50 protein-coding genes and 2 riboswitches (1 of these 52 only partly in view) are annotated in these 57051 nt (G+C 64.3%); of the genes, 27 read left to right on the plus strand and 23 right to left on the minus strand.

Annotated elements, in window-relative coordinates; genetic code table 11:
- A partial coding sequence (locus ACT3TS_RS07380) for a helix-turn-helix domain-containing protein (protein ID WP_444530858.1) occupies positions 1 to 1122 on the minus strand: 1122 nt, incomplete at its 3' end.
- A 667-nt stretch (positions 1123 to 1789) separates the two neighbouring features.
- On the opposite strand from ACT3TS_RS07380, the gene ACT3TS_RS07385 reads away from it, so the two are divergent.
- Together ACT3TS_RS07385 and ACT3TS_RS07390 are read left to right on the plus strand one after the other, a co-directional pair.
- Positions 1790 to 3181: an MFS transporter gene (locus ACT3TS_RS07385; RefSeq protein WP_444530859.1), complete on the plus strand. Its 1392-nt coding sequence runs from the start codon at positions 1790 to 1792 to the stop codon at positions 3179 to 3181.
- 2 nt (positions 3182 to 3183) lie between these two features.
- On the plus strand, positions 3184 to 4026 hold the full coding sequence (locus ACT3TS_RS07390) for a 3-hydroxybutyrate dehydrogenase (protein ID WP_444530860.1): 843 nt from the start codon (positions 3184 to 3186) through the stop codon (positions 4024 to 4026).
- Between the two features lie 73 nt (positions 4027 to 4099).
- On the opposite strand, the gene ACT3TS_RS07395 is transcribed toward ACT3TS_RS07390, so the two are convergent.
- Positions 4100 to 5011 carry a LysR family transcriptional regulator gene (locus tag ACT3TS_RS07395; RefSeq protein ID WP_444530861.1) on the minus strand — a complete coding sequence of 304 codons (912 nt, stop codon included), beginning with the start codon at positions 5009 to 5011 and terminating at the stop codon, positions 4100 to 4102.
- A gap of 177 nt (positions 5012 to 5188) precedes the next feature.
- Between ACT3TS_RS07395 and mmsB the strand changes: the two genes are divergently transcribed.
- The 8 genes from mmsB (at position 5189) to ACT3TS_RS07435 (ending at position 15390) form a co-directional block, all read left to right on the plus strand.
- A complete protein-coding gene (gene mmsB / locus ACT3TS_RS07400; protein WP_444530862.1) occupies positions 5189 to 6109 on the plus strand; it encodes a 3-hydroxyisobutyrate dehydrogenase in 921 nt (306 codons plus the stop codon).
- A gap of 14 nt (positions 6110 to 6123) precedes the next feature.
- The gene (locus ACT3TS_RS07405; protein ID WP_444530863.1) at positions 6124 to 7617 is read left to right on the plus strand and encodes an aldehyde dehydrogenase family protein; all 1494 of its coding nucleotides are present in this window, start codon (positions 6124 to 6126) and stop codon (positions 7615 to 7617) included.
- A complete protein-coding gene (locus tag ACT3TS_RS07410) occupies positions 7610 to 8869 on the plus strand; it encodes a CaiB/BaiF CoA transferase family protein (protein WP_444530864.1) in 1260 nt (419 codons plus the stop codon). The genes ACT3TS_RS07405 and ACT3TS_RS07410 overlap by 8 nt, the downstream gene beginning before the upstream one ends.
- Positions 8866 to 9711, plus strand: coding sequence for an enoyl-CoA hydratase/isomerase family protein (locus ACT3TS_RS07415; protein ID WP_444530865.1), 846 nt, complete (start codon positions 8866 to 8868; stop codon positions 9709 to 9711). Before ACT3TS_RS07410 ends, ACT3TS_RS07415 begins: the two co-directional genes overlap by 4 nt.
- A 393-nt stretch (positions 9712 to 10104) precedes the next feature.
- Positions 10105 to 10734 carry a TetR/AcrR family transcriptional regulator gene (locus ACT3TS_RS07420; protein WP_444530866.1) on the plus strand — a complete coding sequence of 210 codons (630 nt, stop codon included), beginning with the start codon at positions 10105 to 10107 and terminating at the stop codon, positions 10732 to 10734.
- The gene (locus ACT3TS_RS07425) at positions 10731 to 12422 is read left to right on the plus strand and encodes an MDR family MFS transporter (protein WP_444530867.1); all 1692 of its coding nucleotides are present in this window, start codon (positions 10731 to 10733) and stop codon (positions 12420 to 12422) included. Before ACT3TS_RS07420 ends, ACT3TS_RS07425 begins: the two co-directional genes overlap by 4 nt.
- Positions 12423 to 12615: 193 nt before the next feature.
- A complete protein-coding gene (locus ACT3TS_RS07430; protein ID WP_444530868.1) occupies positions 12616 to 13689 on the plus strand; it encodes a lipid II:glycine glycyltransferase FemX in 1074 nt (357 codons plus the stop codon).
- A gap of 273 nt (positions 13690 to 13962) precedes the next feature.
- The gene (locus ACT3TS_RS07435) at positions 13963 to 15390 is read left to right on the plus strand and encodes a threonine/serine ThrE exporter family protein (RefSeq protein ID WP_444530966.1); all 1428 of its coding nucleotides are present in this window, start codon (positions 13963 to 13965) and stop codon (positions 15388 to 15390) included.
- Between the two features lie 5 nt (positions 15391 to 15395).
- Here the strand turns inward: ACT3TS_RS07435 and ACT3TS_RS07440 are convergent, their stop codons facing one another.
- Together ACT3TS_RS07440 and ACT3TS_RS07445 are read right to left on the minus strand one after the other, a co-directional pair.
- On the minus strand, positions 15396 to 16250 hold the full coding sequence (locus ACT3TS_RS07440; RefSeq protein WP_444530869.1) for a siderophore-interacting protein: 855 nt from the start codon (positions 16248 to 16250) through the stop codon (positions 15396 to 15398).
- Between the two features lie 77 nt (positions 16251 to 16327).
- Positions 16328 to 17092, minus strand: a complete 765-nt coding sequence (locus tag ACT3TS_RS07445; RefSeq protein WP_444530870.1) for a uracil-DNA glycosylase — start codon at positions 17090 to 17092, stop codon at positions 16328 to 16330.
- A gap of 270 nt (positions 17093 to 17362) precedes the next feature.
- Between ACT3TS_RS07445 and ACT3TS_RS07450 the strand changes: the two genes are divergently transcribed.
- Complete coding sequence (locus ACT3TS_RS07450; protein ID WP_444530967.1) at positions 17363 to 17641, plus strand: DUF3263 domain-containing protein; 279 nt, start codon at positions 17363 to 17365, stop codon at positions 17639 to 17641.
- 42 nt (positions 17642 to 17683) lie between these two features.
- On the plus strand, positions 17684 to 18274 hold the full coding sequence (locus ACT3TS_RS07455) for a LytR C-terminal domain-containing protein (protein ID WP_444530871.1): 591 nt from the start codon (positions 17684 to 17686) through the stop codon (positions 18272 to 18274).
- 157 nt (positions 18275 to 18431) lie between these two features.
- Here ACT3TS_RS07455 and ACT3TS_RS07460 read toward each other — a convergent pair whose 3' ends face one another.
- Entirely contained in the window at positions 18432 to 18968 is a 537-nt protein-coding gene (locus ACT3TS_RS07460) for an NINE protein (protein ID WP_444530872.1), read from the minus strand.
- Between the two features lie 477 nt (positions 18969 to 19445).
- Here ACT3TS_RS07460 and groL point away from each other — a divergent pair, with 477 nt between their 5' ends.
- Both groL and ACT3TS_RS07470 read left to right on the plus strand, forming a co-directional pair.
- Positions 19446 to 21083 carry a chaperonin GroEL gene (groL, locus tag ACT3TS_RS07465; protein ID WP_444530873.1) on the plus strand — a complete coding sequence of 546 codons (1638 nt, stop codon included), beginning with the start codon at positions 19446 to 19448 and terminating at the stop codon, positions 21081 to 21083.
- 178 nt (positions 21084 to 21261) lie between these two features.
- Positions 21262 to 22314: an RNase H family protein gene (locus tag ACT3TS_RS07470; protein ID WP_444530874.1), complete on the plus strand. Its 1053-nt coding sequence runs from the start codon at positions 21262 to 21264 to the stop codon at positions 22312 to 22314.
- 118 nt (positions 22315 to 22432) lie between these two features.
- Here ACT3TS_RS07470 and ACT3TS_RS07475 read toward each other — a convergent pair whose 3' ends face one another.
- The 8 genes from ACT3TS_RS07475 to ACT3TS_RS07510 form a co-directional block, all read right to left on the minus strand.
- A complete protein-coding gene (locus ACT3TS_RS07475; RefSeq protein ID WP_444530875.1) occupies positions 22433 to 22726 on the minus strand; it encodes a WXG100 family type VII secretion target in 294 nt (97 codons plus the stop codon).
- Between the two features lie 155 nt (positions 22727 to 22881).
- Positions 22882 to 24414, minus strand: a complete 1533-nt coding sequence (locus ACT3TS_RS07480) for a sensor histidine kinase (RefSeq protein ID WP_444530876.1) — start codon at positions 24412 to 24414, stop codon at positions 22882 to 22884.
- 15 nt (positions 24415 to 24429) lie between these two features.
- On the minus strand, positions 24430 to 25140 hold the full coding sequence (locus ACT3TS_RS07485) for a response regulator transcription factor (RefSeq protein WP_110484446.1): 711 nt from the start codon (positions 25138 to 25140) through the stop codon (positions 24430 to 24432).
- 87 nt (positions 25141 to 25227) lie between these two features.
- Positions 25228 to 26556, minus strand: a complete 1329-nt coding sequence (locus ACT3TS_RS07490; protein WP_444530877.1) for a sulfatase family protein — start codon at positions 26554 to 26556, stop codon at positions 25228 to 25230.
- Complete coding sequence (locus ACT3TS_RS07495) at positions 26553 to 28076, minus strand: sulfatase family protein (protein WP_444530878.1); 1524 nt, start codon at positions 28074 to 28076, stop codon at positions 26553 to 26555. Before ACT3TS_RS07495 ends, ACT3TS_RS07490 begins: the two co-directional genes overlap by 4 nt.
- Positions 28076 to 29017: a carbohydrate ABC transporter permease gene (locus ACT3TS_RS07500; RefSeq protein ID WP_444530879.1), complete on the minus strand. Its 942-nt coding sequence runs from the start codon at positions 29015 to 29017 to the stop codon at positions 28076 to 28078. Before ACT3TS_RS07500 ends, ACT3TS_RS07495 begins: the two co-directional genes overlap by 1 nt.
- A 10-nt stretch (positions 29018 to 29027) precedes the next feature.
- Positions 29028 to 29984: a carbohydrate ABC transporter permease gene (locus tag ACT3TS_RS07505; RefSeq protein WP_444530880.1), complete on the minus strand. Its 957-nt coding sequence runs from the start codon at positions 29982 to 29984 to the stop codon at positions 29028 to 29030.
- The gene (locus ACT3TS_RS07510; protein ID WP_444530881.1) at positions 29984 to 31285 is read right to left on the minus strand and encodes an ABC transporter substrate-binding protein; all 1302 of its coding nucleotides are present in this window, start codon (positions 31283 to 31285) and stop codon (positions 29984 to 29986) included. Before ACT3TS_RS07510 ends, ACT3TS_RS07505 begins: the two co-directional genes overlap by 1 nt.
- Before the next feature lie 272 nt (positions 31286 to 31557).
- Between ACT3TS_RS07510 and ACT3TS_RS07515 the strand changes: the two genes are divergently transcribed.
- Together ACT3TS_RS07515 and ACT3TS_RS07520 are read left to right on the plus strand one after the other, a co-directional pair.
- Positions 31558 to 32718, plus strand: coding sequence for a GntR family transcriptional regulator (locus tag ACT3TS_RS07515; protein ID WP_444530882.1), 1161 nt, complete (start codon positions 31558 to 31560; stop codon positions 32716 to 32718).
- A 7-nt stretch (positions 32719 to 32725) separates the two neighbouring features.
- Positions 32726 to 33718, plus strand: coding sequence for a Gfo/Idh/MocA family protein (locus ACT3TS_RS07520; protein WP_444530883.1), 993 nt, complete (start codon positions 32726 to 32728; stop codon positions 33716 to 33718).
- A 96-nt stretch (positions 33719 to 33814) separates the two neighbouring features.
- Here the strand turns inward: ACT3TS_RS07520 and ACT3TS_RS07525 are convergent, their stop codons facing one another.
- Positions 33815 to 36187, minus strand: a complete 2373-nt coding sequence (locus ACT3TS_RS07525) for a polysaccharide lyase 8 family protein (RefSeq protein ID WP_444530884.1) — start codon at positions 36185 to 36187, stop codon at positions 33815 to 33817.
- Between the two features lie 94 nt (positions 36188 to 36281).
- The gene (locus ACT3TS_RS07530; protein WP_444530885.1) at positions 36282 to 37826 is read right to left on the minus strand and encodes a sulfatase-like hydrolase/transferase; all 1545 of its coding nucleotides are present in this window, start codon (positions 37824 to 37826) and stop codon (positions 36282 to 36284) included.
- A 168-nt stretch (positions 37827 to 37994) separates the two neighbouring features.
- On the opposite strand from ACT3TS_RS07530, the gene ACT3TS_RS07535 reads away from it, so the two are divergent.
- The 3 genes from ACT3TS_RS07535 to ACT3TS_RS07545 all read left to right on the plus strand — a co-directional run bounded on the left by ACT3TS_RS07535 (position 37995) and on the right by ACT3TS_RS07545 (position 40381).
- On the plus strand, positions 37995 to 38867 hold the full coding sequence (locus tag ACT3TS_RS07535; protein WP_444530886.1) for a sugar phosphate isomerase/epimerase family protein: 873 nt from the start codon (positions 37995 to 37997) through the stop codon (positions 38865 to 38867).
- 81 nt (positions 38868 to 38948) lie between these two features.
- Positions 38949 to 39569, plus strand: coding sequence for a TetR/AcrR family transcriptional regulator (locus ACT3TS_RS07540; RefSeq protein ID WP_444530887.1), 621 nt, complete (start codon positions 38949 to 38951; stop codon positions 39567 to 39569).
- Between the two features lie 11 nt (positions 39570 to 39580).
- On the plus strand, positions 39581 to 40381 hold the full coding sequence (locus tag ACT3TS_RS07545; RefSeq protein WP_444530888.1) for a maleylpyruvate isomerase family mycothiol-dependent enzyme: 801 nt from the start codon (positions 39581 to 39583) through the stop codon (positions 40379 to 40381).
- 115 nt (positions 40382 to 40496) lie between these two features.
- On the opposite strand, the gene ACT3TS_RS07550 is transcribed toward ACT3TS_RS07545, so the two are convergent.
- From ACT3TS_RS07550 to ACT3TS_RS07570, 5 genes are all read right to left on the minus strand, one after another.
- Positions 40497 to 40661: a hypothetical protein gene (locus ACT3TS_RS07550; RefSeq protein WP_444530889.1), complete on the minus strand. Its 165-nt coding sequence runs from the start codon at positions 40659 to 40661 to the stop codon at positions 40497 to 40499.
- A gap of 45 nt (positions 40662 to 40706) precedes the next feature.
- The gene (locus tag ACT3TS_RS07555) at positions 40707 to 41288 is read right to left on the minus strand and encodes a class I SAM-dependent methyltransferase (protein ID WP_444530890.1); all 582 of its coding nucleotides are present in this window, start codon (positions 41286 to 41288) and stop codon (positions 40707 to 40709) included.
- Between the two features lie 204 nt (positions 41289 to 41492).
- Positions 41493 to 43244: a DNA repair helicase XPB gene (locus ACT3TS_RS07560; RefSeq protein ID WP_444530891.1), complete on the minus strand. Its 1752-nt coding sequence runs from the start codon at positions 43242 to 43244 to the stop codon at positions 41493 to 41495.
- Between the two features lie 94 nt (positions 43245 to 43338).
- Entirely contained in the window at positions 43339 to 45255 is a 1917-nt protein-coding gene (locus ACT3TS_RS07565) for a helicase-associated domain-containing protein (RefSeq protein ID WP_444530892.1), read from the minus strand.
- A 17-nt stretch (positions 45256 to 45272) separates the two neighbouring features.
- Positions 45273 to 45512 (minus strand): hypothetical protein, encoded by a 240-nt coding sequence (locus tag ACT3TS_RS07570; protein ID WP_444530893.1) that lies wholly within the window; start codon positions 45510 to 45512, stop codon positions 45273 to 45275.
- Positions 45513 to 45711: 199 nt separating this feature from the next.
- Between ACT3TS_RS07570 and ACT3TS_RS07575 the strand changes: the two genes are divergently transcribed.
- Together ACT3TS_RS07575 and ACT3TS_RS07580 are read left to right on the plus strand one after the other, a co-directional pair.
- Positions 45712 to 46092, plus strand: a complete 381-nt coding sequence (locus tag ACT3TS_RS07575; RefSeq protein WP_444530894.1) for a cold-shock protein — start codon at positions 45712 to 45714, stop codon at positions 46090 to 46092.
- 11 nt (positions 46093 to 46103) lie between these two features.
- Complete coding sequence (locus ACT3TS_RS07580; protein ID WP_444530895.1) at positions 46104 to 46655, plus strand: DUF3027 domain-containing protein; 552 nt, start codon at positions 46104 to 46106, stop codon at positions 46653 to 46655.
- A 303-nt stretch (positions 46656 to 46958) separates the two neighbouring features.
- On the opposite strand, the gene serC is transcribed toward ACT3TS_RS07580, so the two are convergent.
- Positions 46959 to 48086 carry a phosphoserine transaminase gene (serC, locus tag ACT3TS_RS07585; RefSeq protein WP_444530896.1) on the minus strand — a complete coding sequence of 376 codons (1128 nt, stop codon included), beginning with the start codon at positions 48084 to 48086 and terminating at the stop codon, positions 46959 to 46961.
- Between the two features lie 228 nt (positions 48087 to 48314).
- On the opposite strand from serC, the gene ACT3TS_RS07590 reads away from it, so the two are divergent.
- The 3 genes from ACT3TS_RS07590 (at position 48315) to ACT3TS_RS07600 (ending at position 51387) form a co-directional block, all read left to right on the plus strand.
- Positions 48315 to 49010, plus strand: a complete 696-nt coding sequence (locus ACT3TS_RS07590) for a metal-dependent transcriptional regulator (protein ID WP_444530897.1) — start codon at positions 48315 to 48317, stop codon at positions 49008 to 49010.
- Between the two features lie 140 nt (positions 49011 to 49150).
- Positions 49151 to 49369, plus strand: a riboswitch (cyclic di-AMP (ydaO/yuaA leader).
- A gap of 4 nt (positions 49370 to 49373) precedes the next feature.
- Entirely contained in the window at positions 49374 to 50189 is an 816-nt protein-coding gene (locus ACT3TS_RS07595; RefSeq protein ID WP_444530898.1) for a M23 family metallopeptidase, read from the plus strand.
- Between the two features lie 142 nt (positions 50190 to 50331).
- Positions 50332 to 50537: riboswitch (cyclic di-AMP (ydaO/yuaA leader) on the plus strand.
- A gap of 4 nt (positions 50538 to 50541) precedes the next feature.
- On the plus strand, positions 50542 to 51387 hold the full coding sequence (locus ACT3TS_RS07600) for an NlpC/P60 family protein (protein ID WP_444530899.1): 846 nt from the start codon (positions 50542 to 50544) through the stop codon (positions 51385 to 51387).
- Positions 51388 to 51579: 192 nt separating this feature from the next.
- Here the strand turns inward: ACT3TS_RS07600 and ACT3TS_RS07605 are convergent, their stop codons facing one another.
- Positions 51580 to 53181, minus strand: a complete 1602-nt coding sequence (locus tag ACT3TS_RS07605; RefSeq protein WP_444530900.1) for an MDR family MFS transporter — start codon at positions 53179 to 53181, stop codon at positions 51580 to 51582.
- Between the two features lie 181 nt (positions 53182 to 53362).
- A complete protein-coding gene (locus ACT3TS_RS07610) occupies positions 53363 to 54061 on the minus strand; it encodes a TetR/AcrR family transcriptional regulator (protein ID WP_444530901.1) in 699 nt (232 codons plus the stop codon).
- Positions 54062 to 54150: 89 nt separating this feature from the next.
- Between ACT3TS_RS07610 and ACT3TS_RS07615 the strand changes: the two genes are divergently transcribed.
- The 3 genes in view from ACT3TS_RS07615 to ACT3TS_RS07625 are tightly spaced (at most 7 nt apart) and all read left to right on the plus strand, a layout consistent with a single transcriptional unit that may run on beyond the window.
- The gene (locus ACT3TS_RS07615; protein WP_444530902.1) at positions 54151 to 55293 is read left to right on the plus strand and encodes an NTP transferase domain-containing protein; all 1143 of its coding nucleotides are present in this window, start codon (positions 54151 to 54153) and stop codon (positions 55291 to 55293) included.
- 7 nt (positions 55294 to 55300) lie between these two features.
- On the plus strand, positions 55301 to 56587 hold the full coding sequence (locus ACT3TS_RS07620; RefSeq protein WP_444530903.1) for a molybdopterin molybdotransferase MoeA: 1287 nt from the start codon (positions 55301 to 55303) through the stop codon (positions 56585 to 56587).
- On the plus strand, positions 56578 to 57051 hold the 5' portion of the coding sequence (locus ACT3TS_RS07625) for an alpha/beta hydrolase family protein (protein ID WP_444530904.1). 423 nt of this gene lie beyond the right edge of the window; only the first 474 of its 897 coding nucleotides appear in the window; it begins with the start codon at positions 56578 to 56580; its stop codon lies beyond the right edge, outside the window. Before ACT3TS_RS07620 ends, ACT3TS_RS07625 begins: the two co-directional genes overlap by 10 nt.

Here is a 57051-nt window from a genome sequence, read left to right on the forward strand (position 1 = left end):
TTTAGCCATGACGACAAAGACCGGGGCGCCGTGCGCGTCGGTGACCCAGGTTTCCTCGGTCGCCGGGACCGGGAACTTCAATCTGGTGGAGTAGAGTTTCCCGATCTTTTTCGTGCCCTGATAGGCACGCACATGCCCGTCAACATAGAGAATCGCCGCCAGATCCTCCCCACCAGGCCCGGTGCCGGTTAGGCGGTGTTTGGCCAGGGCAGCAATCAGTTCCTGGGCCTTGCCACGCTCGGCGAGTTGGCTAATCCGGCGGCGGATGGTTTTTACTTCCGGGGCCCGATCCAAACCCAACACCCGACCAAGCTCTTCGGGGTCGAAGCGTGTGGCTCCCTCGGCGCGGGCTTCCCCGGCCAGTGCGCGCAGCACACTATCGATCAGGATCGTTTCGAGCCCGTAGAAACCATTCGGCAACGCCCCGTACACTTCTTTCGCGCAGGCCAGCAGGCCGGTGGTTTCCAACGCGGGGAAGGCCAGAAACAGCCCGGCGTGGCGAACATGGGAGGCCGGGGCAAAAACTGAGGATGCGCCTTCAAGCAGGCCGGCAGCAGCACGCTCGGCAGTGCGGGGCGCCGGGGCTGGAGAGAGCGGCAGTTCAGGCTGCGGTGCTGGTATTGGTGTTGATTCCAGGGTTTCACGCTCGGGGACTGCTGTTTCTGTGGCAGCTTGTTCGGCAGCGATTTTCAGGGCGCGACGGACACTGAACTCCGAGACGCCAACCATGTTGCCGACGGCCTGCTGGGACAGACCGGTGCTGCGCAGTTCCACGATCCGGCTGATGACAGTGTCGCTGAGTCGGGAGGCCTTCTTCGGCCCCTTCTTTTCCGGCACCAACGCAGCAATGCCACCGACGGCCGCCCGCTGGACCCATTTCCACACCGCCACCGAGGAAACTCCGAAAGCTGCCGCGATCTGCTCCTGGGAGGCCGCGCCCAGACGCACCAATTTCACTGCCGCCCACCGACGTGCAGCAGCGTCTTCGGCATCCCACACGTCACACAGTTGCCCGCGAATATAGACTTCCCCGCCACGGTCGTTCTCCACCAAAGAGACCGCCAAGCCCACCGGCTTGGCAACAGGATCCATCGTCACAGGCAGGGGAAGTTGAGCAGTCATGAAAACCATCATTTCACCCCTCGGTAGACGACAAAACACTAACTCTATTTTATCGTATTGCGGGCAAAATTAACAGTCTTTCAGCCACTCAAAACCCCCGAAAATCAACGAACTTCAAATGCCAGTCCCCGACCATGACCGGAGCCCTGATCGCAGCGATCGGTGTGTTGTCTTCTGTCCTTGCTCTTGCAAGTCGTTCCCGCCCAGCTAGCATTCGGCAATTGCGGCGATCTGGCCTGCGGGTTGCTAAGCGCCGCCATTGCGGGGGTCCTCAAACTGGAGTAAAAACCCTCCCCAGGCCGGCTTCGGCTGCCCCTGACAGGCCTCGCCTGCCGGGCCTCGGGCAGGAGGCAGGAGGCCGCAGCCAGTCCACTATGCAAGCAGTGGTCTGTGGCGAGGGTCGGGATAGTGCCTTCGGAAGGCAACGGCTTCGGTGGGAAGAGGCAGGCTGGTTCGGTTCCGTCGTCGTGCCTTGTCAGCATGGCACCCTGCCCGCACCACCATCGATGTGCATTAACGCGCACAGGCTCTGCGCTATTGGTCATTGATGTTCCGCCCCTGCACTGGGAGACTCGGGAAACCGGGAATGTGCCGCAGCTCACAAGCTGCCGGCGGCCGGCCCCAGATGTCAACGTCGACAGGCGCGCTGCGGCGCGGAGGAGCAAAAATGAGTGCAAGTGCGGGGCCGACACCATCGGCGAAGGAGTCGGGGTTGCGGAAGGTCGTTGCCGCGTCCATGGCGGGCACGGTCGTGGAATGGTACGAGTTTTTCCTGTACGCCACGGCCGTCACCTTGGTGTTTGGCAAGATGTTCTTCCCGAACTCCGGCTCCGAGCTCGACGCGATCATGGCAGGGTTCCTGACCTACGCCGTCGGCTTCGTTGCCCGGCCCATCGGCGGCATCGTCTTTGGCCACTTTGGCGACAAGTTCGGCCGCAAGAAGCTCCTGCAGCTGAGCATCATCCTCGTAGGAGTGTCCACGTTCCTGATGGGCTGCCTGCCCAGCTTTGGCCAGGTTGGCTACTGGGCGCCGGCGCTCCTGGTGATCCTGCGCTTCGTGCAGGGCTTCGCGGTGGGCGGGGAGTGGGGCGGCGCCGTGCTGCTCGTGGCAGAACACAGTCCCAACAAGTCACGCGGATTCTGGGCATCGTGGCCGCAGTCGGCCGTGCCGTTGGGCAACCTGCTCGCCACGGGGGTCCTGCTCACCTTGGCTTCCGTGCTCAGCGATGCCGCGTTCCTGGGCTGGGGCTGGCGCGTTGCGTTCTGGCTTTCCGCCGTGATCGTGCTGATCGGCTACTACATCCGCACCAAGGTCAGTGACGCTCCCATCTTCCTGGAGGCGCACGCCGAAATGGCGGAGAACCCCCAGGCCGGCTACGGCGTGTTCGAGGTCCTGCGCCGCTACCCGCGCGGCGTGTTCACGGCCATGGGCCTGCGCTTCGCCGAAAACATTCTCTATTACCTGGTGGTCACGTTCTCCATCACCTACCTGAAGATCATCGTCGACATCGACACGTCCCGCATCCTCATGCTTTTGCTGGTGGCGCACGGCATCCACTTCATCGTGGTGCCGCTGGTCGGCAAGCTCTCGGACCGGATCGGCCGCAAGCCCACCTACATGCTCGGCGCGCTGACGGGCGCCACCTGGGGATTCTTCGCCTTCCCCATGATGGACACCAAGGACGACCTCATGATCCTGGCCTCGGTCACGATCGGACTGATATTCCACGCACTCATGTACGCCGGCCAGCCCGCCATCATGGCCGAAATGTTCCCCACCCGCATGCGCTACTCCGGCGTCTCACTGGGGTACCAGGTGACCTCCATCGTGGCCGGCTCCATGGCACCCTTCATCGCCACCGGCCTCGTGGAACACTACAAATCCTCCGTCCCTGTGGCCCTGTACCTGCTCGGCGCCTGCATGGTGACAGCCGTCGCCGTGTACTTCCTGAAGGAAACCAAGGGCGTCTCGCTGCAGGACATTGACGACGCCGATGCCGCCGGAACGCTGGCCCTGGGCCGTGCCGCTGCGGCCAAGACTGCAACAAAGGTGGGTTAGGAATGGTTGCCGGTTCAGTTGGGAACGGGGCTGGGAAGGGGCCTCCCGACGGGGGAGCAGACGCGGCTGGTTCCCCGGTTCGTTCATCGGCTGGCTCCCCAGCCGGGCCGCTGGCCGGGCGACGGGCCCTGGTCACCGGGGGCGCGGGCGGGCTGGGCGCTGCCTGCGCCAGGGCACTGGCCGCCCAGGGCGCCCATGTCATCGTGGCCGACCGTGACGGAGCCGGGGCTGCGGCGGTCGCTGCCGAAGTGGGTGGTGAAGTCTGGGAAGTGGACCTGCTGGACACCTCAGCGCTGGAGTCACTGACCCTGGACGTTGACATCCTCGTCAACAATGCCGGCATCCAGTCCATCAGCCCCATCGAGGACTTTGACCCGGCCGCGTTCCGGCGCATCATGACGATCATGCTGGAGGCGCCGTTCCTGCTGATCCGTGCCGCACTGCCGCACATGTATGCGCAGGGACACGGCCGGATCATCAACATGTCTTCCATCCACGGACTGCGTGCCTCGGCGTTCAAGTCGGCGTATGTGGCGGCCAAGCACGGCCTGGAGGGCCTTTCAAAAGTGACAGCCCGCGAGGGTGGCGCGCACGGGGTGACCAGCAACTGCGTCAACCCCGGATACGTCCGCACACCGCTCGTTGAAGGCCAGCTCGCCGACCAGGCGGCCACCCACGGCATCCCCGAAGAGCAGGTGCTGGCCGACATCATGTTGGCAAAGAATGCCATCAAGCGGCTCATCGAACCCGACGAGATTGCCGGGCTGGCGGCGTGGCTGGCTTCCGACCAGGCGGCCATGGCCACCGGCGCCTCCTATCTCATGGACGGCGGCTGGACGGCCTGACCTTCGCCCGCAGCGCAGTATGACCATTGGTTCATCCTTGGGGACCGGACCAAGGGTGATGCCGCGTTTTTGTTCAGGCGGGCAGGAGCCGGCCCTTCATCCGGGACGTCTCCTGCAGGAACGCGGCCATCACGGCCTGCACCGCGGGCGACCGCAGCGACTCCGGCCTCGCGGCAGCCCAAAACTGCACCTTCTGCTCCACCTCCCGGGGCAGGACCCGGACAAATCCCTCCCGCCCCTCCACCATGAACGCGGGCAGCATGCCAATACCGGCGTTGGATCTGACGGCCTCGATTTGGGCGAACACGCTGGTTGACTGGAACTGTGCCGGCTCGCTGGTCAACGACCGGCGCTGCTGTGCCAGCTCCGCCACCTGCAGGGTGGACTCCACGTAGGAGATGAACCGGTGGCTGGCCAATTCGGCTGCCGTCTCCGGCATTCCGTGCGCGGCGGCATAGCCGGAGCCGGCATACAGCCGCAGCGCGTAGTCGGCGAGCAGCATGGTTTCGGCCCGGCCCGCCTCGACGCTGCCGGCCACCACCTCAATGTCCACCCCCGAGCGGTTCTGGCTCAGCCGCCGCGTGGCACTGAGCAGTTCCACGCGCAGCAGGGGCTGCTTCTTTTGCAGCCGGACCAGGGCCGGGGTTGCGATGAGGGCGCCGAAACCGTCCGACGTGCTCACCCGCACCACCCCCGAGATGGTTTCCGCCCCGTCCCGGACCCCGGTGCTCAGGGCGCTGAGGCTTTTTTCGATGCCCTCGGCGGCCGACACCGCGGCCCGGCCAAGCTCCGTCAGTTCCCAGCCCTGCGGGGTCCGTTCCAAGGTGCGCCCGCCCAGCTGCTTGTCCAGGGCCAGGATTCGCCGCGACACTGTGGTGTGCGTGGTGTCCAAGGCGTCCGCGACAGCGGTGAAGCGTCCCAGCCTGGCCACGGTAAGCAGCACCAGCAAATCGTCAGGGCTGGGAAACCTCTTGAAATCCAGCATGAATCAACTCCTTATATAGGCAGGTGCGGCCACGACGGCCGGCGATGTGCATGGATGCACATGCACTCTGCCAATTTCGGTCTTGTTTGCACTCTAGCAGGATGTGATGCTGGTCATAACGGGCCAATGTCAGGGCCCTGGGACATAATGGACAACGTAAGCAAGGGAGCTTTCATCATGGCAGTTGTGGCATGGATTGGTTTGGGCAACATGGGCGGACCCATGACGGCCAACATGGTCAAGGCAGGGCACACGGTCCGCGGCTTTGACCTGAGCGCGGAAGCCCTCGCCGCCGCCGTCGGCCAGGGTGCCGCCCCCGCCGACTCGATCGCTGGCGCCGTCACCGGTGCCGACGTCGTCTTCACCATGCTCCCCAAGGGCGACCACGTCCGCAGCGTGTATTTCGGGGACGGCGGCATCCTCGCCAACGCGGCCAGGGAAACCCTCCTCATCGATTCCTCCACGATAGACATCGAGTCCGCACAGGCCGTGCACGACGCCGCTGCTGCCGCCGGCTTCCGCTTTGTTGACGCCCCGGTCTCGGGCGGCATGAGCGGCGCGGCTGCCGGGACCCTCACCTTCATGATTGGCGGCGAAAGCGGCGCCGTGGCCGACGCTTCCGCCTACATCGAGCCCATGGCCGGAAACGTCATCCCCACCGGCGGAGCCACCACCGGCCAGGCCGCCAAGATCTGCAACAACCTGATGCTGTTCATCAACCTGGCCTCCACCGCCGAGGGCGCCGTGCTGGCGGAGCGACTTGGCCTGGACAAGCAGGTCTTCTGGGACATCGCCTCCGTCTCTTCCGGGGACAGCTGGGCGCTGCGCACCTGGTATCCGGTTGCCGGCGTCGTGCCGACCGCGGCCGCCAACAACGACTTCGCACCCTCCTTCACCGCGGAGCTGGCCAACAAGGACATTGGCCTGGCCATTGCCGCGGCCCGCAGCACCGACACCCCGCTCGAGATCGGCGAGCACGTCCAGCAGCTGTTCCAGCGCCTCATCGACGAAGGCGAGGGCGGCAAGGACTGCAGCCGGATCGTTTCACTGGTGGACGGGTCCCTCAAGACCTCCGCCACTGCCACCGCCCTTGGATAAGAAAGGCACTTGCCATGACTGATGCACAAGCAACCGAAACTGTCCGCGACTGGCCCATGTGGATCGGCGGCGAGGAAGTTGCCTCGGCCGGCGGGGAGTGGCGCAACGTCGACAACCCCGCCCGCCGCGAAACCGTCATCGCCCGCGTCCCGGCCGGCAACGAGGCCGACGTCGACCGTGCCGTGGCAGCAGCCCGCGCCGCGTTCCCGGCATGGCGTGCCCAGCATTTCAGCGGCCGCTCCAAGGCCTTGCTGGCGATTGCGGACGAGCTCGAGGCCCGCACCGAGGAATTCGCGAGGCTGACGGCCCTGGACACCGGCAACGCGCTGCGCACCCAGGCCCGCCCCGAGGCCACCACCATGGTCTCGATGTTCCGGTACTTTGCCGGCGTGGCCGGTGAGGTCAAGGGCACCACCCTCCCCGCTGGTGAGAACCAGCTGCAGTACACGCGCATCGAGCCGCTCGGCGTGGTTGCGGCGATCCTGCCATGGAATTCGCCGCTGATGATTGCCGCGTTCAAGATCCCGGCCGCCCTGGCCGCCGGCAACACCGTCATCATGAAGGCCGCCGACGACGCCCCGCTCACCATTTTGCTGCTTGCGGAAGTGTGCAACCGGCACCTGCCGCCCGGCGTCGTCAATGCCATGACCGGGCGCGGTGCCATCATTGGTGAGGCACTGGCCAAGCACCCCGGCGTTGACAAGGTCTCCTTCACCGGCTCCACCGAGGTGGGACGCGGCGTGGCTGCCACGGCCGCGGCACGACTGGCCCACATGTCCCTGGAGCTGGGCGGGAAGAACCCCTCCATCGTGTTCCCCGACGGGGTCGACGACGAACTCATCGACGGCCTGCTGCTCGCCTCCCGCTTCACCCGGCAGGGCCAAAGCTGCACCGCCGGGTCACGCCTGTTCCTGCACGAAGACATTTACGACGACGTGCTGGGCCGGCTCACGGCCAAGCTGGGAGCCTTGAAGGTCGGGGACCCGATGGATGAGGCAACCGACATGGGCGCCATCATCAATGCCAAGCAGCACTCAGCCATCACCGGCTACCTGGCTGAGGGCCGGGCCACCCCGGGGATGAAGGCGGTCCTTGGCGGCACAGCCCCCACGGAGGGTGCACTGACGGAGGGTTTCTACCACCTGCCCACAGTGTTCAGCGGGGGCCAAAACGAATTCCGGCTGGCTCAGGAAGAGATCTTCGGTCCGGTGCTGGTGGCGATTCCGTGGAAGGACACCGCCGACGTGATCCGCATGGCCAACGACACCAACTATGGGCTGGCCGCCTACGTGTGGAGCCACAACCTGGACAATGCGTTGAACACCGCCCACCAGATTGAAGCCGGCTGGGTGCAGGTCAACCAGGGTGGCGGCCAGGTGGCGGGGCAGTCGTACGGCGGCTACAAGCAAAGCGGCATGGGGCGCGAGGTGTCCCTGGAAGGCATGCTGGCCGGATTCACCCAGACCAAGCAGATTAACGTGAAGCTGCGCGGGATGCCCCATGGATAGGCAGCAGGGGCTTCCGCTGGAGGGCATTCGCATCCTGGATCTCAGCCGTGCCCTGGCCGGCCCGTATGCGACCGCGCTGCTGGGGGACTTGGGGGCCACGATCATCAAGACCGAAAGCATCAAGGGCGGCGATTCCAGCCGGTCCTGGCCGCCGTTTGAAAATGACCACAGCCTCTACTTTGACTCGGCCAACCGGGGCAAGGAGTCTATTGCCATCGACTTCTACACCCAGGCGGGGCGCGACTTGCTGTGGCAGCTGGCCATGAGCGCCGACGTCGTGGTGGAAAACTTCCGCCCGGGAGTGCTGGCAACCATGGGACTTGACCCGGAACAGCTGCGCGCGGCCAAGCCGGCACTGGTCATTGCCTCGGTGAGCGGATTTGGTGCCTCCGGACCGCTCGCACAGGCGCCGGGACTGGACCAGGTGGCGCAGGGCATGAGCGGGCTGATGTCGGTGACGGGCCCGGACAAAGAGAACATGTTCAGGGTGGGCGTGCCCATCGTGGACCTGGTCTCCGGCATCAACACCGCCCTCGCAATCGCGGCGGCGCTGGTGGGCAGGGACCGCACCGGCGCAGGGATGGAGGTCTCGACGTCGCTCCTTGAAACGGGGCTCGCGCTGAGCGCCTTCCAGGGGCAAAAGTATCTGAGCACGGGGGAAGTGCCGGTGCCGCTGGGCAACACCCACCCGGCGCTGACCCCGTACGGGGTGTTTGCGACTGCCGACATTCCCGTCATCATCGCCGTGGGCAATGAAAAGCAGTGGCAGCAACTGTGCGCACTGCTGGGAGCCCCGCAGCTGGCGGACCGTCCGGAGTACGCCTCTGGCAAGCTGCGGCACGCGAACGAATCCGCGCTCAAGGCTGAACTGGAAGAGCTGCTGGCGGCCCGCACCGCCGGCGACTGGCTGCCGGTGCTGCGCGCAGCCGCCATCCCGGCGGGACCCATTTACAACTACGAACAAGCCTTTGCCGACGACCAGGTCAAGGCCCTTGACATGGTGGAAACCGTGCATCGCGCCGACGGCACACCGCTGCCGCTGGTTCGCGGGCCCATTTCAATCAACCGGGAAGCGCCGCGCATCCGCAAGGCACCGCCGGCGCTGGGGGAGGACACCCTGGCGGTTTTGACGGACTTGGCGCTGAGTCAGGAACAGATTGCCGGCCTGGTTGACGCCGGGATTGTGCTGGCGGCGCCGTCGGCGGCATCGCCAGCGGAAGAGCAGCACGGGGAGCGCGGGGTGCCGGCATGAGTGCCGGGACTGCTCCCGTTGCTGCCGCGGGTGCAGGGGAGACGGCAGGCATGCTGCGCATTGAACGGTTGGGGCCGGTGGCGGTGCTCATCATGGACAACCCGGCCATGCGCAACGCCATCACCCAGGGCATGTGGCAGCAATTTGAGGATTTGTTGGCGGAACTGGATGCCGACGATTCGGTGAAGGTCGTGGTGGTTCGGGGAGCCGGGGAGCATTTTTCCGCCGGCGCCGACATTGCCTCCGTGCAAAGGATCCTGCACGACCCCGCCACCGGGCACAGCGACGGCGGCGACATTACGGTGGCCGAGAACGCCCTGGCACGCCTGCGCAAACCAACGATCGCAGCGATCGACGGCTACTGTGTGGGCGGCGGCTGGCAGATCGCCGGGGCCTGCGACATCCGGCTGGCCTCCGAGCGGGCGGTGTATGGGATCACCCCGGCCAAGATCGGCATCGTGTATCCATTGTCCGGCATCAAGAAGCTGGTGGAACTGGCGGGTCCGGCCACGGCGAAGTACCTGTTGTTCAGCGGTGACTTTGTTGACGCCCAGGAGGCGCTGCGGCTTGGGCTGGCCACCAAGGTGCTTGACCTGGCGGGTTTCTGGGAAGCGGTCCACGCCTATGCGCTGCTCCTGTCCGCGCGCTCGCAGTTCTCCGCGCAGGGGCACAAGGCGCTGGTGAATGCGATGAGTGCGGGAGCCGGCGACGCCGAAGTGGCCAAGCTCAGCGCTTACTGGCAGGGGCAAATGGCGATCAGTGAGGACGCAGCCATCGGTGTTGCAGCCTTCCTGGCCAAGGAGACTCCGGAATTCACCTGGCTGCGGCCCCGCGACGTGTGAACGAGGTGCGAATCGGGCCGCGCAGTCCGCGCCCGCCGTCAGCCCGCGCAGCCCCCGCCGCCGTCTGCCCCCGCCCGCCGGGCAGAGATACGGCTCGCATGACTCTTCCGCAGGCGGCATCCCAGTTCGCCGAGAACGCCCCTGAGCCGCGAGAATGCGTCGAAAATCCGCCTTCTCGCGAGCTTGAACCATTTTCGACGAAACCGCCTCGGAACCATGCGGGGTTGGCTCATTCTCGGTGCGCTTTTCCTTCTCCACCCCGGCGGAGCCGCCTGGGGTGTGCCGCACCTGAAGGCCGGGCATTCGGCGTCGAACGTCCAGCGTGACGTAAAACATGCACAACTATAAACTTTGCACTTGTGCAAGTTATGCGCTGGTGCATAAACTATAGTCATGCAAAATTCCACCGTGCCGCTGCGTGAGCGGAACCGTCTGGAGACCTGGGCGCTAATTCACGACAAGGCGTCCGAGCTGGCGCTTGAGGGCTGCCTGGCCAAGGCGACCGTTGAAGCGATTGCCGAAGCGGCAGGGGTCTCCAAGCGGACGTTTTTCAACTATTTCCCCACCAAGGAAGACGCCATTCTTGGCATTCAGGCACCAACGTTGTCTGACGAGACCATCGCGGCGTTCCGTGCCGGCGGGGATCAGGACTTGTTTGGCCGCACGGTGCACCTGATGGTCACAGTCATCAGGTCAATGTTTCCCGAAGCGTCCATGGCCGACCGCCGCAAGCAGCTCAAAGTTGCCCATCCGGAACTTGGGAAGCGCATCGTCGCCCACGTCACCGCCGCCGAAGAGCTGGTCGAGACAATCTTGATGGAGCGGTATCCGGACGACGGCCTGGAGATCACCTGGTCGGGTCTGCCGCCGGGACGAGACTCGGCGCTGGCCTTGTTGATGTTGGCTGGAGCCGTCATGCGGTTCGCCTTCTCCAAGGATTCAAGCGCCCCCACGAACGAACAAAGCACGGCCGTTGACGAGGCCATCGAAATATTTAGGGAAACCATGAAGGCAACATTATGAGTTCGAAGACTTCCACAACCACCACAAAGGGCGCAACCGGGCCTGAAGCGGCGAGCCCCGCAGCACCCGTGGAACCTGGTGCCCAGCGCAAGATCATCCTGCTGTTCGCAGGCCTCATGGTCACCATGCTGCTCGCCTCCCTCAACCAGACAGTCCTCTCGACCGCACTGCCCACCATGGTGGGCGAGCTCAACGGCGTCGAACACATGGCGTGGGCCATCACCGCGTTCATTCTGGCTTCCACCATCATGATGCCGGTCTACGGCAAGCTGGGTGACTTGTTGGGCCGCAAGCCCATGCTGTTGTTCGCCATCTCCATCTTCACCGTCGGCTCGGTCATCGGTGCGCTGGCTCCGGACATGGGCACCCTCATTGTGGCCCGCGTTGTCCAGGGCCTCGGCGGTGGTGGTCTGATGATTCTCTCGCAGGCAACCATTGCCGACGTCGTGCCTGCTCGCGAACGCGGCAAATACATGGGAATCATGGGCGGTGTGTTCGCGTTCTCATCGGTGGCTGGTCCGCTGATTGGTGGCGGGCTGACTGAGGGGCCCGGCTGGCGCTGGGCGTTTTGGATGAACGTGCCGTTGGCAGTGCTGGCCATCTTCGCCACAATCTTCCTGTTGCATGTACCCAAGGTTGTGCACGCCACGCGCCCCAAGATCGACTACCTGGGCATGATGCTCATTGCCCTCGCAACCACTGCCATTGTTCTGGTCGGCACCTGGGGCGGTTCACAGTATGCGTGGAGCTCCCCTGAGATCATCGGTCTCGCCGCCGCCGCCATCATCACTGGTGTGCTGTTCGTGTTCGTGGAACTGCGTGCCAGCGAGCCGGTCATGCCCATGATGTTGTTCAAGAGCCGCAACTTCAACCTGACCACTATTGCCGGTCTGCTCACCGGTATCGCCATGTTCGGTGTGCTTGGCTACATGCCAACGTACATTCAGATGGCCACAGGCTTCTCGGCAGCTCAGGCGGGCCTGCTCATGATTCCCATGATGGGCTGCATGTTGGTCGTCTCGGTTATTGTGGGCCGTCGCGTCTCCACCACGGGCCGGTACAAGGTTGCCCCGATCGCAGGCTCCATTATTTTGGCTGTGTCATTGACGCTGATGGCCACGCTCCATGCCGATTCACCCGTCTACCTCATCTGCGTGTACATGGGCATCATGGGCATTGGGTTGGGTTCCAGCATGCAAATCATGACACTGGTGGCGCAGAACTCCTTCCCGTTGAAGTTCGTTGGCACGGCCACCGCCGGGCAGAACTACTTCCGCCAGGTCGGTGCCACACTTGGTTCCGCCGTTGTGGGCGCCATGTTCGCCACCCGCCTGCATGATCTCGTTGCCGAAAAGATCCCCGGTGGCACGGGCGGTGGCGGCGCAGCCTCCTTCACCCCGCACCTGGTCAACAGCCTGCCGGATCCCATCAAGATGCTTGTGATCGAGTCCTACAACGAGGCCCTGATCCCGCTGTTCCTCTGGATGGTGCCCCTTGCCGGCATTGCCGCGATCATCCTCTTCTTCGTCAGGGAAGTGCCGTTGGAGACCAAGATCCACCGCGAAACCCCCGTGGACGTCTCCGCCGAGGCAGAGCCTGGCTCCATGGCTGAGTTTGAATCTGACGTGACGAACGACGCCGGGACCCCCGGAGTCGCCGGGCCGGAAGCCCTGGTGCGGCGCCAGTAAGCAACCCCTTCCAGATCGACTTTGCAGTTGTTGGACTGATTTGGCCGTTTTGGGCCTGTTTCCGTCCAACAACTGCAAAGTCGATGTTCGTGGCGGGTGGGCGGGACGGCGGCGGGGTGCCGTGAGCGGACTGTGAGATCGTTGCCCGTTAGACTGGGACAAGCGAATACATGCCGACGTAATTGAGGGTCACTTGCCAGAATTCACTGCCCGATTTGCCACAGCCGCCGAGATTGCACAATGGGACACGCTCGTCACTGCCAACCCCAACGGTGGCAACCTGCTCCAATCCGAAGCGTTTGCGGCTGTCAAGAAGAACTACGGCTGGGACACCCAGTTTCTGGTTTTTGAAGGCGCCGACGCCACCAGCTACAACCTGGTGCTGGAAAAGTCCTTCCCCGTGCTGGGCAAGCTCTGGTACCTCATCAAGGGACCCGATGTGGCAAAGGTGGAACACATCCCGCCCATGATGGCTGCCCTGCGGACGTTTGTGAAACGCGCAAGGCTCAATGTCTTTGCCGCCAAAATTGAGCCCGATGTCGTTTCCAGTGAGGCTGCCCGCGCAGTCCTCAGCGGTGCGGGCCTGGTCAAGGTGCCGAACCTGCAGCCCAATGACAGCACGGCGTTGCTTGACATCTCCCCGGACTCCAACGAGCTGCTGCGCAAGCTGCATTCACGCGGACGCAACGCGGTGCGCCGGGCCATCCGCGAAGAGGTTGAGGTGGTCCGCATGGACCCCACGGAATCAACCATGCGGACAATGTATGAGCTGATGGTGGGGACCATCGCCGCGAAGGCGAGCACCCAGGCCCGGGACTTTGAGTACTACCGGCAGTTCTGGACCGAGTTCGCCAAGCGCGGCCAGGGGCGTTTTTATTTTGTGTTTGAGGACGGCGAAGCCTCCGTGGGTGGCTTTGTCATCAACTACGGTTCCAAGGCCACCTACAAGGATGGCGGTTCGCTGCAAAAGCGCAACCAGTATGGTGACTCCCATCTCGTCCAGTGGGTGGCCATCAACGACATGAAGGAGCTGGGGGCCGTCGAGTACGACTTCTGCGGCACGCCGCCGTCGCACAAGCTCAAGGATCCCACCCACGCACACCACGGACTGGGGCTGTTCAAGACGAGCTTCTCCAAGACTGTCACCGATTTTGTGGGCTGTTACGACCTTGTACTCAGTCCCATGCGGTATAAATTGTGGACAGCGGCCGGTGAGCGCGGGTTTAGACAGCTTTACACCCGCCGCACAGGAAGGCAGTTCTACTAAATATTCTTCAGGCGCGGGCGGCAGCAGATCCTGCCGCACGTGCCGCGAGCAGTGGCACAGGGAGCATGAATGACAAACAATCCCAGCAGCCGGGACCAAGGCACTGCGGAAGACGCCCAAACCATCAACGCCCAAGGGAAAAACGCCCAAGCGAAACCCGCCCAGGGCCGGGACGCCCAGGGAGGCAAAGCGCCGGCTGTAAGAATGCATCCCGGGTTGATGAAGAAGGTTCAGCCGTCCCGGGCTGACAACAGCCCGGCCCCGGTGGCAGGCATGATTCCCGTGGTGGCTCCGGCCCGTCCCAACAAGGCTGCCCGGACTGTTCTGCGCAAGCTGGTCCAGGGGGAGACCCCGCCGACGGCGCCCATGACCATCGTCGAGAGGCTTGCCGGCAGTCCCTATGCCAACTTCACCATCCAGGTGGGCAAGACCGAGGAATCCGCCCGGAAAACCATTGATTTTGCTCTGCGGCTTGCCGAAACCATGTTCAGGTACGGTGCCGGCGCCCTCGAAGTCGAGACGAGCATCATCGCCGTCACTGCGGCGCTCGGGCTGCGCAACATTGAAGTCGACATCACCAACCAGTCGGTCATCATCAACTATGCGCCCCGGGATGCCGTGCCCATCACGCTTTTGCGGGTTGTGCGTTCCTGGACCAACAATTACGCCGGTCTGGTCGAAGTTCATGAACTCGTCAGTGACATTGCCAGCGGCGGTGTCACCAGGGAGGACGCCTATAGGCGCCTGGACGTCATCATCAAGAAGCCCAAACCGTTCCCGCGCTGGATGGTTTCGCTGGCTGAGGCAGTGTTTGCGGCGGCTGTTGTTGGTGTCATCGGCGGCAGCTTCTTTGGCATGCTGGTGGCGCTCCTGACCATCCTGTTGGCCGGGCAGGTGGCCCGTGTCCTGAGGAAGTGGCGGGTGCCTGATTTCTTCGTCACAGCCATCAGCTCCTTCATTGTCACCGGTGTGGCACTGGTGTGCTTCATGGCGCAGGTGCCGCTGAGCCCGTCTGTGGTGGTTGCGGGTGGAATTTTGCTGATGCTGCCCTCTGGCAGGCTCGTCTCTGCAATGCAGGATGCCATCAACGGGTTCCCCGTGACGGCGGCCGGCAGGTTCTTGTCGGCGTTCCTGACCTTTGGTGCCATTGTGGCGGGCATTGCCGTGGCCATCGTCTCAAGTGCGGTGTTTGGGGCCGACCGGCTGAATGTTGCGGAGACCCTGCAAGCATCCCTGCCGTTGTACTGGCTGGTCGTGCTGGTGGCCGTGGCAACCATTGCCATTTGCATTGCCGAGCAAACGTCGATCAAGCTGCTGCTGCCCACGACGGGCGTTGCCCTGGCCGGCTACCTGGTCTTTTACTTCGGCATGGAATTTGGTCTTGGCGGCCGCTTTGCCCCGGCGGTTGCCGCCGTTGTGATTGGCATGTTGGCCCGTTTCGTTGCCTTGCGGCTGGGGGCGCCACAACTGGTGGTTGCAGTTCCGTCCATCATTTTCCTGCTGGTGGGGCTGTCGATCTTCAGGGCGATGTTCGTCATGACCCTGACCCCGGACGACTCGGTCACGGGGGCTGTCGGCATTTTCAACGCTTTGGTGGTCATCCTGGCGGTGGCCGCAGGGGTGGTGCTCGGCGACAATGCCGCGCGTCCGTTCACGCGCAGCATTGGCCACAGGTACAAGCGCAGCAACCGCCGGCGGTAAGTGCCTTAAAGGATCTTGCCGATGGGCTGTTTCTTCTCGGCCTGGAATTTGTCTTCGGTGCGCCCGTAGGCCCAGTAACCCGAGAGCGAGACCTGCGAATGTTCAAGGCCGCGCTGCTTGAACAACAGCTCGCGCATTGCCTTCATGTATTCACGTTCTCCGTGGACAAACGCGTCGACCGTACCGGCAGGCCACGGCCCGTTGGCCACGGCGTCATGGAGCACCGTGCACTGATCCGGCGCCGTGCCGTTGCGGAAAACCCAGGTGAGTTCAACGCCGTCGGGCTTCTCCAACGGCTGGATGTCAGCGGCGGTGTCAGCCTCGATGTAGGTGTGGCCGCGGGCGTCGGCCGGGAGTGATTCCAGCGCGGCGGCAATGGCCGGCAGGGCCGACTCGTCGCCGGCAAAGAGATGCCAATCGGCGTCGGTGTTGGGCTTGAATGCGCCGCCTGGGCCACTGAAAATAATGCTGTCGCCCGGTGCGGCGGCCGCAGCCCACGGCCCGGCCAGCCCCTCTTCCCCGTGCACCACAAAGTCGATGGCAATTTCCTGCGCGGCCGCATCCAGCCAGCGAACGGTGTAGGTGCGGGTCACGGGCCAGTGCTCAGGCGGCATGGTGTCCCGGACCGCAAACACGTCCACCGGCTGGGCATAGTCCACGCCCGGCTGCAGGAAATGAATCTTCACATACATGTCCGTGGCGTCCTTCGCCTCAAATTTCGCCAGCTCGGGGCCGCCGGCAACGATGCGCACCATGTGCGGGCTGAGCTGTTCGGTGCGGACGACCTGAAGTGCGATTTGAACGCGGGGACGGGGCGTGCGGGCGGGTGCTGCGGCGGGGGCGGTGTCGGCTGTTGTCACAGGAGGCTCCTCTTGCCGGACACGGGCCCGGCCTGGTTGGCGCGTCGCTCGCGCCTCGATAAGTTAGGTAGTCCTAACTACTCTAGGCCATGGGAGATGGTCCAGTCGATCGGAGTGGCGCCTTGCGCTACCAGCAGATTGTTGACGCGGCTGAATGGCTTGGAGCCAAAGAATCCCCGCGACGCCGACAGTGGGCTGGGGTGGACCGACTCGACCACCGCGGTGCCTGCCAGCAGCGGAGCAAGGCGCTGGGCATCCCGGCCCCACAGCACGCTGACCAGCGGCTTGTTCCTCGCCGCCAGCGCCGCAATGACCGCCTCCGTGACTTCTTCCCACCCACGACGGCGGTGCGAACCTGCCGCTCCCGGCGCCACCGTGAGGACCCGGTTCAGCAGGAGCACGCCCTGCCCGGCCCAGGCGCTGAGGTCGCCATGGGCGGCCGGGGCGATGCCCAGGTCGGCTTCGAGTTCCTTGTAAATGTTGTTCAAGCTGCGGGGGAGCGGGCGTGTTGCCTTGTCCACCGAGAATGCCAGGCCCACCGAGTGCCCCGGTGTCGGGTACGGGTCCTGGCCGACAATCAAGACCTTCACCTCCGCCAGGGGCGTGCCCAACGCACGCAGCACCTGGGTGGGCGCCGGCAGGAAGCGGGTTCCGGCGTCGTACTCCTTGGCCAGCATGGCACCGAGCTTGCGCAAGGTGGCATCCAAGGGGGCCAGTGCGGCTGCCCAGTCGGGGGCCATCATGGCCAGGGGATCTGTGTGCAATGCGGCCAGTGCCTGCAACTGCAGGGAGTCCCACGGTGCCGGGGCTGGCAGGTCAAAGAGTCCGGGAGTGCTGTCCATGGTCTCCATTGTGGCTCATCGGCGGCGGGCGCGCGGTCCAGTTCGCCGTCGTTCATTCCTCCACAACAGGTGCCCGGCCATGAGCTGTCCACAGGCGCCCAAATGACATAGCTGTGATTCGCCCTTATTATGGACAGAGCGGGCCATCGACCATGGGCCGAAACTCGAGAATTGCAAGGGAGGGCTGTTGTGGCCGATGCAGTCCGGCACGGGCAGGACCCGGTGGATCACGCCGCAGTGGACCATGCCCCGGCCCCGGCGGATCATGCCCTGACGGACTCCGCCGCAACGCCGGCAGCCCGGGACGATATCAGCGAACGCGATGGCCGGATGCTTGACCTGGAACGGCAATGGTGGAAATATGCCGGCGCCAAGGAACAAGCCATCCGTGACATGTTCGACCTTTCAGCAACCCACTATTACCAGGTCTTGAACGCCCTGATCGACACGGACGCAGCATTGGCCCATGACCCCATGCTGGTCAAACGGTTGCGTAGACTACGTACGTCACGTCAACAGGCCCGATCCGCACGCCGGCTGGGCAACTGACGCGCACCTCACCCAACGTACCCACAAGGACAACACTGCACAATGAGTAAATACCCGCGGGATGAATTCGACGCCGTTGAGGAAAGTTCGGCACGCCACGGCGTCCACCGGACCTCGATGGGGCCGCAAAGGCGCTCGTTGATGCCGTTGATGATTGTTGGAATTGCGGTGCTGTGCGTTGGCCTGCTGGCATTTTTCATCGTGCCCAAGGTGCTCAACAACACCACGGCGCCCCAGGCCGCGGTGAACTCATCGTCGGCTCCCGCAACAACCCCGGCCGCAGATATTCCCACCGAAGCGCCGACGACGGGGCCGGAGGCAGCCCCGGAGCCCACGCCTGAGCCCACGCCCGACTCCGTGGTCGACAAGAGCGCCCCGGTGGCAATTTTCAACGCAACCGGCATTTCCGGGTTGGCCGCACGGTACTCCGGGCTCGTCACGACCGACGGGTGGAGCGTATCCCAGTCGTCCAACTGGGCAGGGCAGCCTCAGACAACGTCGGTCATCTTCTACAACGGTGTGGAGCAGAAGGCCAACGCGGACGAACTTGGTGCCTTGTTGAACATTGTGACCATGGTTGACACCGCAGAGCTGGGAATCCCACTCGCGGTGGTGTTGGGACCCGGCGCCTAACTCCCACCCCGCACGGCAACGGCCCCCACGTCAGCGATGTGGGGGCCGTTGCCGTTAAAGTTCGACGGCGGTGGGGCACCTTTGCTGAAAAGGTGCCCCACCGCCGTCGTGCTTCAGGCACCGCCACCCGGGTTGGGGTGAACGGGGCCGGGAGCGGCTAGTCCTTCAGGGGAACTCCCTTGGCATCTGTGCGGAAGCTGTCGTGGCCGACGAGGATCAAGATGCCCTCGACCAAGCCCCAGATTCCCATGATCGGGTAGAGGGTGCCGACGCTGATGACGGAGACCAGAAGCTGGATCAGCGCGATCTTCGTCTTGCCCAGGTAGAAGTTGTGGATGCCCAAGCCGCCGAGCAGGATGCCGAGGATGCCGGCAACCACCTTGGACTTCTGCTCTCCACCGGGAGCCACGCCATACCCCGGCTGCTGGTAGCCCTGCTGGGCGCCGGGCTGCTGGTAACCCTGCTGCATGTTCTGCTGCGGATAGCCCTGCTGCGCGCCAGGCTGTGGGTAGCTGGGAGCCTGGGTTTCCGACGGCTGCTGGTAGCTCGGAGCAGCTGGGGGTTCGAACGACGCGGGAGCCTCGTAGCTTGGGGGTGCCTGACTGCCGGAAGCGGACCCGGCGGGCTGGTCATAGCCGGCAGGAACTTCGGGGGCGGCCGGCGGAGTTTTTTCGGGGTTGATATTTTCACTCATGGTGTCTCCTGGTGCTAGTGCTGTGGCACACGCCGCTGCCGGGAGGCAGGATGTAAATTGCTTATGCGTGCATCGGAATACTTACAGGCACCACGCTATCTGTTCAACGGGCAGTCGGAAAGGGCGGCCCGCCAGCGAGTCGGGAATGTGTCATTTGGATCGGTGCCACATTGTCTCGATGCCACGTCGTGCGGCTTTGCTGGCCTCTGCGTGCTTTTGCTGGCGTTCGCCACAAGCTCATACTCGGCCTCCCGCTTGCACTCTGTGGTGCCGGGTGCTAATTATTGAGTTAGCACTCTGAGGTGGTGACTGCTAATTGATAGCTGTTCAGCCGCCGTCGGAGGATTGAACTTTCCTCATTGGGCGAGGGTTCGCGGCCGGTGTAAATAGATCATCGGCTGGGAATCCGTCCGTCGCGGGCGCCGCAATGAGGATCTCTGTATCCGAAATGACTGTCCCGAAAGGACTGAAGCCTCCATGGCCAAGCTCATTGCATTTGATGAAGAGGCACGCCGCGGCCTTGAGCGTGGGTTGAACATCCTCGCCGACGCTGTCAAGGTCACCTTGGGCCCGCGCGGTCGCAACGTTGTTCTCGAAAAGAAGTGGGGCGCACCCACAATCACCAACGATGGTGTTTCCATCGCCAAGGAAATCGAACTTGACGATCCTTACGAGAAGATCGGCGCCGAGCTGGTCAAGGAAGTCGCCAAGAAGACTGACGACATTGCCGGCGACGGCACCACCACGGCCACCGTGCTGGCCCAGGCCCTCGTCAAGGAAGGCCTGCGCAACGTAGCCGCCGGCGCCGACCCGCTGTCCCTCAAGCGCGGCATCGAGAAGGCTGTTGCAGCCGTCATCGAGCAGCTGCTCTCGTCCGCCAAGGAAATCGAGACCAAGGAAGAGATTGCCGCAACCGCGTCCATCTCTGCCGGGGATCCCGAGATCGGTGCACTCATCGCCGAAGCCCTGGACAAGGTTGGCAAGGAAGGTGTTATCACCGTTGAGGAGTCCAACACCTTCGGCCTGGAGCTTGAGCTCACCGAGGGCATGCGCTTCGACAAGGGTTACATCTCCGCGTACTTCGTGACCGACACCGAGCGCCAGGAAACGGTTCTTGAAGACCCGTACATCTTGATCGTGAACTCCAAGGTCTCCAGCGTCAAGGACCTGGTCGCCGTTCTGGAAAAGGTCATGGCGTCCAACAAGCCGCTGCTGATCATCGCCGAAGACATTGAGGGCGAAGCTCTTGCCACGTTGATCGTGAACAAGATCCGCGGCCTGTTCAAGTCCGTTGCCGTCAAGGCTCCGGGCTTCGGCGACCGCCGCAAGGCCCAGCTCGCTGACATCGCCATCCTCACCGGTGGCCAGGTCATCGCTGAAGAAGTCGGCCTGAAGCTTGAAAACACCACGCTCGACCTGTTGGGCAAGGCCCGCAAGGTTGTTGTGACCAAGGACGAGACCACGATCGTCGATGGAGCCGGCGACGCCGAAGCCATCGCCGGCCGCGTTGCACAGATCCGTGCCGAGATCGAAAACTCCGATTCCGACTACGACCGCGAGAAGCTGCAGGAACGCCTGGCCAAGCTGGCCGGCGGCGTTGCAGTCATCAAGGCCGGTGCCGCAACCGAAGTTGAGCTCAAGGAGCGCAAGCACCGCATCGAAGATGCAGTGCGCAACGCCAAGGCTGCTGTCGAAGAAGGCATCGTCCCCGGCGGTGGCGTTGCTTTGATCCAGGCAGGCGTTACGGCGTTCGAGGGCCTCAACCTGACCGGCGACGAAGCGACCGGAGCCAACATTGTCCGCGTTGCCATCGACGCTCCGTTGAAGCAGATTGCCTTCAACGCAGGCATGGAGCCCGGCGTAGTTGTGGACAAGGTCCGCGGCTTGCCCATCGGCCACGGCCTGAACGCTGCAACCGGCGTGTACGAAGACCTGCTGGCTGCCGGCGTGAATGACCCGGTAAAGGTCACCCGCTCTGCCCTGCAGAACGCGGCTTCCATTGCTGGTCTGTTCCTCACCACCGAAGCTGTTGTCGCCGACAAGCCTGAGAAGGCTGCTCCGGCCGGCGGCGGCGGAGACGACATGGGCGGCATGGGTGGCATGGGCGGCTTCTAGCCCCCAACCCCTGTTTGACTCGAAAAACACCCCTGCCCCGCGGGCAGGGGTGTTTTTCGCAAAAAGAGCGCGAAATCCATCCCCGCTACAGGCAGGGGTGTTTTTTGTGCCCAGGATTGGGTCGCGAAAGACGCCGAGCTTGCAATGCGATGTCAGTGGAGTCTGAAAGTATGGACTCATGACAATTGTTGCTGCTGCCGATGGTTCGGCTTTGGGAAATCCCGGTCCTGCGGGCTGGGCTTGGTACGTCGATGACAACTGCTGGGGTGCCGGCGGCTGGCCGCACGGAACCAACAACATGGGTGAGCTCATGGCAGTCCTGGACTTGTTCAAGTCCACAGCCCACCTCCCGGAGGAACCGCTGCACATCCTGTGCGACAGCCAGTACGTCATCAACAGCGTGACCAAGTGGATGCCCGGATGGAAACGCAAGGGCTGGCGGAAGTCCGACGGCAAACCCGTGCTCAACGTCGAATTGCTCAAGGAAATCGATGCAGCCATTGCCGGACGGAAATACACCTTTGAATGGGTCAAGGGGCACGCCGGTCACGACCTGAACGAAGCCGCCGACGACCGTGCCCGTGACGCCGCAACTGCCTATCAGGCCAAGCGGGCTCCAAACCCGGGCCCGGGCTTCCCTGGTGCCGTACAGTCCGCAATTGAAGGTTCAGCCGCCGAGGTTCCGGCTCCGGTTGGGGCTCGCGCAGCGGCCGGGGCGTCGGACAAGAAGCCGGTCTACGGCACTGCTGACCCCATGATCTCAAGTTCAACCGCGGGACAATTTTCGACTGCCCCCACACAGACCGCGCTGCTGCTGGACGAGTTGGAACAGCCAGATCTCTTTTCCATGCTGGATGACGAGGCCGACCCGGCCTTCACGGAGCAACGGCCAGCAGCGCTGGAAACCGTCGTGCAGCTCGAACGGGAACTTCTGGATCCCGCGGTTCGCGCCGATCCCTTGCGGGCAGGGGAGCTGTTGCATCCGGACTTTGAGGAAGTCGGAGCATCCGGCCGCCAATGGACCCGGCAGGAAATCCTGGAGATGTTCGCCGACGACGAATCGGACAGTGTGGATCTGCAGGTCCTGTCACTGGCCCAGCTGGACACCAACACCGCACTTCTGACGTATCGCAGCGTTACCCCGGCCGGCAGCACCTTGCGCAGTTCGCTGTGGCAATCTGACAACGGCCAGTGGCGCCTGCGTTTCCACCAGGGAACCCTCGAAAGCTGAGGATGGGCGGCCCACGCTCCCGAGGGTCCCGCTGCGTGTGTGGGTGTTGAGGGGGTGGTTGGGCCCACGCTCCCGAGGGTCCCGCTGCGAGCTTGCGAGCGGTGGGAGGGAGTGGGGACTAGCGCGTCGTGAACATCCGAGTGTTGGCATCCTCCGCCTGTGCGTACTGGGTTGCGGCCATGGACAAGGCACCGTTGATGCTCTCGAGTGAGGCCTCAACCCGCAGCTCGGTGGCATGCCATTCCTGCAGCAATGCCTGAAAGTTGGTGGCGGCCGATCCTGTCCACGTGGACTGGAGGTCCAGGAGGTTGCGCTTCATGGCGTCGACCTCCATCCGGATTCGATCCACGGAGCCTTTGACTGCTGTGCTTTTAAGCGCAAGGTCGTCACTGTTGACGTTGAACTGTGCCATGGGAGGGGCCCTGTCTGGGAGTTGGGGATGGCTGACCATCGCTGACAATTCCCAGCCTAGAAGCCGCTGATTTGCGGCGGAACCCGTCCCGAGGAAACAGTGGACGGCCTGGTCCGCTGGTGGGCCTGTGGAGGAATCAGTGCCGGTGCCCAGCCTCAGGCAGCCCCAGTCGAGCCGGGCCCAGCCGCTCCGGTGCCCGTGCCGTCGTCGTCTGTTCCGTCGGCGTCAAGAGGCTGGTAGGGCAGCTCAATCACCAGCGTTGCGCCGCCGCCGGGGGTCTGCTCCAGACGGACCGTCCCTTCGTGCGATGCCACAATGGCGGAAACAATGGCAAGTCCGAGTCCGCTGCCTCCGGTGTTCCTGTCACGGGAGGAATCAGCGCGGTAGAAACGTTCAAAGACGCGCGGGGCTTCATCTTCCGAGATGCCCGGTCCGTGGTCGCGGATCTTGATGACGGAGAACTTCTTGCCATCGTCGTCGCGGGTGCCCACCATGATCTCAATGGGGGAGCCTTCGGGTGTGTAGCGCAAGGCATTGCCCATAAGGTTGGCCACGACCTGGCGCAATTTGGCGTCGTCGCCGACGCTGGGCGCGGGGGTTCCGGGGCCGCCGTCGAGCCCCACGACTTCAAAGGTTCTGTCATGTGCGGCCGCCCGCGCGTCCAACACGGCATCGTGGCCGATGATCAACAGGTCGACGGGCTTGATCTGCAGGGGCCGCTGCTCATCGATGCGGGCGAGCATGAGGAGGTCTTCGACGAGCTCGCCCATGCGCTTGGCTTCGCTCTCGATCCGGCCCATGGCGGTGCCGACGTCGTCCGGGGTTTGCAGGGCGCCGTGGCGGTAGAGCTCCGAGAAGCCGCGAATGGTCACCAATGGCGTGCGGAGCTCATGGGAGGCGTCAGCCACAAAACGCCGCATGCGCTTTTCCGAGGCCGTCCGGGCGGCAAAGGCATGCTCAATGTGGGCCAGCATGGTGTTGAGGGAATCGGAGAGCCGGCCCACTTCCGTGGCTGGGTTCTCAATGTCCACGCGCCGTGAGAGGTCTCCGGCGGCAATGGCTGCGGCGGTTTTCTCCACCCGGCCAAGGGGTCTGAAGGACCTGGTGACTGTCCAATAGGCAAACATGGTGCCAAGGGTGACAGCCAATATGGCCACACCGGCAATAACCACAGCCAAGCGGTCCAAGGTGACGTTCAAGTTCTCATAGGGCAGGCCAACCACCACGTAGCCCAAGTATTCGGGCCGGTCCTGGCTCATGTCCGAGACACCAAAGTTGAATTTCTGCGGGGCGATGACGCTGATCCGCCAGGCGGCGCCGCCGTCGCTGCTGGCAACAGTGAACTGCTTGCCGTTGAGCGCCTGTGCCTCTTCCATGGTGTAGGCGGGGTAGACGGGTTTGTCCTTGCCCGACCGGTTTTGGTCGGCCAGGGATCCGTCGTCGTAGTGAAAGCCCACGTAGTAGTCGAAACTAAAAGGCGATTGGCCGGAGCTTTGGGAATCGACAGTGCCGCGATCGACGATGGACTTTTGGAACGTCGTCAGCTGGGTGTCCATCTGGTCTTCCAGAAAGGAATGCAGCAAAAGGAACGTTGTGGCGCCAAGCGCCAGCAATGACACAGTCAACAGCGCGCTGATGATGGCCACCAGCTGTGAGCGCAGGGAGGCGTTCTTCCACAACGTAATCAAGGTATTTGCAGCGCGCTAGCGCTTGTCGGCCGTTCGCAGCACGTAGCCCACGCCGCGCTTGGTTTGGATCAGGGCAGGCAGCGAGGCGTCAATGTCCACCTTGCGGCGCAGGTAGGAGATGTACGATTCCACGATTGAGGCGTCGCCATTGAAGTCGTATTCCCACACGTGGTCAAGGATTTGGGCCTTGGACAGCACCCGGTTCGGGTTGAGCATCAGGTAGCGCAGCAGCTTGAACTCGGTGGGGGAGAGCTCCACCGTCTTGCCCGCCCGGCGCACCTCGTGGGCGTCGTCGTCGAGCTCCAGGTCCGCAACGCGCAGCACGGCGTCGTCGTCCTCCATGGGCTGGGTGCGGCGCAACACCGCGCGGATGCGGGCCACCACCTCATCCAGGCTGAACGGCTTGGTCACATAGTCGTCGCCGCCCACTGTCAGGCCTGTGACCTTGTCCTCGGTGTCGTCCCGGGCGGTGAGGAACAGGACAGGGAAATGCCGGCCGGCGGCACGCAGCCGGCGGGTCACGGTAAATCCGTCCATGTCAGGGAGCATGACATCCAGGACGGCAAGGTCGGGGTTGTGCTCTTCGGCTGCGGCAAGGGCTTCGCGCCCGTTGGCGGCGGCGATGACCTCAAACCCTGCGAAACGCAGGGAGGTCGAGAGCAGCTCACGAATGTTCGGCTCGTCGTCAACAACGAGCAGCTTGGCTTCAGGTCCGGTCTTTTTCACCATTTCAGTCTCCGACCATTGGCTGGGAATATGCTGGATATTCCGTGGGTAAGTGCTGTCAGCTTACGCCCAGTAAGTTCCCAGCTGCTAGTAGGGCACGCGAAAAATTTCCGCGTGGGTCCCGGATTCAGCGTTGGCAGGCAGGACAAGCTTCTTCATGAACGCCGTGTCGCCGTTGGCCAGTGCCCAGTCCAACAGTTCCCGGCGCATGCCTTCAAGCACCCGTTCATGGCTCCGCTCGACCGCCAGATTTCGTTGTTCTCCGGGGTCCGCAGCCAGGTTGTGCAGTTGTTCCCGGTGGGCGCCCCAGCTGTACACCGTGTATTTCCAGTCGCCATGTATGAGTGCCCGCCCCGAGGTGCCCGCCCCGGGAAGCGCAGCGCCGTCCTGAAATGAGGTTTGCACAACCACGGGCCCGGCCTGCGGCTGCAACGCCGACGGTGCGGAGAGCCCGTCCGGGGCCCGAATCCCGGCCACCTCGCACAGCGTTGGCAGCAGCCCCAGCACACCGGGGACGGGGGTGTCCACGACAGCAGCCGCCCGCCCCGGCACATGAACCAGAAACGGCACTTTGATGCATTCCTGGTGCATCGCGGTTTTTTGGTTCCAACCGTGCGCGGCGTCGCCGTCGCCGTGGTCGCTGACAAATACGACGGCGGTGCTCGCCAAGTCGATGCCGTCCAACAGTTGCCCAATGCGTTGGTCAACGCGCGCAACAAGTGCTGCGTAGGTGGCCCGGTAGCCGCGCCAGTCGTCCGGGGCGAAATTGGCTGTCCCGTAAACCCGGGCGGCGGCCGCCTGCTCCACGGAGACGGCCTCCGGCGCGTACGGAGCTGCCGAAAAGTTCGCAGGCAGCGGCGGCGCATCCGCCGCCGGCACGGTTTCAACGCTGCCGTAGGGCATGGGTTGGGAGCGGGCATATTCACAAATGGTGTGGGGGTCGTCGAAGGAAGCCACCAGAAGGAACGGGCGCTCCTGGTCGCGGTCCGCGAGCCAGCGCGAGCACGCCTCCACCAGACCGTCGTCGCCAAAAGGGTGGATCGGGGCGAAGCCGTCCTCCGCTGTGGCGCTGGCCTGCAGGGCATGCCACTTTCCGGCGTAGGCGCAGTCGAAACCCGCGGCCGTGAACCAATGGCCCAAGGATCCCGGTCCATGGCCGGGCTCCCCGACAGGCCCGGCACCCGCTAAGAGCCCTCCGACATTGGACATGATCCCCAGCTGGTGCGGATACCGGCCGGTGACCATGGCGCTGCGGGCCGGCACGCACAGCGGGAAGGGTGTGTACGCCTGGGTGAATCGCGTCGCCGATGCGGCTAGTTGGTCAAGGTTGGGAGTGTTGAAATGGTCATCCGTGGAGCGGCTGCGGGTCAGCGCATGGGCGGCAAATTGGTCGGCCATGATGAGCAGGACATTCATGCGTGTGCCACCAATTCTGTCCCCGCCAGTTCCGCCAGCGCGGTCGCCCCGGTCCATGTTTGGCCCGCAGCTGCCAAGGCCGCAACAAGCTCCCGGGCCCGGTCCCGCACCACTTCCGGTTCGACGATGTCGTGCAACTCGAAGGGATCATTCGCGAGATCGTAGACGGCGGTGCTAAGTCCGTCCCGCGGGGTGAAACGGGCAATGATCTTGCTGGTGGCGGTTCGCAGTCCGCGCACATCTTGGTCATTCTTGTCACGGGGGTAGTAAAAGTATAAGGACGACGGCGTGCCCAAAGCCCCATGTGGCCCTGTAGGAGGCGCGCCTCCACCTTGGGTGAGAAGCGCAGGGGAGAGGTCCTGCCCGTCCATGGTCTCAGGGACGTCTTCGCCAAGGCCCACGAGCCCTAAAAGCGTGGGGGCAATGTCGACGCTGGATATCCCCACCCGGCCACCGGCTGCAGTGTCGAGCTGTCCAGGCCAGCGCATGACCCAAGGGATCCGCATGGATTCCTCAAAGGGGACGTTTTTATAGAGCAGGCCGTGGCTGCCCATTTGCTGGCCGTGGTCGGAGGTGAAAATGACCAGTGTGTCCTCGGTCAGATCCAGCGCATCCAGGGTTTCCATCAGGCGGCCAAGTTGGGCGTCGATTGCACTGACAGCTGCATAGTAAAGTGGTGCGAATCCGGCGGCCTCCCGGCCCGCATCGGATGCCAGATCCACATTCGGTCGGTTCAGCAGCTCAGCGGCCGAAAGCTGTCCGTAGCTTGTGTCGTAACCGAACGGCAGCTGGTCGAAGGGCTGGTGCGGCGGGTTCCATGACACGGCCAGGGCAAAGGGCTTTCGGCCGGGTGAAGTCCCGCGTGCGGGACTCTCGGCGGGGGCTGAGTCGTCTGCCGAGCCGGGGCCGGATCCAGCGTCGGAACCGGTATCGGAAGCGCCGGCGGCCCGGCGCAGGTACTCGATCGCCACGTCCGTCTCATGGGCGGCCGACCATCCGGTGATGTTGACGCGTTGGTGCCGTCCGGCGTCGGACGTCCAGTAGTGCGGCGTGAGGTGCGCATCGGCGCAACCGTAGGAATACCAAAAGTCAAAGCCGTGGCGGCGGTCCAGCGGAGACCAGGCATCCCAGTAGCGGCCATCCTCGAGCGGGCCGGCGCCGTGGAGGGCGTCCTCGGGAACGGGCGCCTCCAGATGCCACTTGCCGATGTAGCCGGTGTTGTAGCCGGCATCGCGCAGCACAGCAGCCCAGGACGGGGCGTTCGGGCGCAAACCAACACCCCACGCGGCGGTTTCGGAGTTCACATTGTGGGTGACGCCGTTGGCTTCCGGATACTGCCCGCTCATCATCATGGCCCGGTGCGGACTGCACACCGGGTAGCTGCTGACCGCGTGGGTGAGGGACACGCCGTCGGACATCAGGGCATCCAGGAACGGGGTGGAAACAGGGTCGCCGCCCGGCTCCAGGCACATGGCCCGGAACTGGTCGGCGACAATGAACAGCAGATTGGGTGCGGGCACTATTTGCCCATGCCCAGGGTCAGGCCTTCGGTGAGGCGGCGGCCCAGCCAGATATAGATGATCAGCATCGGCAGGACCACGATGCACAGGCCCGCGAACAACCCGCCCCAGTCGGCGCCGGAGTACGTCTGCTGCTGCACAAAGGAAATCAAGGCAACGGGCAGCGTGTACTTTTCGGTGGACTGGATCAGGGTCAGCGCCAGCAGCGTCTCGTTCCAGTGTGCAACCACCTGCAGGACAAACGCGGTCAGGATGCCGCCCTTGGCCAGCGGCAGCGTGATCTGGACGAAGGTGCGCAAGGCGGTGGCGCCGTCGAGTGCGGCGGCTTCCTCCATTTCCATGGGCAGGCTGCGGAAGAACGCCGTCAGCAGGAACACCGTGAACGGCATCGAGCCGGCAATGTAAACCAGGTTCAGCCCGATCAGGCTGTCGGTCAGATACACCTTGTTGAGCATGACGAACAAGGGGATGAGGATGACCTGTGCCGGGATGCCCAAACCGAGGATGAAGTACAGGCTCAACCCGTTCGTCAGGCGGCTTTCCACCCGGCTGAGGTAGTACCCGGCGGGTGCGGCGATGGCCACCGTCAGAAAGGACGAGACGGCGGTGGTGATGACGGAGTTGAACGTTGCCGTGGCAAAGTCGCTGACGGTCCAGGCTCGGACGAAGTTGGAGAAGTCCAGGCTGTCCGGCATGCCCCAGGGGCTGCCGAGGATGGAGCGAGTGTCGCGGAACGCCTGCAGAACCATCCACAGCAGCATGGCGATGCTGACGGCAACAACGGCCCACAACAGGAACACGCCGATGCTGCGGACGACGTTGTTTTCAGCACGCAATGCCGGGCTGACACCGCGGTGGTTCTTGCTGCGCTTTTTCCGTGTGGGTTCGGGGCTTGACGGGGTGCCCGTGGGGGCTTCGTCGGGGGCGGTGAGAGTCGACATGGACAGATCCTTAGAATTCAACGGCGTCACGGCGCATGGCGCGGCGCAGGAACACCACGAGGACGGAGACCAGGGCCAGCGAGATGATGGCGGAGGCCGTGGCCGCGCCGTAGGCAGGCGTGGACTGGCCGGAGAAGGCAGTCACGTAGGTGTACACGGCGGTGGTCCAGCTTTGTGTGGGCGGGATGCCGGCACCGCTGCTGCCGCCAAAGACCCAGATGATCTCAAAGATCTTGATGGAGGAGATGGTCCACAGCACGGCACAGGTGCCAAACACGTCCCAGGTCAGGGGCAGGATGACGTAGCGCAGCCGCTGGAAGGCAGTGGCGCCGGCCAGGGCGCAGTCTTCGTAGTAGTACGGCGGGATGCGGTCGACGCCGGCCATCAAGATGGTGGTGAAGTAGCCGGTGGTGGTGGCCACCAAGGTTGCCATGATGAGCGGGAAGATGTTGTCTTGGGCCAGCCATGCCGGCGGCTCGGTGATGCCGAGGGGCTTGAGCAGGGTGTTGACCATGCCGCCGGGGTTGAAGATGAAACCGGCCAGCACGCCGAAGACCAGTGCGTTGATCAGGTGGGGGAAGAAGATGACGTTGCGGACAATCTTCTTGCCTGCCATGTCACGCAGCACCAGGGTCATGGCGAAGGCCAGGATGAAGATGGCCGCGCCAACCACGAACAGCAGCAGGAGGGTGTTGCCGAAGGACTTCATGAACAAGTCATCGCGGAACACCATAATGTAGTTCTTGAAGCCAACAAACTTCATGGGGCCGGAGCCGGCCCATTCGTGCAGGCTGATCCAGGCCGCGCCGATGGCGGGAACAATGAAGAGGACCGTATAGATGACAAATGCGGGGCCAACGAAGGGTACAAGAAGCTTGCGCCGTTGTCGGTCAATGCTGCTCCCGCCCTGTCCCCGCGCCGCGGCGGCTGCCGCGGCGCGGGAACGACGGGCTGTTGTGCTGGACATCAGCTGTTGTCCTTCCAGTACTGGACGGTTGCGCTCTTCATCTTTTCAACGAATTCCGCGGCGTTGATCTTGCCCAGGAACAGCTCGTCGTTGATGGGCCAGAGGATCTTTTCAACGTAGCCGGGGTAGGTGACGCCGTCGTTCTGCAGGTAGATTTCCTCGGCACTGTCCAGGGCTTTCTTCACGGCGATGAGTTCAGGGGCGGTGGCGGCATCGGTGCGGATGGGCAGGACCTTGGCGTCGGTGCCGTAGGCGTCCTGGTATTCCCGCTTCAGCATGTGGGTTGCCAGCTTCTGTGCCAGCTCCTGGTTCTTTGCCTTTTTGGGAATGGCCCAGCCAACAAAGTCGGCGCGCACCGAGGCGGGTTTGTCGTCAACGGGAGGGAACGGGAAGGAGGAGAACTTGAAGTTCTCCGAGGCGTAGGTGCCTGTTTCGGTGGGGATCCAGGAACCGTTAAGCATGAGCTCGGCCCCGCCCGTTGCCCAGACCTGCTGCTGTGCGGGCCACTTGCTGGCGTTGTAGCCCTTGATCAGGTAATCGCCCTGGGCGATCTGCTCAACTTTTTTGGCCGCCTCGAGGACGCTCGGTGCGTCCCAGGCGGCGCCTGACTTGTCCTCAACCACCTTGGCGAAGGAGCCGGTGCCATCGGTGCGCACCAGCGCTGTGGTGAACCACATGGAGTTGTAGCCGGCAATGTCGCCGTCGGCGGCCAGGGGCACCTTGCCCGCAGCCTTGTACTTGTCCAGCAGCGTGATGAACTCATCCCAGGAGGCCGGGGGAGCGGATTCCAGTTTCGGGTTTGCCTCGGCGTCATACCAGATGCCGTCAGAGCTCAGGCTGTACGGCAGCATCCACGGCTTGCCGTCCTTGTCCGAGATATTGGAGACCTCCAGGTACTTCTTCGGAATCAGCTCCGAAACTTTTGTGCCGTCAACCTCGGCCGCATACGCGGCGTCCAGTGGAAGGGCCTCTCCGGTGTTGCCCAGGACGGGGGCCAGCTTGGCATAGGGGCCGTCAACAATGTCGGGGACGTTGTTGGTGTTCAGTGCCGGCACCAGCTTCTGGATGTTGGAACGTCCCTGCCACTGCACCTTGACGGTGGAGCCGGTCTCCTTCTCGAAGTCGGCGATGGCCTTCTCGATGACCACCTGCTGTGGTTCGCCAACCTTCCACATGGACCAGTACGACAACGTGCCGCCCTCTGCGCCTGGTTCGCTGACTTCGCCGCCACAGGCGGAAAGTGCCATTGCTGCACCGGCCATCACGGCCAGCGTCCGGACAAAACGGAATTTGCGTGTCATTGAATACACCCTTGCTTCAAGTAGTTGTGCTGTGCATCACGGGTCAGTGAGAACACTCAAACAGGCTGGAAAGAAAGGATTCAAGGAGTACTTTGGAGTATCTTTGCAAGGCGTTTCCCGCTACCCTGAACAAAAATGGCAGCCGCGGCCGTGTAGTGCCGCTGAATGGGCACAATACTTGCCGAGGGGAAAGAGGAATCTTCCAAGTCCTTATGGATTCCTCCCCTAAGTCTTTGGCACACTCAAGCCATGCGAGAGTGTGAAAGGGAACCTTGAACAAGAAACCACTGGCAGGAAAGATCCGCGACACGGACTCCAGGGAGCTGAAATTCCAGGCACTGGCCGGAGATTTGCGCCGCGGCATCCTGGCCGGCACTTGGGCCGTGGGCGCCAAGCTGCCCACCGAGGCGCAGCTGGCGGCCGAGACCGGGTTGTCCCTCACCACGGTGCGTCGCGCCTATGAAGAGCTGGAACAGTCGCAGCTGGTGGTGCGCCGTCAGGGTGCCGGCAGCTTCGTCGCCGAGCGTCAGCCTGCCCGCCGCCGCTCCCGGTTCACGGTGGGCGTGCTCCTGCCCGACACACAGCTCTACTATCCGCGCGTGCTGCAGGGCATCGAGGAAACCCTCTCGGCGCAGGATGTCAGCCTGCGCCTGGCCACCTACAATTACCTGCCGGAGCGCGAGGATTCAAGCATCCAGTTCCTCATCGATGCCGGCGTGGACGGGCTGATTTTGGTGCCTACACTCACCGGCATCCCGGATCCGCAGCAGCGCGTGCGGGAGCTGAACTCGCTGAACGTCCCCGTGGTTTTGCTGGAACGCAGCCTCATGGATTTGGGCCCGGGAGACCGGACCGAGCATGTGTGTTCGGACCATCAAGGAGGCGCGTACGACGCCGTCACCCATTTGCGCGGCCTGGGCCACCGACACATTGCTCTCCTCACACGATCCAACACGCCCACTGCGCCGGCCATCGAGGCCGGGTACGAGCGGGCCGCGGCCGACCTGGGCTTTGAACCCCTCGTGCTGAGGGCACTGAAGGCCGAGTGGGAGGCCGGGGCCGCGGAACGATTGTTGCAGGACATCCTCGTCTCCGGCGCAACAGCTGCCCTGGTCTTTGGCGACAGGGAGGCGGCCTTGTTGGAGGGCGCGGCACGGCGGGCAGGAGTGAGCATCCCCGCAGACCTGGCGCTGGTTTCCTACGACGACGAGCTGGCCGACCTGGCCGAGGTGCCGCTGACAGCGGTTTCCCCCGCAAAGCACCGCATGGGGAAGATGGCGGCCGAGATCCTGCTGCGCCGCCTCGTCGAGGGCGATGACTGCCCCGTCCACCAGGTCCGGCTGCGGCCGCGCCTGGTGGTGCGCGACTCCTGCGGGGCAAAGAACAGCGCTGAAAAAGGCGCCCACAAACTACAACAACGTTTACAGAAATGAGTGAATCATGCGCTTGGGAATTATTGGGGCAGGTGCGGTCGCCGGACTTCATGCACAGGGAGCCGCCGACCTGCCAGGGCTGACCCTGGCCGCGGTATGCGATTTGAATGCGGACACGGCCGCGAAGGCTGCCGGCCCCTGGGGTGCCGCCGTCTATACCGACTACCAGGAAATGCTGGCAGCGGGTGTGGTGGACGCGGTCGTCATCAACACACCGCACAGCCTGCACAAGGACATGGTGGTGGCTGCCGCCGCGCACGGCGTGCATGTGCTGGTGGAAAAGCCCATGGCCACAACGCTGGCGGACGCCCGGATCATGGAGGAGGCGTGCGCCGCGGCCGGTGTGGTCATGGTGGTGGGCATGATCCAGCACTTCATGGCTGAAAAGCTGGCGCTTCTTGCGGCGTTGGAATCCGGGGTGCTGGGCCGGGTGCTCATGATCCACGACTACCGCAGCACCGACTACCGCCCCGGCTCCCGTCCCGACTGGTTCTTTGACAAGGCCGTCTCCGGCGGCGGAGCGTTCATCAACATTGGCGCACACTGCCTGGACCGGAGCTTGTGGATTGGTGGCGCCCCGGCCGTGCGAATTTCCTCGACCACCCTGAACCGTTTTGGCGCGCCTGTGGAGACCGACGGGACCATGGAACTGTTGCTGGCCAACGGTGTCCAGCTGCGCATCGCCATTGTCTCCGACACCCCCGAGCACATCGATGAAATGCTCGTTGTGTGTGAGTTCGGCACCGTCACCGTCGATCCGCGCCAGGGCACGTTCATGGAGGTCGACGGCGTCCGCACCGTGCTGCACACCCGATCGGCCCGGGACATCCAGGACGCGTTCACGGCGCAGCTGGCCGACTTCTTCGCGGCCGTGGACAGCGGTGTGGAGCCGGCCGTCAGCGGTGACCACGCCAAGCATGTGGTGGAGCTGGTCCTGGCAGCCTATGAATCCGCTGAGAGTGGGGCTCCGGTGGAGCTTTCCCCGGCACTGGCCCACTGAACCACGCGGAGAGGCAAGGCAAGGGGCGGATCATGTGATCCGCCCCTTTTGTATCGAATACGGTGCCGGACAGGCGCCGAGCACGGAGCTGCCGGCCTAGCGGTGCAGGCCGATTTTCGCCGTGCGGCCCATGAGCCCGGCCGTGTTGACCGTGACGACTGTGCTGCCGTCGGCGTCCAGTGACAGTGTGGCACCTGCGCCGGAGGTGATGCGCCGGTATTTGGTGCCGGCAATGGTCACCGCAACAGACTCGGCGGCCTGGGTGGGGTCGGCCACGGCCAGTGTGCCCTGCCCCGGGTTGCCGTCAAAGAGCACGCAGGCGGCGCGGTCCGCGGAGATGGATCCCACCGTTCCTGGCTGCCAGAAGATGGCGGCTTCCTGCTTGACGCCGAAGGAAACACCCTGCCCCACGGCGTCATTGCGCAGCACCCGGGGCGCCTTGCGAGCTGCCTTCTCCGTGTTCTTCGGGGTGGCCCCGGGCAGCAGCGCATAGGCGTAACCGGCGGCATCCGGGTTGGCGCCGTGGCTGATCAGCAAGGTGGCGTACTCGCGCTGGATGGCCGCGACGGGGCCGCTGGTGTGGATGTTTCGCCACGATCCTTCGCGTTGTTCCCGCAGCACCGTCACGGGTTCGTCCCCCAGGAAAAGGTAGCCTCCGGTGCCGTCCACGTGCGCCCACGTGGGGTTCTCGTGGACCGCGGTGGTTCCGATGGGCGCGGTGTGCGTCCCGCCGTCGACGGTTATGTTGGCCCCGCCTTCTGAACCGAGGTTGCGGTGTTCGACAACGGTTTCCACCGGTGCGGTGCTGCCCGTGTGGATGTCCGCACCGAGGGCCACCACCATGTCGGGGGCGTAGAACCAGGCCTTGCGGGCCGCCATGCCGGTGCCTCCCGGGGCAATCAGGTGCATGCCGACTGCGCCGTTCCGGCCCAGGGTAGTGCCGCCGGTCCATTCATTCTTGGGCGTGATGGCTCCCCACTGCCCCTCGACCCGTGGTGGCAGTGGCGTGGCGTCTGCCGTGATGCCGGGCAGCCGGCCAAGGTTTGCGGTGGGCCAGAATTCGTCGTCAAAGTGGTCGGCCTTGCCCGTGTAGAGGTAGCTCAGGCCGGAGCCTGTCTGGGCGCCCAAATCGTTTTCGCCGTTGCCGCATTCGTACCAGGAGATGCGGTTGCTGCACAGGCCAAGGCTCACAGCCCAGCCGTTGCCGCGGTACACGGAGCGGTCCATGCCGGCGAAGAAGCTGTGGCCCGTCGCCTCGGCAATGGGTGCCGTGCCGGAGACGGCCAGCTCCTTCAGCAGCGCGTTGCGGGGAATGGAGGCGCCTGCCATGGGATTCTCAAAGGTGTTCCGCGAGATCCAGCCCTGGCACAGGCCGCGCCAGCGCGCCGCCGTGGCCGGGTCCACCGCACGGGCAAGCAACAGGATCGATTCAATGGCCATGTCACCATTGGTGTAGCTGCGCTCGTTGGCACGTGAAATGGCGCGGCCGCGGACAGCGTCCATCATTTGGCCGTTGTGCAGGAACGGTGCAAAGGAATCCTCCACCGTCTTGAACAGGATGTCGCGGCTGGGGTCCGACACCGCATGATCCGACTCACCCAGCAGGGAGAACAGCTTGGCGAGGCCGCTGAGCAGCACCAGTCCGTACGTTCCCGTGTAGGCGATGGTGGAGTGCTGTACAAAGGAACCGTCGGAGAAGAAGCCGTTGCCACTGGTGACGTACTGCCACACGGGACTCAGTGCGTTGATGGCTGCCGCGAGCCGGACGGGGTCGTTGCCAACAATTGAGCGGATGATGATGCCCTGGCAGATATCCACGCGGTTGGCGCCCTCGGAGATGATTTTGCCGCGTTCATCAGGGAACTGCATGGTGGGCTCGGGAATGTAGTGGTCTATGGCTGCTGCATAGCGGTCCAGCAGATCCGCCGATACGTGGCTGCCAAGGATGGCCAGGGTTTCGCCCAGCGGCCGGGGCACACCGATTTCCCAGTTCCACCAGTTGCCGAACTCCTTCTGGTCCTTGTTGTAAATGAGGCGGTTGCTGTCCTCCAAGGCTGCCAGAATGTGGGCCAGCAATGTGGCGCTGCCCTCGTGTTGCGAGCCGGGGGTGGTCCAGGCGGCAGCCATTTGGGCCAGTCGCTTGAACGTCGTGACCACCTGTACATCGGAGGTGAACGCGGCGTCGGAGAAGACCTGCACCCGGCTTCCCTCCGGTAGCAGCCTTGCCACTGAATCGCTGACAGCGGAGTCCAGTGCGCCCAGTGACGCTGCGTAATCCGCATCCCCTGCGGTGATCAGTTTTCGGCCGGTGACCTGGTCGGCCCATCGCTCCCGCAAGGCAGCAAGCTGCGGGGCGCTGGCCGTCTCAGCGGCATGGGCGAGCGGGGCAAAGCCTCCGGCGAGCAGGCCAGCAAGTGTCAGGGCTCCCGCGCCCTGCAGGATGTGTCGTCGAGTCAGTCCATGCGTCATTGCATAATTCCTTTGCTTCTCGGGCCCCGATGCGTGGCGTCGGGGCGCTGCGGTATTTGGAAGTCAAACCCACCGGCACAAGAGGAATAAAGGACTACCTGTCAGGATGAACCTTTCGGACAGTGCCGCTACACCCGTCCCAGCTCGGCCCCGTGAACGCGCCCAGCGGGTCGGAGATGTTGCCGGGTCCGCCGATCGGGCGGTGCTGTCCCGCGCCGGCAACCGGCAGCGCGGCACCGTCAAACTCCGGCACGCCGTGCTCGGCAAACCAGCAGGCCAGCCGCGAACGCAGACCGGGAAGCGCGGGGTGCGGAACGCCGTCGTCCGTCTCTGCCGACATCAGGTTCACCCGCTCGCCGGGATCTCCGGCGAGGTCATACAGTTCGTGCGGCCCATGCGGGTGGCGGTGGACGTACTTGAGGTCGGGGGTGCGGATCATGCGCACCGGACCGTATTCGTCATAAACCACGACGGCCTCTGCCGCCCGTGCGTCCGAATCCGGCGTGGGAGCATCCACCGCGGCCGGGTGCAGCAGAGGAGCGAAGGAACTGCCGGGGCCCGTCTCGAAGGGGGCGGGGTTGAGCCCGGCGAGCTCAAGGATGGTGGCGGCAACATCGTAGGCGGAGAGCAACTCCTCCCGGAGCTGTCCTGCGGCGATGCGCCCCGGCCAGTGGAAAATCGCGGGGACCTTGACGGAGGAGTCATACATGTTTTGCGGGAAGGTCCCGTTGCCTTTGCCCCAGATGCCGTGGTGGCCCGCGTTAAAACCGTTGTCGCTGCTGAAAATCACCAGCGTATCGTCCCTGACGCCCAGCTCGTCCAGATGCGCCATGAGCCCGCCAATGGCGGCGTCCATGGCGCTGACGGCCGCGAAATACCCGACCAGGGCGGCGCGAACATCCGGTTCCCCGCCGATCGCCACCCCGTCAACGGTTGGCTGCCAGGGGTGGGGCTCCTCCTGCGGGCAGCTCTCGAAGGAGCAATCCGCGTAAAGGTCTTCAAACTCCTTGGGGTGTTGGCCCTTCCACGGTTTGTGCGGGGCCGTGTAGTTGATCGCCAGGAAAAAGGGTTCCTGGCGGGTGGCTTCCCGCTCGAGGAAGCCGTGGGCGTCTTCGGTGATGGCGTCGGTCAGGTACGTGGGGGCAACCTCGCGCTCGCCGTTGCGGTACATGGTTGCGCCGGTGTACGGGCTGCCGCCGCCTTCCAGCCCGTACCAGTGGACAAAGCCCTTGCGCGGGGCGTCGTTGGCACCCAAATGCCATTTTCCGGAGAGTCCCATCCGGTAGGCGTTGTCGGCCAGGACGTCGGTGAAAATATCCTGCCCGGCCAGGTAGTCAGGTGCCTGGGTGCCCACTTCGACGCCGGTCAGGTAGTCATGCACGCCGTGACGGGACGGAATTTGCCCTGTCATCAGGCTGGCCCGTGCGGGGGAGCAGACAGGGGAGACGCAAAAGAAGTTTTCCAGCCGGGTGCCGCCAGCCGCCAGCGCGTCGAGGTGCGGGGTGTGGATATCGTCATTGCCGGCGCAGCCCAACGCCCACGGTCCCTGGTCGTCGCTGAGAATGAAGACGATGTTGGGCAGAGCGGGCTGCTGGGACTTGGCGGGTGTGCTGGAGTGTCTGGCTACCGGGCCGGTCATTGTTGCTCCTTCGGGCGGGTAACCGCCAAAGACTAAGGGTAACCACAAGAGCTACCAGTGTTCCACAGGAGGAATAAAGGGGTATTGGAGGCGCCCCCCAGCATTGATGGAAAGCGGTTTCCCCATTAGTGTGGTTGAGTACGCTTGTTCACTATTGAAAGGTGCACCATGCCGTTGGCATTTTCCACTCTGGGGTGCCCGGGCGACTCCCTGGCGCAGGTCATAGACACTGCCCATGCAGCAGGAGCCACCGGGGTTGAGCTGCGGGCGGCCGACGGTGAGTTCGTGTTCGACGGCATGGGCGTCGAGGAGCGGGCCTCCGTTGCTGCTGCATTGGCCGACGCCGGGCTGACGGTACTTACGCTGGCCAGCTACGTCCGGATCTGTGCACCTGCCGGGGCTTCCGGTGAGCCCGGCGCACACGATCCCGTGCTCGCGGAGCTGCTGGCCGCCGTCGACCTTGCCGCCGATCTTTCCGCCGGAAATACCGGGACCGGCGCTCAGGTGCGGGTCTTTCCCGGTGCCGGGCTGGACCCATGCGGGCAAGGGGAGGCCCCCTCGGCTGACATGGCGGCGGCCGACCTCCGCGGCGCCCGGCGGCTCAATGCTGCAGCCGTCCATGCGCAGGCGCGCGGGGTGTTGATGTTGCTCGAAACCCATGACTCGCACCCGCGGGCCAGCGACGTGATGAGAATTTTGGCCCACGTGGCGCCCGATGCTCCGGTCAAGGTGATTTGGGATCTCATGCACCCCTGGCGCCATGACGAAACGCCTGCACGCACGGCCGAACTGCTGGTCGATTGGTTGGCGTATGCGCAGTTCAAGGACGGGGTGCGCAATCCGGGCGCCAATACCGTGACGCTCAGCCTGCCGGGCCAGGGCGAGCTGCCGCTGGACCGGATGCAGGACCTGCTGGCTGGCGTGGCCGCAGCACAGGGGATTTCCGATCCGTGGGTGTCGTTGGAATGGGAGCGTGCCTGGCACCCGGAGCTGCCGCCGCTCGCCGAGGCGCTGGTGGCGCTCAAGGCAGTTCTGGCCTGAGGAAGTCCCGGGGTCCGCCGCGCCAAAAAAACGCCTAACACCCTCTTGTATTCCTAATGCCATTAGGCGCACACTGGGGAGATGGACGTACTTAAGGACAGGCGCCAACTCCGTCGGCAGGCCACGATCGAGGAAATCCTCGCCGCCGCCGTGAAGCTGATGGCCCGCGACGGCGTGGCAGGGATGTCGCTCTCGGGCGTCGCCCGGGCTGTTGGCATGAAGCCACCGTCGCTCTACGAGTACTTCCCCTCGAAGATGGCACTTTACGACGCACTCTTCGCCCAGGGCAGCGCCGAACTGGCCGCGGCCGTGCGGGCTGCCGGCTACAGCACCGGGACTGATCCTTTGACGGCGCTGCTGGCCGGGGCGCGCGCCTACGTGGGCTGGCTGGTGCGCCATCCGGTCAGCGCCCAGTTATTGGTCTGGCGTCCAGTGCCGGGCTTTGAACCCTCGCCTCAGGCCTTCGCGCCCAGCGTTGACCTCATGGCTGAAACGCGGGCGCTCCTGGTGCTCGCCGTCGAGCGGGGCCGGTTGTTGCCGGCCGCCGCCACCGACGACGCCGTCCTGCTGTTCACCTCGGTGATCGCCGGCGTCGTTTCCCAGCAACTGGCCAACGAACCGCTCGGCGGCGCAGAGTCCGGCCGGTACACCCGGCTGATGGATCCCGCGATGGCCATGTGGCTGGCCCAATACACTCCCTGAAGGAGTACGCCATGAATTCCACCGCCAAGCCTGCCCAAACCCTTCCGCAAACCGGCCGTGTCTACGCCGCCGACGCCTACCTGACAGTCATGACGGCCTTGGCGGATTGCCTGGATGCGCTCGCCCCGCCCCAGTGGGGGCTGGACACCGACTGCGCCGGCTGGACCGTGCGCCATCTGACCTCCCACCTGTTGGGCGCCCAGGAGGATGCGCTGCACGTCCCCACCGTATTGTGGCGCAGGCTGAGGGGACGACGGCGCTATCCCCACCTTTCGCCGCTTGACGCCGCCAATCAGGTTCAAGTCGACGACCACGACGGCGAGCCCATCGAACAGCTCCGCCGGCGCTACCGGGAGAATGCTCCGAAGGTGGCAAAACGTGTTCTCAACTTTCCGTCCCTGCTCACAGGCATTCCCGTGGACCCAACCATGGCCCCGGGCGATGTTCCGCTGCGGCTTGGCTATCTGTTCAACGTGATTTACCTCAGGGATGCCTGGCTGCACGGTTTTGACCTGGCCCGGGCCACGGACCTGCCAAGGACAGGGACCACGGCGGACGCGTTGGTGATGGAGCAGATCGTGCGGGACGCTGCCATGGCGTGGGGTGAGGGGCCCGGCGTCGAACTTTTCCTGACGGGGGAGTTGGAGGGGACGTGGCGGCTGGGCGGTGTCACAGTGCAAGGCCAGGTGCAGGGTGATGGTGTGGAATTTTGCCGGAGCCTGTCCGGACGGGACCCTGATTCAGCCGTCAAGTCCCTTGAGGGAGACCCGACGCTCGCGGACCGGCTCGCTTCGCTGCGAATCGTGTTCTAGCCATCCAGGTGGCAGTTGTTGGACGTCGAGGCGCTTTCCGGGCGTTTTTCATCCTGTTTCTCGTCCAGCAACTGTGACTTCGATTCTCGGCGGTGCCGGAGGGATTCGTCGAGAGTCACGGCAGGTAGGCGTATATCTCCACGGGTGCCAGCAGGCCTGAACGGAATGCGGCCAGAAGGTTGGCCAAGGCGGGGCCTTCCAAGCCCGCGGGGCCGCCGGAGGAAAGGGCCTGTTCCAGGAATGCGATGCCCTCGGCCAGGGGCTTGGCCTCTTGATCCACGGTGAATCCGGCCTGCGCCAGCCCATCACTGTAGGCAAGCGGGGGTTACACAAAGGAGATTTCGGGTGTGGCCGCCCAAGGCAGCGGATACTGTTCAATGTCTCCGCCCAGAAGCATAATGTCGTACACGGCCAGGACGCCGCCGGGCCGCAAGACGCGCGCAGTCTCGGCAAAGACCTTGTCCTTGTCCTGGATGTTCATCCCGACGTGCACCATCAACGCCGCGTCGAAGGTGTCGTCGCCGAACGGCAGGGCGAGAATGCTGCCCTGGCTGAACGACACCTGCCCGGACAATCCTGTGCGCTCCGTGATGGAGCGGGCGGTGTCAACAAATTGTGGTGTCAGCTCGACGCCGTGGACGCTCGCCCCACACTCGTGGGCCACGTGCCGGGCCACGCCGCCCAGCCCCGAACCGAGATCAATGACGCGGCTGCCGGCGTTGATGCCGACGCGTTCAGCCACCCGGGTGGTGGCGGCCGCCCCGCCAATGTGGAGCTGGTCCGCGCCGTGCAGCTCGGCCGGGGAAAAGCTCTCCGGATTGCCTCCGGCAGCACGGACGATGCCCAGTAATTGCTCCTCGGCATTGCCGCGGCTGTAGTGGGCGGCAACTGACTCTTCGGTGCTCATGGCGCCTCCATGCAGATGGAACCGGAGACACCCAAAAATCAGATGTGCCCGGCGGTGGACCGTTGATGTGATCCTACTCCGGAAGCGCCGGTGGAGCGTGGGTGTATTTGCTGCGAGAGGGTTGGTGAAAAACCCGCCATTGCTGCGAGAGGGTCCAGCACTGGAGGGGTCAGCACTGCGGGGGTGTCAATGGGGCCGGACTGGTCAGCGCGGGGGGATTTCGGTGCTGGGTGCGTCGGGTGTGGCACCTGCATCGCCGGCGTCTGCTGCGTCGATGATCCGGTACGCGTAGCCCTGCTCGGCCAGAAAGCGCTGGCGCTTGGCCGCAAAGTCGGCGTCGACGGTGTCCCGGGCCACCAAGGTGTAAAAACGGGCGGTGCGCCCATCGGACTTGGGCCGCATCAGCCGGCCCAGGCGCTGGGCCTCCTCCTGCCGGGAGCCAAAAGCCCCGGAGACCTGGATGGCAACCGAGGCCTCGGGCAGGTCGATGGAAAAGTTCGCCACCTTGGACACCACCAGCACGGAGAGGCGTCCGTCGCGGAACTCGGCAAAGAGCCGCTCACGTTCCTTCACTGGAGTGCTGCCCTTGATCAGCGGGGCGGCCAGGCGCGCGGCCAGCTCGTCGAGCTGGTCAATGTACTGCCCAATCACCAGGATCTGCTCTCCGGCGTGGGCTGCCACGAGGGTCTGCGCAACCTCCGACTTGGCCAGGGAGGTGGCGCACAAACGGTACTTCGCGCCGTCGTCCGCGGTGGCATAGGCCAGCCGCTCCGAACGGGCCAGATCGACCCGGACCTCGACACAGTCGGCCGGTGCAATGTAGCCCTGCGCCTCGATGTCCTTCCAGGGTGCGTCGTAGCGTTTGGGCCCGATCAGCGCGAACACCTCGCCCTCGCGGCCGTCCTCCCGCACCAGCGTGGCGGTCAACCCCAGCCGCCGGCGGGCCTGGAGCTCGGCGGTCATGCGGAAGATCGGGGCCGGCAGCAGGTGCACCTCGTCATAAATGAGCAGGCCCCAGTCGTTGTCGTTGAGCAGTTCCAAGTGCGGGTAGCTGCCATTGCGCCGCGTCGTCAGCACCTGGTATGTGGCGATGGTGACGGGCCGGACCTCCTTGACGGAGCCTGAATATTCGCCGATTTCCGACGCCGTCAGCGTGGTGCGCTTGAGCAGCTCAGCCTTCCACTGTCTGGCCGAGAGGGTATTGGTGACAAGGATGAGCGTTGTGGTCCCCGACGCGGCCATCGCGGCCGCCCCCACAATGGTCTTGCCCGCACCGCACGGCAACACCACCACGCCCGAACCGCCAGCCCAAAAATTCTCCTCCGCAGTGCGCTGGTATTGGCGCAGCGTCCATGGAGCCGGCCCGGTGTTTTCGCTCAGCGTGTTTTCGGACGGAGCAGGCCGGGTGGTTTCAGTCAGCGTGGTTTCCGTCAGCGCCATCAGGTGCGCCGTGCCGTCGACGTACCCGGCAAGGTCGTCCGCGGGCCAGCCGGCCTTGAGCAGCAGCTGCTTGAGCTCGCCGCGGGCCGCGCCGTGCACCACGACTGTCAGCGGATCGATGCGGGCGCCAAGCAGGGCGGCGACCTTCTTGACGTGACAGACCTCGGCAAGAATCAGCTCGTCATCGCTGCGCAGCACCAGGCCGTGCTGCGGGTCCTGCTCCAGGCGCAGCCGCCCGTACCGGGCCATGACCTCGGCAATGTCAAGCAGCAGTGCATGCGGCACCGGGTAGCGCGAATATCGCAGCAGCGTATCCACCACATGTTCGGCGTCGAGCCCGGCCGCGCTGGCGTTCCACAATCCCAGCGGGGTGATCCGGTAGCTGTGCATGTGCTCCGGCGCCCGTTCCAGTTCGGCGAAGGCGGCGATGGCGTGGCGGGCGGGGGTCGATTCCGGGTGTGCCACTTCCAGCAAGATCGTTTTGTCGCTCTGCACAATCAAGGGGCCGTCAGCCATGGTGCGCCTTCCCTTTTGGTGGGCTGGTCCTGCCGGTTTCGGATGAGGCTGCCTGTTCTGTAGCCATGATGCGGTGAATGCTGAACCGCCGTTCCTACGAGCTGCCTGGCGGCCGGGCCCGGAGCGTCCCGGCGACGAGCGATATCGGCCGCAGCAACAGCCGCTCACGTTCCCCGGCACCATCGACAACCTGCAGCCACACGTCGGCTCCGGCTTCAATCGCCTGCCGCAATTGTTCCATGACCCGCGACGGACCCGATTCGCCGCCGTCGTCGGCGGCCCACACCGGCTCGCTGCGCAGCCGCGAAATCTGGGCCGTCACTTCCGCCTCGGACGGCTCGGGCATGGAGCCGTCGGCCCGTTCAAAATAGTCTGCCGCGGCTGAACCGCGTGCTCGCATTGAGCCCTCGGGTCGGGGAGGCACGACGGCGGAAACCGGGTTCCGCTTGGTCGCGGGCTGGGCAGGTGCAGACGCGGCAAGGGCTGGCGCGGTTGGCCCGGTTGGTTCGCTGTGTTCCCCGGTGCGGCGGGCGGCGGCGGTGACCAAGTACTCCAGCGATTGTGGCACGGCTGTGCTTGAATGGCGGCGCAGGAACGCGAGAATTGTGTTGCTGTCCAGGCCGGCGGCCATGGCGGCCTCCAGCGAGGTTTGGCTAAAGCGGAAGATGCCCGCAGCGCCCTGTCCCTCGGTGGACGCGAGCAACTTCAAACGAGCCGCCACTGCCGGTGCGAGGAAACCCGGCGCGACGGCCGTCAAGTCGCCTTGAATGACGAAATGCTCGATGGGAGCCGGCAGCAGCAGGTGCAGCGAGGCACCAGCAGCGTCCCAATTCCCGAGGCTGACAGCGCGACCCGGATCGCTCAGGTTGCCCACGCCGGTGAGCCCCAGCAGCTCCATCTCGTGGAGGATGTCCGGCACCAACTTTGACAGCTCCTCCAGCTGGCGGGGGTGGCGCCAGCGAAGCAGTGCCAGGACGGATGCAGCGTCGGGTGCCGGGCTTGTGCTGCTTTGGGGGACTGGCGCTCGTGCTGGCGTGGTGGCCGAGGCGGCCGGGGTGACCGGAGTGACTGCGAGGTCGCGGACTGCAGACAGAACGTTGCGGCGCAGTGTCCGCGCCTGGGGATGCCCGGCAGCCGGTGCCAGCGGCCTTGCGGCTGCGGGGACCTTCGCGGCTTCCGGATGCGGTAAAGATGAAAACGGGAGCGCGGGTGAAAGTGTGGTTGAAGGTGTGGGCTTCCTGCCGCTGTCCTGCCAGGCCTGCACCAGCGCGAGCCATTGTGCGGTCCTGTCCAGCTCAAGCCATCCGGCCGCCGCTGCCCGCCATCGCAGCGCACTGCTGTCAAAGCGGATCAGCTGGGCCCTGGCAGCAAGTTCCAGATAAAAGCACAACTGTGCTTCATTGATTTGCAGTGATCCGGCCAGCTTTCGCACGGTTCTTACACCCAGTGCTCCGCTGCGCAGGGACTCCATGGGCGTGTGGCCGGCCAGTTCCACCAGCCCTGTCATGTTCCGCAAGAGTGTTTCCATGGCGCTGCCCGCGGCATTGTCCCGAATCCGGAGTGGAACCGGCAGCGTCGTGGCTGCTGGCGGCTGGGACCGCAGCGGCCCGGCGAAGGCGGGGCCGGGCGTGTCTCCCGCCGGGGCCTTTCGGCCCAGGGAGGATCCCACGGAGGCGAGGGGGAGAAGGTGGCGGGTGCCGCCGTCGTGCTTCTGTTGATTGTGTGCGGGCTCAGCGGCAACCAACAGTGCCAGCGCGTGCAGCTCAGGGAGCCACGGGGTGTGTTCCTCGGCAGCGTCGCCGGCAGCCAAGGCGGCCAGCACCTGCAACTGCGGCAGGTTGAGCCGGTCCAGGGCCAGGTCCACGCTGTGTGCCGTGGACAACCGGCTGGCCAGGCCGGCAAAGTTGGCGACCGGCGGGGCCATGGCATCCGGGCGCAGTCGTAACAGTTGCACCAACTCGGCATCGGAACGGTCCGCCAGATCTGCGGCCAAGGCGGCCAGGGTGCTCATGGCATTCAGCTGAAACGTTAGAGCCGGCGGCGGATGGTCACCGAACGCAGGACGCTGGCGCCCATCATGAGGAACGCGAGCGGGAGGGCGATCATGGAAATCCAGTTGAAGCCGGGCCACGGTGAGCCGCCGGCCCATTTGCTGATCAACACGACGATGAGGCAGACAAGTGCTGTCAAGGCCATGGCCATGGCCGCGTAATTGAACAACTGCCAGCCGCGGTTGACGGGTTGCGGGGCGGAAAAATGGGGGCTCATGGAGTTAACGCTAACAGCGGACAGGTGTGGCACAAACCGCAGCAGTTTCGCCAACACGGTAACCTAGAGCCTAGTAGAGCTATGCAATCTGTCACTGAAGGTATCGGCCGCATGATTCCTGGCCCGGGTACGGCGAAGATGAATCGCACAGTCGGCAGCATGTGATTCCGGCCAACAAGACTTTTAAGGGGTAAGGCAAGTGCCAATTGGCAAAGTGAAGTGGTACGACAACGAAAAAGGCTTCGGCATCATTGCTGCCGATGACGGACGCGAGGTGTTCCTGCGCGCCAATGCACTGCCCGCGGAAGCAGGCGACATCAAGCCGGGCATGCGGATGGAATTTGGTGTGGCCGACGGACGCAAGGGCGCCCAAGCCATGGCCGCCAAGCTCCTGGACCGCGGCGCATCGGTGGCCAAGGCCAAGCGGATGCCCGCACGCGACCTTGCCCCCATCGTGCAGGACCTGGTTTCCTTGCTTGAACACTCTGTGGGATCCCTGACCAACGGCAAGTATCCTGACGGTGACGCGAGCAAGATTGCCGCAGCATTGCGCAAGGTTGCCGACAACTTCGACGCATGACGGTGCCCACCATGACCGAACTTCCCGGCGAATCAGCCGCTCCAGCAGTTCCAGCCGCCATCCCCGAGGCGCGCCCCGGCGTGCCCCTCTGGCGGGTGGGAAAGCCGGATGCCTTCCTTGCAGCTGAGGTGGCGACCGCCCGCACTGCCGTGCAGAGCATTGCCGGCAGCGGGGACATCGGCAAGCACCTTGGCGCCCGCAGCGAGGGTGTCAGGTGCGTGACGCACTTGTTTGAATCCGAAAAGCCCGGGTACCGGGGCTGGGTGTGGTTTGCCACGCTGGCCCGGATCTCGCGGGGCAAGGCCGCGACCGTCAACGAGGTGGGACTTTTGCCCACCGAAGATTCTGTTCTGGCGCCGGCGTGGGTGCCCTGGTCGGAGCGGGTTCGCCCTGAGGACCAGCAGGCAGCAGATGCCGCATCGGGCCAAGGTGCACCGGCGGAACCGGCTCAAGAACCGACTGCGTCATCAGCAGACACCGACACAGACCCGGCAGCCGAGCAGACCGACGGATCCGCTGACGCCCAGGGCCACTGGGACAACGAATCGGAAGAGTCACACTAAATTCAGCTGGCGGGACTCAAACTCCTGCCGTGAAACAGCGCCTGCCCCGCGAATCAGCGGTCTAAATGGTGCCGGCGGGGACGCTCCTGCCGTGAAACAGCGCTTGCCCCGCGAATCAGCGGTTGCCCAACAGCTGGTTCGCGGGCCAGACGCTTGTTCGTGAGCAAACAGGCGGTCCCGGACGGCGGCACCGTCGATAGGGACGCAAAAACGCACAGGAAAGGCCCCTCCAACCACTGGAGGGGCCTTTCCTTGCATCGGGGCTCAGGGCGCTGAGCCGCTGAGCCTCTGGGCGCGGGCCGGCTACATGTTTTCGATCACGTAGTCGATGCAGTTGATGAGTGCCGAGACGTCTTCCGGATCGATGGCAACGAAGGTGGCGATGCGAAGCTGGTTGCGGCCAAGCTTGCGGTACGGCTCGGTGTCCACGATGCCGTTGGCGCGAAGCACCTTGGCAACGGCTGCGGCGTCCACGGAATCGTCAAAGTCGATGGTGACAATGACATTTGAACGGTCTGCGGGGTTGCTGACGAACGGGGTGGCCACCGGCGAAGCTTCTGCCCAGGAGTACAAGCGTCCGGCTGAATCCGCGGTGCGTGCAGAGGCGAAGTCGAGGCCGCCGTTCGAGTTGAGCCACTGCACCTGGTTGTTGAGGGTGACGAGGGTCGACAGCGCAGGCGTGTTGTACGTCTGGTTCTTCAGCGAGTTGTCGATGGCGGTGGTCAGGTTCAGGAAGTCCGGCACCCAGCGGTTCGACGCACCGATGCGGGCTGCACGCTCCAGCGCGGCGGGGGAGAACAGGCCAAGCCAGAGTCCGCCGTCGGAGGCGAAGTTCTTTTGCGGGGCGAAGTAGTAAACATCGCTTTCACGCACGTCCACGGCCAGGCCGCCGGCGGCTGAGGTGGCATCGATCAGCATCAGGGCGCCGTCGTCGGCGCCGGCGACCCGCTGCACGGGAGCGGCAACGCCGGTGGAGGTTTCATTCTGCGGCCAGGCGTAGGCGTCCACACCGGCCTCGGCCACTGCCACCGGGCGGGTGCCGGGCTCGGCCTTGATGATGGAGGAGGAGTCCAGGAACGGGGCGTTGTTGGTGGCCGCGGCAAACTTGGAACCAAATTCACCGAAGGACAGGTGCTGGGCTTTTTTCTCCACAAGACCAAACGAGGCAACATCCCAGAATGCCGTGGAACCGCCAACACCCAGGATGACCTCGTAGTCGTCAGGGGCGCCAAAGAACTGCTTCAGGCCGCTGCGGACGTCGCCGACAAGGTTCTTGACCGGAGCCTGGCGGTGGGAGGTGCCCAACAGTGCAGAGCCTGCTTCGGAGAGTGCCGCCACCTGCTCGGGGCGGACCTTGGAAGGGCCCGCGCCAAAACGGCCGTCGGCCGGACGCAGGTTGGCGGGAATGGTGAGGGGCGTGGAATCGCTCACGAGTTGCTCCAAAAATTATGCGATGGAAGGTATGTCGGTGCCAGTGGCTGCTGCCAATTCTGCCGTAGAACCGGCTCCAGCGGAAAAAGTGTCCGCGGGTCAAGAAATATTCTGCACCGGGGATCGGTTCCAAGAAGAGGGCGTGGATTCCCGGGATCGTTGCAATCAGGCTAACGTAGACACGAAAGTCCTTGCCCCAAACTTGCCCAATAACAGGAGGATGCTGACGTGGCTGATCTGATTGACACGACGGAAATGTATTTGCGGACAATCCTGGAGTTGGAAGAAGAGAACATCGTGGCCTTGCGGGCGCGCATTGCCGAGCGCCTGCACCACTCCGGCCCCACAGTCTCCCAAACCATTGGACGCATGGAACGCGACGGCCTGGTCATAGTTTCCGGTGACAGGCATTTGGAACTGACCCCTGCCGGACGGGACAAGGCCACCCGCGTCATGCGCAAGCACCGGCTGGCTGAACGGCTGCTTGCCGATGTCATTGGCCTTGACTGGGCGTATGTCCACGAAGAAGCCTGCCGCTGGGAGCATGTGATGAGCGAAAGGGTTGAACAGCGTTTGTTCGACCTGCTGGGCAGGCCCAACGAGTCACCGTACGGGAACCCGATTCCGGGGCTTGAAGAGCTCGGAGGTGAGATTGCTCCCGTTTTTGCGGCGGGGCTGGTCACGCTCGTCGATGCCATGGCCACGTATTCACCCGGCCAGGAGGTTGTCATTCACAGGCTCTCCGAACGCATCCAGGTGGAGCCGGAACTGCTGCTCCAGCTAGATGAAGGCGGCCTGCGGCCCGGCGCCAGGATTTCCCTGGCGCAGGTGGGGGAGTACATTTCCGTCCGCGTCCCGGACATCGAAGGGGCGCTGGAGCTCCCGCCTGAGGTCGCCTCACATGTGTTTGTCGCCATGAGTTAGAGTTTCCACTGTGACCAATCACTATTGACAATCTCGGTAACGGAATTGTTACGTTTACCGCTTGTACCGTATAGTAATATTCTGACGCCGTAACCAAAGCGTTACCATTTTGCGACACCGAACCTTGCCTTCGCAACAATGGACAGTAATCACTAAGGCAGGGGCGGGGGAACCACATTCGGCAGACGTACAGTCTGCCTTGGGGTGAAGCCCACACTCGAAACGCAACACACCTGACTGGCCCAATCCATTGGACTGTGCCATGGCCAGATGTGTGCCAAGAGCTTGGGCCGGATCAACAGCATGACTCTCTGATCCGAATCCGACAGCTAACTTCGCAGGTGCTTTATAGAGAGGTAATTAGTGTCAGAAGTTAAACAGCGGGGACGCCGTCGGGCGTCGTCGCCGGTAACTCATGAGCTTGCATCCCTGCCGGGAAGCCGCCGTGCAGCCATTGCTGCAGAGCGAATCAGCTCACCATCAAACATTTCAGTGGCCCAGCTGCTGCGTGCAGGTGTTGCCAGCGGAGCCGGCCAGAAGGTTGGCGTGGCCATGGCCGCGACAGGCCTGGTCCTGGCAGTCACGCTGCCGTCCACACAGGCCATTGACACGCAGCACATTGAGACCGCAACAGCGGCATCTGTGGAAGCGGAGCCTGCCGTGACGGCCGGGGCGGAAATCCCCATCGCCTTCGCCGCCCCTGAGGTTGGCAGCGCATTGAACCCCGATGGCCGGCTCAAGGAAACCTTGAAGGTCAACGCCTCCGACGTCGCCCCGCAGGCTGCCAAGGGGACTCTCGGAGCCCCGCTGGAGAACCTGGTGCCAAGTTCGCCGTTCGGCGGACGCATCAGCCCCATCACGGGTCAGGTTGACGAGCAGCACACGGGCCAGGACTTCGCCATTGCGAGCGGCACTGACGTGCTTGCGGCCGCCGGCGGAACTGTCACCTTCTCGGGCTGGCACCAGTACGGTGGCGGCAACCGTGTGGTCGTGGACCACGGCAACGGGCTCTCAACGTCCTACAACCACATGAGCAGCAACTCCGTCAAGGTTGGCGACAAGGTCGAACGCGGCGACGTGGTGGGCCTCAGCGGCTCCACAGGCGCCTCGACCGGCCCGCACCTGCACTTTGAGGTCATCGTCAATGACGAAACCGTCGATCCCCTGGGCTGGCTTTAATTCCTCCACAGGCGACTTTTAGTTACGAGTTAGTCACAGGACCGTGACCTGAACGTGACATTGCCAAAAATCTGTTGTACCGTCGTAATCGCGCCAACTTCGAATCAAGCTGGCGCCCATGGGTTGATTGCCTAGCTCTGCCACTACTCATGGTCCGTTCGTATCAATCGTCTGGCAGGGGCGGGGGAACCAATAATCGGACTGCGCGTCAAGCAAAAGTCCTAGGGGTGAAGCCGCGAAGCGTTCAACGCAGGAAAGAAGAAATTCTTTCGGTGTGCCAACGTGGAGCGGCCGGGTGACTCCCATCCGAATCCGACAGCTTACCTCGCAGGCTTTGGGAGAGGAATCCTTCTTGGCTTCAAACACTGCCCTTGGGCGCCACCGCGCCGAGGTTGTTAAGACCAGCCCGATCTCCACCCTCACGAAAGCCGTCAGTTCCAATGCCGGCGGGGTTGGTCGTCAGGCCGCAGTAATCGCAGCAGCCTCCGGACTGGTGCTGACATCCGGTATCGCAGCAAATGCGGCTACTCCCACAGTGGAGCGCGCTTCTGACGGTGCCACCACGCTGAACCTGAACACGGAACTTGCTTCCGTAATCACGGCAGCATCCACGGTGAAGATCTCATTCGCCACCCCCGCCATCACCTCCACCCCGGCTCCTGTAGTTGAAGCGCCGGCAGTTGTAGAGGCACAGAGCAGTGAAGTTGCTGTTGAGCCGGCTGTTGAAGCCGTTGAAGCAGCGCCCGTTGTTGAAGAAGCGCCGGTTGCTGAAGCAGCACCCGTCGTTGAAGAAGCACCGGCAGCAGCACCTGCTCCGACTGTAACCACCAGCACTCCTGAAGCTGCACCCGCACCGGCAACCCAGAGCGGAATTGGCGCAACCATCGCCAGCGCCGCACTGGCCCAGCTTGGCGTTGCCCAGGATTGCACCGCACTTGCCAGCAACTCTTTGGCTGCCGCTGGAATCAACTTCCACGACTGGCCCGCTGGCTACATGAGCTTGGGCCGCACGGTTTCACAGGCCGAAGCACAGCCCGGTGACTTGATTTACTACGCCGACGGCGGCGCGGGCCTGGCCCACATCGCTGTCTACATTGGCGACGGCCAGGCCGTACACGGTGGATGGGAAGGCGGCACAACCGCAGTCTTCTCCGTCAACGTCGGTTCAGGTCCCGTTTTCATTGCGATGGGTCACTAAAGAACGTTTTTACCCAATGAACCCCGTCTTCGGACGGGGTTCATTCGTTTAACGGGTGTGGACTTCCATTCGGCCCAAACCTGACGCCCGGGCCAGTCGGCGCTGGTGTGCCACGGTGCGGCTTTCCGGCAAAGTACGACGACGGCCCCAGTTGCCTTTGCAGCGGAGGGCGGACACGCTCCGCCGGTGGTTCTACGCGCCGTCGCTGCGCTCGGGTTGCGCCGGCTCCTGTCGCCCGGATTCGGGCTGTGACGGTCCGCGGTCGATGGTGGTGGCCAGCGGGATCTCCTTCACGAAGAGCAGCAGGATCCCGGCCAGCACCAGCAGCGGAACCATGTACACAAAGATGGGTGTCAGGGCGTCGTTGTAGGCGCCGATCACAATCCCGCGCAGCTGTTCGGGCAGTTGGCGGACAATTTCGGGTGTGAGCGAGTTGACGGCCCCGGCGCCCTGCCCGCCGGAACCGCCGGTGCCTGCCAGCCGTTCCGCCAGGATGCTCGTCAGGCGGTGTGCAAACAAGCTGCCCACCACGGCGGAGCCCAGTGATGCCCCGATCTGGCGGAAGTAGTTGTTGGATGCCGTGGCCATGCCCACCTGGGAAATGGGGAACTGGTTTTGCACAATCAACACCAGGATCTGCATCGACGTGCCAAGCCCGATGCCCATGATGGCCAGGTAGGCGCAGATGACCCAGACAGGCATGGTGGGGGTCATGCTTGAGAGCAGCACCAGCGCAACTGCCACAATGAACATGCCGGTGATGGGCAGCCACTTGTACCGGCCGGTCCTGCTCACCAGCTGCCCTGAGCCGATCGAGGTCACCAGCAAGCCCGCCATCATCGGGATCATGAGGAAGCCGGCCTGGGTGGCGTTGGCGCCGGTCACCATTTGCAGGTAGGTGGGCAGGTAGGCGAGCGTGCCGAACATGGCGATGCCCGTGATCAGCCCGGCAGCGGTTGTGAGGTTGAAGTTGCGGTCCTTGAACAGGTGCAGCGACATGATCGGGTGCTGGGCACGGTGTTCAACCAGCACAAACAGCAGCGCGGCAAGCACAGTGCCCGCACCCATGCCAATGATTTGCGGTGAACTCCAGTCGTACTTGGTCCCGCCCCAGGTGCTGACCAGCACCAGCAGGGTCGAGGTGGCGCCCAGCAGCGCCATGCCGGCAACATCCACACGGGCCTTGGTGCGCGGATGCGCCGGCAGCCGCAGGAAGAACGCGGCCGAAACAATGGCCAGGATGCCCAGTGGAATGTTCATCCACAGGCCCCAGCGCCAGCCGATCCCGTCGGTGAACCAGCCGCCCAGCAGCGGTCCGGCCACGGACGACAGCGCAAACACGCCGCCCATGATGCCCATGTAGCGCCCGCGCTCCCTGGCCGGGACGACGTCGGCAATAATGGCCTGCGAGAGCAGCATCAACCCGCCGCCGCCGAGCCCCTGGACGCCGCGGCCAATGATCAGCCACGTCATGTCCTGGGCAAAACCGCCCACGATGGAGCCCACGATGAAGATTGAAATGGCGCCGATGAACAGGCCCTTACGGCCGATGAGGTCGCCCAGCTTCCCGTAAATCGGCAGCATGATGGTTGAGGCGAGGATGTAAATGGTGATGACCCACAGCATCTCGCTGACGCCGTTGAGCTCGCCAACAATGGTGGGCAGGGCCGTGCTGAAAATGGTCTGGTCAAGCGAGGCCAGCAGCATTGTCAGCATGAGTCCGGCAAAGACCAGCAGGATGCTGCGCCGGTCGCCGGTGGTGGGTGGATGCACTTTATGGGTGGTTGCAGTCATGGTGTTTTCCTAGCGGCCGGATGTTTTTGCGGGCGGCTGTGGGGGATCTTTCTGGTGAAGCACGACGGCGTGCTGCCGCCGGCCTTGGGTTGCGGCGCCGGCTTGCGCTGGACGGCCAGGGCGACGGGCGGCTTGCGCTGGACAGCGCAGGATGCGGACAGACCGGGATGCCGGCAGCTGGTTAGGGCCAGTGTTCGTTGCTGGTGATCCGTTGAATCAAGGCCGACGCGGCCTGGACCAGCTCTTCGCGGGTGTCGGTGAAATTGCCTGCCACCCACTTTTGCATCGCAAAGCGCATGGCCCCCGAAACGAGGGAAACAACCATGCGGGCCTCGTCCTCAAGGTCGGGTGTTTGGTCCTCGCTCCGGCCGTGGAAACGGTATCTGTCAAGGACGCAGCCGACGTAGCTTTCCTCGGTCTCACTGATCCGGGCCTTTTCCCGGTTGAGAAGTTCAGGGGTTTGGTGGATCAGCTGGTGCCTGGCCTGAAACAGCTCAAAGTCCGCGTCGACCGAGACGAAGGTTTCGGCAATCATGTTGAACAAATCGCCAAACACGCTGGAGCCACTGCCCGCAACGAAGGCCCTGTGCTGCTCCGGCGTGGGCATAACCCTGGTGGGGCTGACGTACACGCCTTCCTTGCTGCCAAAGTAGTTGAAGAAGGTGCGTGCGGAGACCGTGCTGACCGCACAGATCATGTCCACCGTGACATTTTCATAGCCGTGTTCAAGCCCCAGCTCGATGGCGGCACGGCGGATGGCCAGCCGTGTGGCAGTGCGTTTTCTGTTGCGCAACGTGTCTTGGGACAGTGCTGCCCGGGCGTGGACGGCCGGCGGAAGGGCTGGCAGGACTGGGGTTGTCAGCGGTGAATCAGTGCTCATGGTGGCTCCAAAGGGTGCACAGCATGTGTCGCGTATTTCCGAACGGCACAACTCCAAGTCTAAATGCAGTTTGTGCAAATGTGCAGTGAGTGCACGAATCTTTTCTGGGGGCTCTTGTCGGGGGCTCTTTTCTGGTGGCTGTTGTGGTGCTTCCGGGCCGACAGGCCGGATACCATGGCACCCATGACGACTTCGATGTGGTGCCCGTGCATGCGATAGTGCTGGCCGGCGGGCGCTCCCGCAGGCTCGGCGGGGTGGCGAAGGCCGGACTCACCCTCGAAGGGCTGACATTGCTGGCGCGAACCGTGGACGCGGCAGCCCACATCATCTCGGGATCGCCCGCCGTCGCTGCGCCAGCCACAGCGCGCGGGAAGGGAAACACGCAAGGCCGGATCGCCGTCGTGGGTCCCGTGGAAAAGATTGCGCACTGGCTGGAGACCGCACAATTCCGAGAGCACGTGACAACGGTCCAGGAGGACCCGCCGTTTTCAGGTCCCGCGGCCGGCATTGCCGCGGGCCTGGCAGCGCTGGGGGACGCGGACGGGGATGTGCTCGTCCTTGCCTGCGACATGCCACGCGCGGCGGAAGTTGCCCGTCTGCTGGTCCGGGAATTGTGGGAAGTTGCCGGTGATGCGGGTGTCATGGCGGTGTCGGACGGGCGGAAGCAGCCGTTGGCAGCCATTTATCCGCTGGCGGCGTTGCGGACGGCTGTGGGCGAGGCGCAGGCGGCGCACCGTCTGGAGAATGCCTCGGTTTTCTCCTTGCTTGCTAATGTGAACATCAAGGAATGCGTCGTGCCTTCAGGCCTGACGGCAGACATCGACACCTGGGAGGACGCCCGCGCGCAGGGGATTGCTGCGGGGCCGCCCGACACGAAAGGTCAGCAAGTGGAAAATCAAGATGAGGTTTTGCAGGCGTGGACCCGGAAGCTGCTTGAAGCCTTTGAAATTGCCGACATTGACGTTGACATCCACGCCGTGTTGAACCTGGCAGGGGTTGCCGCACACTCAATCGTGCGCCCCGCGGCCCCGTTGACAACGTTTGTGGCCGGACTCGCCGCAGGGTTGGCCGCCGGGTCGGGCCAGGCAAGCGAGGCTGCTTCCATGAAGGCGGCGTTGGGTCTGGCCAAGCAGCTTGCCGCGGCCGAGGCACCCGCGGCCCAGGCACCGGCGGCCGAGGCACCCGATGCGGCAGCTGGCGGCAGCGCTGCCGAAACCCCCGCCGGAAACTAGCATCACCATGGTTGATGGTGTGGACCCGGCCCCGTCCGGCCGGAAAGCTGGCAACGATTCGGCGCCCGCCGTCGAAACTGCCGCCGCGGAAACGCCCGCGGAAACGCCCGCCGTTGTCCTGCCCCACACCTGGCAGGAAGCCCGTGACCGTGCGTGGGAGGTTGCCGTGCCGCTGCCTGCCCACGCCGTTCCGCTCGCATCGGCCATGGGGCGGATCCTTGGCGTCGACGTCTTCTCCCGCCACGCCATGCCACATTACGCTTCCTCGGCCATGGACGGCTGGGCTGTTGCCGGCAGCCCGCCGTGGATCATCGCCGAGAAAGGCCACAAGCTCGCAGCTGGCCAGGCCGTTCCCATTCTCACCGGGGGTCTCATGCCGCCCGGTGCCAAGTCGGTGCTGCGCAGCGAGTCCGGCACGCTGTCGACGGACGACGACGGTCTGCCGGTTTTGGTGCGCGGCGCTGCGGCCCGTCCCGGCGAACCAAAGAACGGCCAGCACATCCGGCCGGCCAGCCAGGAAGCCGAGGCCGGGGAGCGGTTGATCGAGGCCGGCACCACCTTGAACCCCGCCCATGTTTCCTTGGCAGCCCTTGGCGGCCTGGACGAACTCCAGGTCCTTGGCAGGCCTGCCGTAAAAATCGTCCTCACGGGCGACGAAGTGGTGCCCTCCGGCATCCCCGAACCCGGCTTTGTCCGCGACGCGTTTTCGCCGCAGCTTGGCGCGGTCGTCGCCATGCTGGGCGGCTCCGTTGTTGGGCTGCAGCGGGCGGGGGACACCTTGGCCTCGATGCTCGACGCGCTCGTCGACGACGAGGATGACCCGGCCGACGTCGTCATCACCACCGGCGCCACGGGCCACTCAAGCGCAGACTTTCTGCGGGAGGCCATCACGGCAATGGGCGGCACCTTCCACGTCCCGCAGATCGCCATGCGCCCCGGCCACCCCACCCTGCTGGCCGAACTGCCCGACGGCCGCTTCATCGTGGGCCTGCCCGGCAATCCGCTGGCCGCCATGATTGGCCTCATGACGCTCGGCACCCCGCTGCTGGCCAGGCTGGGAAGCCTGCCCCGGCCGGCCACCACGGAGGTGGCCTGCGGCTCGCCCATCAAGGAATACCAGGGCCCCACACGCCTCATGCCGTACAAATTGGTGTACGGCCTCGCGTCCCCGTGCGCCAACAGTGACTCCGCCATGATGCGCGGACTCGCAGCCGCCGACGGCGTCATGGTTGTCCCGCCGCACGGCGCCAAGATGGGCGAGACGCTCAGCGCAATGGCCCTCCCATGGACGTGAGCTTCACCTGTCCGGACGGCCGCACGCTGCATGGCCACCACTTCGAGGTGCCCGACGGCGTGGAGCGGCTTGGCACCGTCGTCATCGCCTGCGCCACGGCCGTCAAGGCGAACTACTACCACCGCTACGCCGCGTTCCTGGCCGACAACGGTTTCGCGGCCGTCACCTTCGACTACCGGGGGATTGGGGCATCCCGCGGCGGGTCGCTGCGCGGGCAACAGGTGCGCTGGCACGAGTGGGGATCCCTGGACATCGACACCGTGCTTGCCTGGGCGTTGGAACAGTCGCCCAAGCTGCCGGTGCACCTTGTGGGCCACAGCTTTGGCGGGTTCGGCGTGGGGCTCGCCGAACATGCGGCCGGCCTCTCCCGGATTCTCACCGTGGGCGCACAACACGCGTACTGGCGGGACCTGCGGTTCAAGGACAAGGCCGCCCACTGGGGCCGGGCAGCCATCACCGTTCCG

It is taken from the genome of Specibacter sp. AOP5-B1-6, assembly GCF_052376555.1.
Taxonomy (GTDB): Bacteria; Actinomycetota; Actinomycetes; order Actinomycetales; family Micrococcaceae; genus Specibacter.

Excerpts from the sequence above, each read along its gene's own strand:
- ACT3TS_RS07385 (WP_444530859.1), top strand. The coding sequence starts at position 1,790 with ATGAGTGCAAGTGCGGGGCCGACACCATCGGCGAAGGAGTCGGGGTTG.
- ACT3TS_RS07390 (WP_444530860.1), top strand. The coding sequence starts at position 3,184 with ATGGTTGCCGGTTCAGTTGGGAACGGGGCTGGGAAGGGGCCTCCCGAC.
- ACT3TS_RS07395 (WP_444530861.1), bottom strand. The coding sequence starts at position 5,011 with ATGCTGGATTTCAAGAGGTTTCCCAGCCCTGACGATTTGCTGGTGCTG.
- mmsB (WP_444530862.1), top strand. The coding sequence starts at position 5,189 with ATGGCAGTTGTGGCATGGATTGGTTTGGGCAACATGGGCGGACCCATG.
- ACT3TS_RS07405 (WP_444530863.1), top strand. The coding sequence starts at position 6,124 with ATGACTGATGCACAAGCAACCGAAACTGTCCGCGACTGGCCCATGTGG.
- ACT3TS_RS07410 (WP_444530864.1), top strand. The coding sequence starts at position 7,610 with ATGGATAGGCAGCAGGGGCTTCCGCTGGAGGGCATTCGCATCCTGGAT.
- ACT3TS_RS07415 (WP_444530865.1), top strand. The coding sequence starts at position 8,866 with ATGAGTGCCGGGACTGCTCCCGTTGCTGCCGCGGGTGCAGGGGAGACG.
- ACT3TS_RS07420 (WP_444530866.1), top strand. The coding sequence starts at position 10,105 with ATGCAAAATTCCACCGTGCCGCTGCGTGAGCGGAACCGTCTGGAGACC.
- ACT3TS_RS07425 (WP_444530867.1), top strand. The coding sequence starts at position 10,731 with ATGAGTTCGAAGACTTCCACAACCACCACAAAGGGCGCAACCGGGCCT.
- ACT3TS_RS07435 (WP_444530966.1), top strand. The coding sequence starts at position 13,963 with ATGATTCCCGTGGTGGCTCCGGCCCGTCCCAACAAGGCTGCCCGGACT.
- ACT3TS_RS07445 (WP_444530870.1), bottom strand. The coding sequence starts at position 17,092 with ATGGACAGCACTCCCGGACTCTTTGACCTGCCAGCCCCGGCACCGTGG.
- ACT3TS_RS07455 (WP_444530871.1), top strand. The coding sequence starts at position 17,684 with ATGAGTAAATACCCGCGGGATGAATTCGACGCCGTTGAGGAAAGTTCG.
- ACT3TS_RS07460 (WP_444530872.1), bottom strand. The coding sequence starts at position 18,968 with ATGAGTGAAAATATCAACCCCGAAAAAACTCCGCCGGCCGCCCCCGAA.
- groL (WP_444530873.1), top strand. The coding sequence starts at position 19,446 with ATGGCCAAGCTCATTGCATTTGATGAAGAGGCACGCCGCGGCCTTGAG.
- ACT3TS_RS07470 (WP_444530874.1), top strand. The coding sequence starts at position 21,262 with ATGACAATTGTTGCTGCTGCCGATGGTTCGGCTTTGGGAAATCCCGGT.
- ACT3TS_RS07475 (WP_444530875.1), bottom strand. The coding sequence starts at position 22,726 with ATGGCACAGTTCAACGTCAACAGTGACGACCTTGCGCTTAAAAGCACA.
- ACT3TS_RS07490 (WP_444530877.1), bottom strand. The coding sequence starts at position 26,556 with ATGAATGTCCTGCTCATCATGGCCGACCAATTTGCCGCCCATGCGCTG.
- ACT3TS_RS07500 (WP_444530879.1), bottom strand. The coding sequence starts at position 29,017 with ATGTCGACTCTCACCGCCCCCGACGAAGCCCCCACGGGCACCCCGTCA.
- ACT3TS_RS07505 (WP_444530880.1), bottom strand. The coding sequence starts at position 29,984 with ATGTCCAGCACAACAGCCCGTCGTTCCCGCGCCGCGGCAGCCGCCGCG.
- ACT3TS_RS07510 (WP_444530881.1), bottom strand. The coding sequence starts at position 31,285 with ATGACACGCAAATTCCGTTTTGTCCGGACGCTGGCCGTGATGGCCGGT.
- ACT3TS_RS07520 (WP_444530883.1), top strand. The coding sequence starts at position 32,726 with ATGCGCTTGGGAATTATTGGGGCAGGTGCGGTCGCCGGACTTCATGCA.
- ACT3TS_RS07525 (WP_444530884.1), bottom strand. The coding sequence starts at position 36,187 with ATGACGCATGGACTGACTCGACGACACATCCTGCAGGGCGCGGGAGCC.
- ACT3TS_RS07530 (WP_444530885.1), bottom strand. The coding sequence starts at position 37,826 with ATGACCGGCCCGGTAGCCAGACACTCCAGCACACCCGCCAAGTCCCAG.
- ACT3TS_RS07535 (WP_444530886.1), top strand. The coding sequence starts at position 37,995 with ATGCCGTTGGCATTTTCCACTCTGGGGTGCCCGGGCGACTCCCTGGCG.
- ACT3TS_RS07540 (WP_444530887.1), top strand. The coding sequence starts at position 38,949 with ATGGACGTACTTAAGGACAGGCGCCAACTCCGTCGGCAGGCCACGATC.
- ACT3TS_RS07545 (WP_444530888.1), top strand. The coding sequence starts at position 39,581 with ATGAATTCCACCGCCAAGCCTGCCCAAACCCTTCCGCAAACCGGCCGT.
- ACT3TS_RS07555 (WP_444530890.1), bottom strand. The coding sequence starts at position 41,288 with ATGAGCACCGAAGAGTCAGTTGCCGCCCACTACAGCCGCGGCAATGCC.
- ACT3TS_RS07560 (WP_444530891.1), bottom strand. The coding sequence starts at position 43,244 with ATGGCTGACGGCCCCTTGATTGTGCAGAGCGACAAAACGATCTTGCTG.
- ACT3TS_RS07565 (WP_444530892.1), bottom strand. The coding sequence starts at position 45,255 with ATGAGCACCCTGGCCGCCTTGGCCGCAGATCTGGCGGACCGTTCCGAT.
- ACT3TS_RS07570 (WP_444530893.1), bottom strand. The coding sequence starts at position 45,512 with ATGAGCCCCCATTTTTCCGCCCCGCAACCCGTCAACCGCGGCTGGCAG.
- ACT3TS_RS07580 (WP_444530895.1), top strand. The coding sequence starts at position 46,104 with ATGACCGAACTTCCCGGCGAATCAGCCGCTCCAGCAGTTCCAGCCGCC.
- ACT3TS_RS07605 (WP_444530900.1), bottom strand. The coding sequence starts at position 53,181 with ATGACTGCAACCACCCATAAAGTGCATCCACCCACCACCGGCGACCGG.
- ACT3TS_RS07610 (WP_444530901.1), bottom strand. The coding sequence starts at position 54,061 with ATGAGCACTGATTCACCGCTGACAACCCCAGTCCTGCCAGCCCTTCCG.
- ACT3TS_RS07620 (WP_444530903.1), top strand. The coding sequence starts at position 55,301 with ATGGTTGATGGTGTGGACCCGGCCCCGTCCGGCCGGAAAGCTGGCAAC.